Origin of the sequence: Pseudomonas sp. WOUb67 (genome assembly GCF_050058005.1) — a bacterium.
In the GTDB taxonomy this organism is placed as follows: domain Bacteria; phylum Pseudomonadota; class Gammaproteobacteria; order Pseudomonadales; family Pseudomonadaceae; genus Aquipseudomonas; species Aquipseudomonas putida_R.
Genome location: NZ_CP170112.1, coordinates 2,335,547 through 2,391,831, shown reverse-complemented (window position 1 = coordinate 2,391,831; position 56,285 = coordinate 2,335,547). Strand labels below are relative to the sequence as shown.

Sequence of the window (56,285 nt, the reverse complement as noted above, 5' to 3'; positions counted from 1 at the left end):
TCTCGTTCATGTCGGTGATGAACTCGTTCATGTTCTCCAATTCGCGCATGCTGTTCTCACTGAGCCAGCGCGGGCACGCGCCCAAGCTGTTCTCGCGCACCAGCGCCAAGGGCGTGCCGATCAATGCACTGCTGCTGAGCCTGTCGATCTGCACGATGATCCTGACCGTGCACTTCATCAGCGCCGGCGACCTGTTCATGACCCTGGCCAAGAGTACCGGCAGCCTCGTGATGGTCGTGTGGATCTTCATCATCATCGCCCACGTGGCCATGCGCTGGAAAACACGCCACGAAGCGGTCGACCCCAACGCCTTCCGCGCCTGGCTGTTCCCGTACGCCAATATCGTTGCGCTGTGCGCCTTGCTGGCAGTAATCGGCACCCAGGCGTTCGAACCGGCGTCGCGTTTCCAGTTCTGGTTCACGGTGCTGACGGTAGTGCTGGTAGTGGCGGGGTACTTCCTGACGCGCCAACGGACGGCGGCTGCGCAGGAGGTGGAGGCAAAAATGGGAGAGGCAAGAAATGGCGTCCCAGGCAGGAATTGAACCTGCAACCTTCCCCTTAGGAGGGGGATGCTCTATCCAATTGAGCTACTGAGACGCTACGACCGGCAGCGAGCGCTGCACAGCGGGACGGCCAGCATGTTAACCAGCATGCTGGCATTTGTCATGCACCTACCGGGCTTTTTCGCGTAATCCTTTTCTGGCACTGCTACACCTGTGGCAGAACACCTTCAACGCGAAGCAGCCCGAAGAGGGCTGCGACCGCTGTCTCCAGGGTTGTCGAGTTGTCCAGCACACGCACTGACGGATCGGGCGGTGCCTGCAAACGGGCGCTGCGAGCCAGGCGTTGCTCGACTTCCTCGGCGGTTTCGCGGCCACGGGCCAGCAGGCGCTGGCGCAGTACTTCGGGCCTGACCTCGACCAGTACCGCCAACAGGTCCGGGTATCGCTGGCGCGCTTGGGCCAGGTAGGCCCGCGAGCCATTCACCAGCACTGCCCTGCCCGCCGCCAGCCATCCGTCCACCTGCTGCGGGATACCGTAGTCCAGGCCGTTGGCGCGCCAGTGCATGGCAAAAGCGCCCTGCGCACGCAGGGCTTCGAACTGCTCGGGCGTGACCCCATGAGCGGCTTCGCCCTTGGCTTCGGCCGAACGGGTAATGACGCGACGGGCAATTTCTACCCCGGCCGCGGCCAGTCGCTCACGTGAAGCGTCGATGAGGGAATCTTTCCCCGAACCCGACGGTCCTATCAGAAATATCAACCGGCCTGTCCCTGATCGACGGTCGCTTGCGTCATGTTGCATAGCCACTATGCTCTATGAAAGGAAACCGCTGCATTTTAGGTGTTTTCCTTGCCTTTTGCTGCGTTTTACCAGTTTTTGACGGCAAAAGTCTGACAGTTGGGCAAGCCGGAGCATGTAAAACTTTTCAAACCAGTGCTCATTTCTGATAATTGGTACTGGCAGAAAGCCTTTATCCGGCTCACTATTTGTCACAGAATTGACGCCAAGGAAACGGCGATGATGAGGCAAGATGAGCACCCATTTTTACTGACGGTTGAACATTTTGTCGTCGCCACGGTCGTACTTCCACCCCGTGCGGCCAATTTGAGAACCGCTTCCCCTGAACCAAACTCCGGTCAATTTATATGCGCCCAATGAAACAGGCTATTTATTCGAGCCGCACCGCTGACAAGTTCGTCGTCCGCCTGCCAGACGGGATGCGTGAGCGCATTGCCGAGGTAGCGCGAAACCATCACCGCAGCATGAACTCCGAGATCATCGCGCGCCTGGAACAGAGCCTTATCCAGGAAGGTGCGCTGGGTGACGAGCTGAGCATGCGCCTGGACAGCCCTGAGCTGTCCCTGCATGAGCGCGAGTTGCTGCAACGCTTCCGCCAACTGTCCCACCGCCAGCAGAACGCTCTGGTGGCCCTCATCGCTCACGATGTGGAAATGGCCGCCGACGCTTCCTGAGGTCTGCAGCGAACATGAAAAAGCCAGCGTAAGCTGGCTTTTTTGTGGGCGGCCATCTGAAGCAAACGCAGACCTCTGTGGGACCGCGCAGGCTTAGGGCTTATGCAGTACCTGTGGGAGCGGGCAAGCCCGCGAATCAGGCGACGCGGTGGATGGCACCGGCTGCGCCGGTGTTCGCGGGCTCGCCCGCTCCCACAGGGAAAATTCGGTTTACAGCAGAAACAGCGTAGCCAGGCCGAGGAAGATGAAGAAGCCGCCACTGTCGGTCACGGCAGTGATCATCACGCTCGCCCCCATCGCCGGGTCGCGCCCCAGGCGGGCCAATGTCATCGGGATGAGCACGCCCATCAGCGCTGCCAGTAACAGGTTCAGGGTCATGGCTGCGGTCATCACCAAACCCAGTGACCAGCTGCCATACAGCCAGAAAGCCACCGCACCGATCACTCCACCCCACACCAGGCCGTTGATCAGCGACACCGCCAACTCCTTGCGCATCAGGCGGCTGGTATTGCCCGGCGACACCTGGTCCAGCGCCATGGCGCGGACGATCATGGTGATGGTCTGGTTGCCCGAGTTGCCACCGATACCCGCAACGATAGGCATCAACGCAGCCAACGCCACCAGCTTTTCGATCGAGCCTTCGAACAGCCCGATAACACGGGAAGCGAGAAAAGCGGTGATCAGGTTGATCGCCAGCCACGCCCAACGGTTGCGGAACGAGCGCCAGACCGAGGCAAAGATATCTTCCTCTTCACGCAGACCCGCCATGTTGAGGACTTCGCTTTCGCTCTCCTCACGGATCAGGTCGACCATTTCGTCAATGGTCAAACGGCCGATCAGGCGCCCGCCTTTGTCGACTACAGGTGCCGATACCAGGTCATAACGCTCGAACGCCTGCGCTGCATCATAGGCATCTTCCTCGGGCTGGAAGGACACCGGATCGGTCGCCATGACCTCCGCTACCTTCTTCTCCGGGTCGTTGACCAGCAAGCGCTTGATCGGCAACACGCCCTTGAGGATGCCGTCGTAATCGACCACGAACAGTTTGTCAGTGTGGTTGGGCAGCTCTTTGAGGCGGCGCAGGTAGCGCAGCACCACTTCCAGGCTGACGTCTTCGCGGATGGTGACCATCTCGAAGTCCATCAACGCACCGACCTGCTCCTCGTCGTAGCTCAGCGCCGAGCGCACACGCTCGCGTTGCTGGCCATCGAGGGTTTCCATCAGCTCGTGAACAACGTCGCGCGGTAGCTCTGGGGCCAGGTCGGCCAGCTCGTCGGCGTCCATTTCCTTGGCGGCGGCCAGCAGTTCGTGATCGTCCATGTCGGCGATCAACGATTGGCGAACCGAGTCGGAAACTTCCAGCAGGATGTCGCCATCGCGATCCGAGCGCACCAGTTGCCAGACCGTCAGGCGGTCTTCCAGGGGCAAGGCTTCGAGGATATAGGCGATGTCGGCGGGGTGCAGATCATCGAGCTTGCGCTGCAACTCGACAAGGTTCTGGCGGTGGACCAGGTTTTCGACCAGGTCGTTGTGCGCGCCTTCCTGGCGGTGCGTCAGGTCTTCGACCACACGCTGGCGTTGCAGCAGTTCGACCACCTGGGCCAGGCGATCCTGCAGGCTTTCTTGCGCTTTTTTTACTTCTACTTCAGTCATAGGCGAACTCCACTCCCAGCAGCGGAGCACGCCGGGAGAATCAATCGGTCAGATCTTTCTGTATGAATCGTGTTAGCGAGTAACTACTGGGTAAGTCCATGGTGGTTTTCCACAAGCCCCGGCGGGGCTGACGGGCGCAATCATACACTGCTAAAGCTGTCAGATCGCTTAAATTTTTGGCCAGAACAATCGTTTGCGCGATAAAGGTGGGACAACGCTTGAAGCTATCAGTGCGACGGCAGTTCAGGCGCTTAAAGCACATTTGTGTGCGTAGATGTGTTTGCGATGCCTGATCGTATTTGGCGCCGCACAGCGGCCCCAAGCTACACCACATACATTACAGAAGAGCTTAGATGGACATGGCCAACAATTCAGTGGCGCAGAAAAACAAAAAGCCCGCTCAACTGAGCGGGCTTCTTGATGGGATATGGCGGACTCAGCAGGATTCGAACCTGCGACCGCTCGGTTCGTAGCCGAGTACTCTATCCAGCTGAGCTATGAGTCCGTGGTGGTAGTTTTAGACCAGGTTACCACTGGTTGACTGAAACAGCTTTGCAAGCAGAGCCACTTCAAGAAAGTGGCGGACTCAGCAGGATTCGAACCTGCGACCGCTCGGTTCGTAGCCGAGTACTCTATCCAGCTGAGCTATGAGTCCGCGATTGGCAGTTTTAGACCAGTTACCGCTGGTTGACTGAAGTAGCTTTGCAAGCAGAGCCACTTCAAGAAAGTGGCGGACTCAGCAGGATTCGAACCTGCGACCGCTCGGTTCGTAGCCGAGTACTCTATCCAGCTGAGCTATGAGTCCGCGATTGGCAGTTTTAGACCAGATACCGCTGGTTGATTGAAGCAGCCTTGCAAACAAAGCCACTTCAAAAGTGGCGGACTCAGCAGGATTCGAACCTGCGACCGCTCGGTTCGTAGCCGAGTACTCTATCCAGCTGAGCTATGAGTCCGTGTCTTGCCGCGCATTATAGGTCGCTGAAACATTTTTGCAAGAACGTTTTCGTTTAAAATCAACTACTTAGCGTTCTTACCGTTTACAGCGCCCTACGCAAATAATGGCGGTGAAGGGGGGATTCGAACCCCCGATACCCTTATGAGGTATACTCCCTTAGCAGGGGAGCGCCTTCGGCCACTCGGCCACCTCACCGCAACACGAGGCGAATATTAAAGAACCTCTTTCACCTTTGCAACCCTTTTTTTTAAAAAAACTTCAAAAGAATTAAAGGCTTGGCTCCTCGTCCTTCTCTTTCTTGATCCGCAGGTAGATTTCCTCGCGGTGAACAGCCACTTCTTTCGGGGCGCTGACGCCAATACGCACCTGGTTGCCTTTGACGCCAAGCACCGTCACGGTGATCTCGCCGTCTCCAATGATCAGGCTCTCGGCGCACCGACGAGTCAGAATCAACATAGCTTTCTCCTTACGCAAAACATTCAGGGGTAACAGTCTTTGGTATCAGGGCCTGGTCGTGGACGACGACCAGGCCCCGGTTGCTCGCCTCACAGGGCAGGACAGGCCCTGCGTGGCGAGCAGAAACGCGAAGGGCGCGGCAAGCCGCGCCCTTCCTGGCAGCGCTTTACTCGCCCTGTCGAACAGGTGCGTCGAGTTCAAACGCGGTGTGCAGCGCGCGCACGGCCAGCTCCAGGTACTTCTCTTCGATCACGACCGAAACCTTGATCTCGGAGGTGGAGATCATCTGGATGTTGATGCTCTCCTTGGCCAGGGCTTCGAACATGCGGCTGGCAACACCGGCGTGCGAACGCATGCCGACGCCGACGATCGAGACCTTGGCGATCTTGGTGTCGCCGATCACTTCACGGGCACCGATTTCGCGGGCCGTGTTTTCCAGCACGTTTTTCGCGCTCTCGTACTCGTTGCGGTGTACGGTGAAGGTGAAGTCGGTGGTGTTATCGTGGGCAACGTTCTGCACGATCATGTCGACTTCGATGTTCGAAGCGCTGATCGGGCCGAGGATCTTGAAGGCCACGCCCGGGGTGTCCGGCACGCCGCGAATGGTCAGCTTGGCTTCATCACGGTTGAAGGCGATACCGGAAATGATCGGCTGTTCCATGGATTCCTCTTCATCAATGGTAATGAGGGTACCCGGACCCTCCTTGAAGCTGTGCAGCACGCGCAGCGGAACGTTGTACTTGCCGGCGAACTCCACCGAACGGATCTGCAGCACCTTGGAACCGAGGCTGGCCATTTCCAGCATCTCTTCGAAGGTGATCTTCTCCAGGCGACGGGCCTGTGGCACAACGCGCGGGTCGGTGGTGTAGACGCCATCGACGTCGGTATAGATCTGGCACTCGTCAGCCTTCAGCGCCGCCGCCAGGGCCACGCCAGTGGTGTCGGAGCCGCCACGGCCCAGGGTGGTGATGCTGCCGTGCTCGTCGACGCCCTGGAAGCCTGCTACCACGACCACGCGGCCTTCCTTGAGGTCGGCACGAATCTTCTGGTCGTCGATCTGCAGGATGCGCGCCTTGTTGTGCGAGCTGTCGGTGAGGATGCGCACCTGGTTGCCGGTGTAGGACACCGCTGGCACACCACGCTTGATCAAGGCCATGGTCAGCAGGGCAATGGTGACCTGCTCACCGGTCGACACGATCACGTCCAGTTCACGCGGAACCGGCTGATCGGTGATCTGCTTGGCCAGGTCGATCAGGCGATTGGTTTCACCGCTCATGGCCGACAGCACAACCACCAGGTCGTCGCCCGCTTCACGGTGTTTCTTGACCTTTTCGGCTACCTGCTCGATCCGCTCGATGGAACCGACAGAGGTGCCGCCAAATTTCTGTACGATCAACGCCATTTCAATGGTGCCTCAGCCCATACAGGGCCCCAAAAAACAATCCAACATGAAGGGGCGAGTGACTAGACCACCCGCCCCTTCATCTCAAAGTCCCTGCTCTGCGAATGGCACGGCCAGCGCCAGGGCCTGGTCCAGTGCAGCGACGTCGACGCCACCACCCTGGGCCATGTCCGGACGGCCACCGCCCTTGCCACCCACCGCCGCAGCGGCTTGTTTCATCAGATCGCCAGCCTTGAGTTGGCTGGAGAGGTCCTTGGTCACGCCGGCCACCAGCACAACCTTGCCCTCATGCTCGCTGCCCAGCAGGATCACTGCGTGGCCGAGCTTGTTCTTCAACTGATCGACCAGGGCCAGCAAGGCCTTGCCGTCCTGCCCATCCAGGCGGGCGGCAAGGACCTTGGCACCCTTGACCTCAACAGCCGCGTTGGAGAGATCGTCCCCGGCGGCGCTGGCGGCTTTGGCCTGCAGCTGTTCCAGCTGCTTCTCCAGCTGACGGTTGCGCTCAAGCACAGCCGACAGCTTGTCGATCAGGTTGTCGCGGTTACCCTTGACCAGTTGCGCGGCTTCCTTGACCTGCTCTTCGGCAGCGTTCAGGTAGGCCAACGCAGCGGCGCCAGTAACGGCTTCGATACGGCGTACGCCAGAGGCCACGCCGCCTTCGCTGATGATCTTGAACAGGCTGATGTCACCGGTGCGCTTGGCGTGGATACCGCCGCACAGCTCCACCGAGAAATCACCCCCCATGCTCAGCACACGCACGGTGTCGCCGTACTTCTCGCCGAACAGCGCCATGGCACCTTTGGCCTTGGCGGTTTCGATGTCGGTCAGTTCGGTTGTCACCGGGGTGTTTTTGCGCACTTCGCGGTTGACGATGTCTTCCAGTTGCTTGATCTGCTCTGGCTTCACCGCTTCGAAGTGGCTGAAGTCGAAACGCAGGCGCTGGCTGTCGACCAAAGAGCCCTTCTGCTGTACGTGCTCGCCCAGCACCTGGCGCAGCGCTTCGTGCAGCAGGTGGGTGGCGGAGTGGTTCAGCGAGGTAGCGTGCTGCACGTCGGCATCGACCTTGGCCTCGACCGGCGAACCGATCACCAGCGCACCGCTGGCAACCACGCCGTGGTGCAGGAAGGCACCGCCAGTCTTGGTGGTGTCGCGCACGTCAAAGCGCGCAGCGCCGGCCTGCAGGAAACCGCTATCACCCACCTGGCCACCGGATTCGGCGTAGAACGGCGTGCGGTCGAGCACAACCACGCCCTGCTCGCCTTCACCCAGCTGGTCGACGGCCTGGCCGTCTTTGTACAGGGCGATGATCTTGCCCTGGCCTTCGGTGGCGTCGTAGCCGAGGAATTCGGTGGCGCTGTCGACCTTGACCACGCTGTTGTAGTCCATGCCGAAGGCGCTGGCGGAACGCGCACGCTCACGCTGGGCGTCCATCTCGCGCTCGAAGCCGGCTTCGTCGATGGTCAGCTCGCGCTCACGGGCGATGTCGGCAGTCAGGTCCATCGGGAAGCCGTAGGTGTCGTACAGCTTGAACACCACGTCGCCCGGCACCACGTCGCCTTGCAGTTGGGCCAGGTCCTGCTCGAGGATGCGCAGGCCTTGCTCCAGGGTCTTGGCGAACTGCTCTTCTTCAGCCTTCAGCACGCGCTCGATGTGCGCTTGCTGGCTCTTCAGCTCAGGGAATGCCTCGCCCATTTCGGCGGCCAGTGCGGCAACGATCTGGTAGAAGAAGCTGCCCTTGGCGCCCAGCTTGTTGCCGTGGCGGCAGGCACGACGAATGATGCGGCGCAGCACATAGCCACGGCCTTCGTTGGACGGCAGTACGCCGTCGGCAATCAGGAAACCGCACGAGCGAATATGGTCGGCGACCACTTTCAGCGACGCCTGGCCGTCATTGCTGCAACCGATGGCGTTGGCCGCAGCCGCCAGCAGATTCTGGAACAGGTCGATCTCGTAGTTCGAGTGCACGTGCTGCAACACGGCGCTGACGCGCTCCAGGCCCATGCCGGTGTCCACCGACGGTGCTGGTAGCGGGTGCAGCACACCGTCGGCGGTGCGGTTGAACTGCATGAAGACGTTGTTCCAGATCTCGATGTAGCGGTCGCCGTCTTCTTCTGGCGAGCCGGGTGGGCCGCCCCAGATGTCCGCGCCGTGGTCGTAGAAGATCTCGGTGCACGGGCCGCATGGGCCGGTATCGCCCATGGTCCAGAAGTTGTCGGAGGCGTACGGGGCGCCTTTGTTGTCGCCGATGCGAACCATGCGCTCGGCCGGCACGCCCACTTCCTTGGTCCAGATGTCGTAGGCTTCGTCGTCAGTGGCGTAGACGGTGACCCAGAGCTTTTCCTTGGGCAGGTTCAGCCATTGTTCGGACGTCAGGAAGGTCCAGGCGAAGGTGATCGCGTCGCGCTTGAAATAGTCGCCGAAGCTGAAGTTGCCCAGCATTTCGAAGAACGTATGGTGACGCGCGGTGTAACCGACGTTTTCCAGGTCGTTATGCTTACCACCGGCGCGCACGCACTTCTGGCTGCTGACAGCACGGGTGTAGGCACGCTTCTCCGCACCGAGGAAACAGTCTTTGAACTGGTTCATGCCGGCATTGGTGAACAGCAGGGTTGGGTCGTTGTTCGGGATCAGCGAACTGGAGGCGACTCGGGTGTGTCCCTGCTCTTCGAAGAAGCGAAGGAAGGCTTCACGGATTTCTGCGCTTTTCATAGGTTCTTCCACGGAAACGGCGGCCCTGTTGGGCAAACGCGTCGACGAAACGACGGCAAAGGGCCGCATTATATCGGTCCTGCAATCTCGATGCAGTGTGTTTATACGATAGAAACCATCGTTTGGACGGTTTTTCGGGCTATGCAAACGAAAATGACATGACCGGATGCTAAATCCTGTCTTTCGCCACTGGCAAGCCAATTACCGCCGATGGGGAGGGAAAATGGAACAGGCGGTGAATTAAAAGAGTTTCATGGGCAAACAGGGATCCAAAAACCAGCCCAGGACCTGTAGGAGCAGCCTTGTGCTGCGAAGAGGTCATTACCGCCGCAGCAGATGTTTTGCCATACCGGCCCTTTCGCAGCACAAGGCTGCTCCTACAGCGGGCAGCGCATTAGCCAAGGCCTTTAACCCAGGCGCTGCCCCGAATCCGGCACGATCAAAATACCGGCCCGCAAGCCGTTCCTGACCTTGGGGTTGGGGAAGATGATGCGCGCCCCCTCCTCCTCGACCACCCAGCGCGTCTCGGCCAGGTCTTCGGCCAGCAGGTAACCCTTGCTCAGCTCGGAAAAGTTCTCGATGTCCGCCGGCAGGTGCAGGTGGAAGCTGTCGCTGTGCTTGATGATCTCGCGAGAAACGCTGAACAGCTGCAGGCCATCCAGCGAGCCTTCACCCTCTGGTTCGGTGCCTTCGATGATCTGGATCAGGCGCTGCTCCAGCCGGTCGAGGTTGACCTGCTCGTTCTGGCCAAAAGGGCGGGCCTTGCCCAGCTCCAGGGTGAAGGCTTCGGCCTCCAGCTGCTCGTAGGTAAAGGCACTGAAGGTGATGGAGGATTTGCTCTGCAGCAGTACAGCCTCCATGCCGGCCGCCGCCAGGCGCGCCAGTTCGCGACGGGAATGCTTGCGCCCCTCCTTATAGGGGTACAAGGCGAATTGCTCGATCTTCGAACCGCGGATGGCGGTATGCAGGTCGTAATGCAGGCGGCTGCGCCCCGGCTTGCTGAAGAACACCCGGGCGAACTGTTCCAGCTCGGCGGCACGCAAGGCCTCGAAACCACTGGAAAGCTCATGGCGGCCGTTGAACAGCCGGTTGATGTCCTGCTCGATGAAGCGCTCGCCCTTGCGGATGGCCGCCGGGTTGCCGAACAGGAACAGCAGCCGTGCCTTGGGTCTGATCTTGCCGTTGGCCACGCCATGCAGCAGCCGTTCGAGCAGTTCGATCGGCGCGGTTTCGTTGCCATGAATGCCGGCAGACAACAGCAAGTCCAGCCCGCAATCTTCGTTTTCGGCCGGGCGCACTTCAAGTGCGCCCTCCCCCAGCCAGCGCAAACGCGCGCCCTTGGGTGTCACTTGGGTCTTCTCGGCCGGTTCGTGATCGGTGAGGGTCAGCTCAAGCAATTTGCCAAGGGCGAGCATAGGGACATCCTTAGTGGTGGTGGCCGCAGTCGGGGCCATGGACGTGATCGTCGTCTTCGCCAACCTCGGCCGGCTCCATTTCCAGCTGCAGGCTGACCAGGTTGGTGGCCATCGGACGCAGCAGCAGGTTGGCGTATTCGGTGTCGTCTTCGTCAACGTCCACACCGATCAGCAGCTGGCCGCGGCCGTCTTGCTGAATCCACACTTCCTTGCCTTGCCAAACCACGGCAAAGCGGGTGCAGGAGGTTTCCAGCTGGGTGCCGTCTTCATCTTCGAGGATCAGGCGCAGGGCGTCGGTCATTGCAAAGTCTCTCTTCAAGGTTGGCGTTGGAACGGGTATACCGAGCCCAACTTCAGGATCTGGGTCAATTCGTCCAGTGCCGTACGGCATTCCACCAGCAGCTGCGGGTCGGCCAGGTCCGCTTCGCCCAGGCGATCGCGGTAATGCCTGTCGACCCACTGCACCAAGGTGTCGTACAGCGGGGCGGTCATGATAACGCCTTGGTTGACCGCCGCCAGTTCCGATTCCTTCAACGCCACGCGCAACCGCAGGCAAGCCGGGCCGCCGCCGTTCTGCATGCTTTGCTTGAGGTCGAATACCTTGACCTCCTTCACCGGGCCACCCTGGCTGGTCAGCTGGCCCAGGTAGGCCCAGACCCGCTCGTTGTTGCGGCACTCTTCCGGCACCACCAGCAGCATGGAGCCGTCATCGCGGCTGAGCAGCTGGCTGTTGAACAGGTAGGAGCGCACGGCGTCCTCGACCGCTACCGCTGCCCGCGGCACACAGATGGCCTGGAAGTTGCCACCCTTGCTGGCCAGTTTAGCTCGCAGCTGACCAAGCACCGCGTCGGTCTCGAGGAACGCATCCTCGTGGTAGAACAGCACCTCGCCGTTACCCACCGAAATCACATCGTTGTGGAACACGCCCTGGTCGATCACCGCCGGGTTCTGTTGAGCGTAGACCACACCGCCATCGCTCAGCCCATGCAGCCGGGCCACGGCCTGCGAGGCCTCCAGGGTCTGCCGGGCCGGGTACTTCTGCGGCGCCGGGTAACGGCTGTCGAAGGCACTGCGGCCATAGACGAAGAACTCCACACCCGCGTCGCCATAGGCACGGCAGAAGCGCGTGTGGTTGGCCGCGCCCTCGTCACCGAACTGTGCCACGGCAGGCAATGCTTCGTGGTGGGCAAAGTGTTTCTCGTTGTTGAACATGGCGCCCAGCACACGGCTGGTGGTCGGGTGCTCGATGCTGCGGTGGTACTTGCAGTTCAGGTTGGCGGCAGTGAAGTGCACGCGGCCATCTGCGGTGTCGGCACTGGGGCTGACCGTGGCGGCGTTGGCCACCCACATGCTCGAGGCCGAGCAGCTGGCGACCAGCAGAGGCATGGCCTCTTTGGCAGCACGCTGGATCACCTCGGCATCGCTGCCGCCAAAGCCCAGGCGGCGCAGCGCGGCCACATCCGGGCGCTCTTGCGGCGCCAGCACGCCCTGCTTGAAGCCCATGTCGGCCAGCGCTTTCATTTTCGCCAGGCCTTGGCGCGCCGCTTCACGCGGGCTGGAACCCTGCTGGCTGTTGCTCTGCGAAGCCACGTTGCCGTAAGACAGGCCGCCATAGTTGTGGGTAGGCCCCACCAGGCCATCAAAATTCACTTCATAGGATTTCATCGGCTAGGCTCCGTGACCTGTTGTTATAGGGTGACGCCCGGCGTCAGGGTCGCCGGCAAGGCAAGGCTGGCGGTTTCCAGCGAAGCCACGGGGTAAGCGCAGTAGTCAGCCGCGTAATAGGCACTGGCGCGATGGTTGCCACTGGCACCCACGCCACCGAACGGCGCGCTGCTGGCGGCGCCGGTCAGTTGCTTGTTCCAGTTGACGATGCCGGCGCGGCTGCGCAGCCAGAAGTACTGGTAGCGGGCACGCGAGTCGGACAGCAAGCCAGCGGCCAGGCCGTACTGGGTGTTGTTGGCTTCATCGATGGCGGCATCGAAGTCGGCATAACGGATCACCTGCAGCAGCGGGCCGAAGAACTCTTCATCCGGGCGCTCGGCCACGGCTGTGACATCGACAATACCTGGGGTCAGCAGCGCGGCATCGGCCTGCGGCTGAGTCATTTCCAGCAGTTTCACGCCACCTTTGGCGGCCAGTTCGGCCTGGGCCGCAATCAGCGCCCGCGCCGCCTGCAGCGAAATGACCGAGCCCATGAACGGCGCCGGCTGTTCATCGAACGCACCCACCGTGATGGTTTTGCACACCTCGACCAGGCGCGCGATCAGTGCATCCCCCCAGGCGCCTTGCGGCACCAGCAGGCGCCGCGCGCAGGTGCAACGCTGGCCGGCGGAAATGAACGCCGACTGGATGATGGTGTACACCGCGGCGTCGAGGTCTTTCACCTCGTCGACCACGAGCGGGTTGTTGCCCCCCATTTCCAGGGCCAGGATTTTGTCCGGGCGACCGGCGAACTGCTGGTGCAGCAGGTTGCCGGTGCGGCTGGAGCCGGTGAAGAACAGGCCATCGATCCCCGGGTTGGCGGCCAGCGCCACACCGGTTTCGCGGGCGCCCTGCACCAGGTTCAGCACGCCCGCCGGCAGGCCGGCGGCGATCCAGCAGTTGACGGTCAGCTCGGCAACCTTGGGCGTCAGCTCGCTGGGCTTGAACACCACGCAGTTACCCGCCAGCAGCGCCGGCACGATATGGCCATTGGGCAGGTGACCGGGGAAGTTGTAGGGGCCGAACACCGCCACCACGCCATGGGGCTTGTGCCGCAGCACGGCGGTGGCGTCAGCCAGCGGGCCGCTCTTTTCACCGGTGCGCTCGCGGTAGCTTTGTACCGAGATCGCCACCTTGTTGATCATGCTGGTGACTTCGGTCGCCGATTCCCACAGCGGCTTTCCGGTTTCCTCACCAATGCACTGGGCCAAGGCTTCGGCATGCTTTTTCAGCTGCTCGGTGAACTTCTCCAGCACGTCGATGCGCGCTTCCAGGCTCAGTTGCGCCCAGGCCGGAAAGGTCTGGCGCGCGGCCTGCACGGCGGCGTCCACCTGGCTGGCGTCAGCGCCCTGCCCTTGCCAGACGACAGCCTGGGTCACCGGGTTCAGCGACTGCAGGGGTTCGCCCTGCCCCGCCAGCCAATTGCCTGCGATGTAATGCGTGGTCATTTACTGGGCCTCCCGGCTGGCCGACAGCGGCACGGCGCGCACGTTGTCGCCGGCGCCCATGCGCAGACGCTTGGCGGTCAACGGGTCGACCACCAGGGTACCGGCGGCCAGCCGCGCAGGCGCGGCCGTGATGCGGCAATCGTCGCGCTTGCGGTTGTGGATGATGTAAGGGGTGGCGTCATCGCCCGGCGTGCCCACCGCCAGCACCAGCGTCTGGCTCTCGCGCACGGCGCGGATCTTGGCGGTATCACACTCGATGGCCGGGCCTGCGTCGAAGATGTCGACATAGCCCTGGTAGTTGAAGCCTTCCTGCTTGAGCATGGCCAGCGCCGGCTCGGTGTCGACGTGCACACGGCCGATTACCTCGCGCGCCGCCTCGGACAGGAAGCAGGTGTACAGCGGGAACTTGGGCATCAGCTCGGCGATGAACGACTTGTTGCCAACGCCGGTCAGGTAGTCCGCCTGGCTGAACTCCATCTTGAAGAAATGCCGGCCAAGGCTTTCCCAGAACGGCGAACGGCCCTGCTCGTCGGACATTCCGCGCATTTCGGCAATGATCTTCTTGCCGAACAGCTCCGGGAACTCGGCAATGAACAGCATGCGCGCACGCGACAGCAGGCGGCCATTGAGCCCGGAGCGGTGGTCGCTGCGCAGGAACAGCGAGCACAGCTCGGAGTTGCCGGTCAGGTCGTTGGCAAGGAACAGGGTGGGGATTTCGCGATAGATCTTCAGCTCCTGCGAGGCGCTGACGGTCAGGCCGACCCGGTAGTTGTACCAAGGCTCGCGCAGGCCGACGGCACCGGCGATGGCACTGATGCCGACCACCAGGCCTTCGTCGTTTTCCAGCACGAACAGGTAGTCGGTGTCGCCACGCTCGGCTTCGCCACGGAAGCTCTTTTCCGCCCAGCCAACGCGATGCCCCAGGCGCTCTTCGTTGGCCGGCAGCGTGGTCAGCCCGGTGGTGCCGGTGCTGCGTGCCAATTCGATCAACGCAGGCAAATCGCTGCTGCGTACAGGACGAACGATCATGCTATCTCCTTGTGCGGCGGCGTTGGCCGGCGCAAAACTCTTCTAACGCATCAATCCCGAAACGTCTGTTACCAGACCTCAGACCGCGACCAGGCGCACGCTGCCACCCTCGCCCACACCCAGCGCGTCGGCCGCAGCCACGCTCAGGCTCACCGGCTTGCCGGGCACCCAGTCGAGGTCCAGCAGCACCGCGCGGTAGTCCTGCAACTGGCCATTGCACACCAGGTAAGGGCGCCCACCCTTGCCCGCGGCTTCATCGATTTTCACCGGCGCCGAGCGGCTCTGGGCGATCGAGCGAATGCCCGAGGTGCGCGCATGCAGGGTCGGGCCGCCATCGAAGATGTCGATGTAGTGCTCGGTTTCGAAGCCTTCACGCATGAGGATGTCGAAGGTGATCTGCGCGCGCGGGTGCACCTGGCCCATGGCTTCTTGCGCCTCATCGGGCAGCAACGGCACGTAGATCGGGTAGTGCGGCATCAGTTCGGCGAGGAAGGTACGGCTCTTCAGGCCACACAGGCGCTCGGCGTCGGAGTAGTTGAGGTCGAAGAAATTGCGGCCGATGGCATCCCAGAACGGCGATTCGCCATTCTCGTCGCTGTAGCCGACGATTTCGGTCACGACCGAGTCGGCGAAACGCTCCGGGTGCGCGGCCATGAACAGCAGGCGACCGCGCGAATTGAGCTCGGCCCAGCCGCTGTTCACCAGCTCCGGCAATACATAGAAGCTGGTCAGCAGGCTGTTGCCGGTCAAGTCATGACACAACGACAGCACGTGGATCTTGTTGTGGATCTTCAGCTCGCGCGAGGCGTGCACGAAGGTTTCGTTACGAAAGCTGTAGAACGGCTCGGAGTAGCCAGCCGAAGCGACAATGGCCGAGCAGCCGGCCAGCTTGCCGGTCTCGCTGTCTTCAAGCACAAAGAAGTAGCTTTCTTCGCCGTTGAAGCTGACCTCGGCGGCGAAGGAAGTCTCGGATGCGGCGATCTTGTCGCCCAGGCGAGCAGCGTCGTCCGGCAGCGAGGTGACACCAATGGGGCTGTCTGCAGCCATGCGCTGCACTTCATTCAGATCAGCCATTTGCGCGGGGCGCATCACCAGCATGGTGTCACTCCTTTGGAATACGGGCCGCTCACGGCGGCACGGAAAAACGGCAGGTACGCGGGCACCTGCAGTGGAATCGGGTATCGCCGACCAGGCCCGCGAGTGGCCTGGGCCGGCGAAAGGACCGCAGGCGGATCAGCCTTTGGTCAGCGTGGCCACAGCGCGCTCGAAGCGGTCCAGGCCTTCATCGATGTCGGCGTCTTCAACCACCAGGCTTGGCGCAAAACGCACTACGTCCGGGCCGGCCTGCAGCACCATCACGCCTTCTTTCTCGGCGGCGTTGAGCACGTCCTTGGCCTTGCCTTGCCAGGCCTCGGTCAGTACGCAGCCGAGCAGCAGGCCGACACCCCGCACCTGGGTGAACAGGTTGTACTTCTGGCCAATCTGTTCCAGGCGGGCCTTGAAGCGTGCGTGCTTGGCCTTGATGCCGGCCAGGGTTTCAGGGGTATTGACCACATCCAGCACCGCGCAGGCGACAGCGCAGCCCAGTGGGTTGCCGCCGTAGGTGGTGCCGTGGGTGCCGACGGCCAGGTGCTTGGCCAGTTCGGTGGTGGTCAGCATGGCGCCGATCGGGAAGCCACCGCCCAGGCTCTTGGCGCTGGTCAGGATGTCAGGCGTCACGCCGTAGTGCTGGTAGGCATACAGCGAACCGGTACGGCCCACGCCGGTCTGCACTTCGTCGAAGATCAGCAGGGCGTTGTGCTCGTCGCACAGCTTGCGCGCGCCTTCCAGGTAGGCCAGGTCAGCCGGTACCACGCCGCTTTCGCCCTGGATCGGTTCGATCACCACGGCGCAGGTCTTGTCCGAAATCTGGGCTTTCAGGGCCTCGAGGTCGTTGTACGGCACGTGGCTGATGCCGGTGATCTTCGGGCCGAAGCCGTCGGAGTACTTCGGCTGGCCACCGACACTGACGGTGAACAGGGTGCGGCCGTGGAAGCTGTTCACGGTGGCGATGATTTCGTGCTTTTCCGGGCCGAAGCGGTCATGGGCGACGCGACGGGCCAGCTTGAAGGCGGCCTCGTTGGCCTCGGCGCCGGAGTTGCAGAAGAACGCCCGGTCGGCAAAGGTGGCGTCCACCAGCTTGTGGGCCAGGCGCAGGGCCGGCTCGTTGGTAAACACGTTGGATACGTGCCAGAGGGTGTTGGCCTGGTCGGTCAGGGCCTTGACCAGCGCCGGGTGGCAGTGGCCCAGGGCATTTACCGCGATGCCACCGGCAAAGTCGATCAACTCGCGACCCGACTGGTCCCACACACGGGAGCCCTCGCCTCGCACAGGAATGAAGGCCGCCGGAGAATAGTTGGGGACCATGACCTGGTCGAAATCGGCACGTTGCACCGGGGCTTGCTCAACGGACATCTGAGTCTCCTGAAGAGGAACGCTGGCCTGGAAGTGGGCGAGCGATGGGGGGATTGTAAGGACTGATCCGCGCCTGTCCTTGCGGCCAAGCGACAACTTGTTACAGCGCAAAACCCAGTTTTGACAAGGCTTTCGGCAATGCGACAAACACTGTCGCAATCGCGCAGTGTACGGGAGAGAGGATGCTGGGTGAACGGGTGTTCACAGGCAATTCGGGAAAGCGGCGGGTGCAAGTCGTTGTTGTTGTGTTGTGGCGCAAATCGAGCGCCGCCCGCGCGGCGCATCGCGGATAAATCCGCTCCTACATTTGTTGCAACGTGCCGAATCTGATACGCCATGGTTGCCTGCCTTGGTGCATGTCTTGAGTCTTGCAAACCGGCTGACAACCATGGCCTCACAGGCATGGCCACGTTGCAACAAATGTAGGAGCGGATTTATCCGCGATGCGCCGCGCGGGCGGCGCTCGATTTGCGCCCCACCATCACCCCCAAGGCATACACCCCGAACCCAACCGAGATCTCAGCCCTTTTCGGCAGGCGCCGAGCTCAGTTCGAACGGGCTACTACTGCGCCGCTGGTTGCGGTCTTCCCGTGGCGTGGCGCCAAAGAAGTTGCGATAGGCACTGGAAAAATGCGGCCCCGAGGAGAAGCCACAGGACAAGCCAATCTGGATGATCGACTTACTGGTCTGCATCAGCATCTGCCGCGCCTTGTTCAGCCGCAGCTCCAGGTAGTACTGGCTCGGCACGCGGTTCAGGTACTGCTTGAAGATGCGTTCCAGCTGCCGACGCGACACGCACACATGCTGGGCAATCTCGTCGGTGGTCAGCGGCTCTTCGATGTTGGCTTCCATCAACAGCACCGCCTGGGTCAGCTTGGGGTGGCTCGAACCCAGGCGGTTCTGCAGCGGAATTCGCTGGCGCTCGCCCCCCTCGCGGATGCGCTCCACCACCAGTTCTTCCGACACCGCCCCCGCCAGCTCCGCCCCGTGATCACGGGCCAGCACTGCCAGCAGCAGGTCGGCCACGGCGATACCGCCACAGGCCGTCAGGCGATCACGGTCCCAGTCGAACAGGTGGCTGGTGGCAATGACCTTGGGGAAGCGTTCGGCAAAATCGTCCTGCCAGCGCCAGTGCACCGCAGCCCGGTAACCGTCGAGCAGGCCCAGCATCGCCAGCGGATAAACCCCTGCCGCCAGGCCGCCGACCATGCAGCCACTGCGCGCCAACTGCTTGAGCGCAGTCGACAAGGCAGCCCCTAGCGCCGCAGGCGGCTCGTCAGCCACCAGGAACAGTTTGTGGCAACCCTCCAGGCGGCCGGCCCACGGCTCGCCCGGCAGGCGCCAACCACCCTCTGGCGCAGGCTCCGCCTGCAGGAAGGCCAGTTCGTAGACCACATCCGGATGCACCCGCTGCGCCACCTGCAACACTTCCTCGGCCAGCGCCAGGGTCAAGGGCCTGGTGCTGGGCCAGATGAGAAAACCGATTCGCTGGGTGGTCATAGGGTGCGGTCCGAAACCTGAGGTCGTTCGAGTCTGTGCGCCGGGTCAGGCTGCGCTCGCAGCGCAGCATGCCCTATTCTGGTGCAAAAATGCAGCTTTTACTTCAGGCTGCCGGAGAGGAACTGCTTCAGGCGCTCCGACTGCGGGTTGGCCAGTACTTCGCGTGGGCAGCCGGCTTCTTCCACCAGGCCTTTGTGCAGGAACACCAACTGGTTGGACACCTCGCGAGCAAAGCCCATTTCGTGGGTCACCACCACCATCGTCCGGCCTTCCTGGGCCAGCGCCTGCATGACCTTGAGCACATCGCCCACCAGCTCCGGGTCGAGCGCCGAAGTCGGCTCGTCGAACAGCATAACCTCTGGTTCCACGGCCAGGGCCCGGGCAATTGCCACACGCTGTTGCTCGCCACCCGACATATGCCCGGGGAAGGCGTCCTTGCGGTGGGAAACCCCCACCTTGGCCAGGTAGTGCTCGGCCTTTTCAAGGGCTTCTTTCTTGTTCATGCCCAGCACGTGGACCGGCGCCTCGATCACGTTCTCCAGCGCCGTCATGTGCGACCACAGGTTGAAGTGCTGGAACACCATCGACAGGCGCGAGCGCATGCGCTGCAGCTGGCGCGGGTCGGCGGCCTTCAGCGCACCGTCCTTGCCGGCGACCAGCTTGAGCTCTTCGTTGTTGAGCAGGATCTTGCCGGCGTGCGGCTGCTCCAGCAGGTTGATGCAGCGCAGGAAGGTCGACTTGCCCGAACCACTGGAGCCGATGATGCTGATGACGTCGCCGGCCTTGGCCGCCAGGGACACGCCCTTGAGCACTTCATGGCTGCCGTAGCGCTTGTGCAGGTCTTGGACTTCGAGTTTGTACATGCTGTCGATTCTCACAAAGCGGTCAGTGCTTGCGCGGCGCCAGGTAGCCGAGCCAGCGGCGTTCGGCCATCTTGAACAGGCGCACCAGGATGAAGGTCAGGCACAGGTAGAACACGCCCGCCGTGATGTAGGCCTCGAAAGGCAGGTAGTACTGGGCATTGACCGTGCGTGCGGCACCGGTGATGTCGATGAGGGTGACGATCGACGCCAGGCTGGTGGTCTGCAGCATCATGATCACTTCGTTGCTGTACTGCGGCAGCGCCCGGCGCAGGGCCGACGGCAGCAGGATGCGCCGGTACATCTTCATGCGCGACATGCCCATGGCCTTGGCCGCCTCGATCTCGCCATGGGGTGTGGCCTTGAGGCTGCCGGCGATGATTTCTGCGGTGTAGGCACTGGTGTTGACACCGAACGCCAGGCAGGCGCAGAAGGTGGCGCTGGACAGCAGCGGCCAGAGGAAGCTTTCTCGCACGGCTTCGAACTGCGCCAGGCCGTAATAGATCAGGAACAGCTGCACCAGCATCGGCGTGCCGCGAATCACGTAGGTGTAGAGCCACGCCACGAGATTGACCACAGGCTGCTTCGACACGCGCATCAGGCCCAGCGGAATGGCCGCCAACAGGCCGAAGAACAGCGAAATCGCCAGCAGCTTGAGGGTGGTCAGCAGGCCGCCGAAGTACAACGGCAATGCCTCCCAGACGACGTTGTAGTCAAAAATCATAGTTCAGCCACCTTCACGCCCACCGAGTAGCGGCGCTCGAGATACTTCAGGGCCAGCAGCGAGACGCTGGTCAGCACCAGGTACAGGGCCGCCACCGCCAGGAAGAAGGTGAAAGGCTCGCGGGTGGCATCGGCCGCCTGCTTGGCCTTGAACATCATGTCCTGCAGGCCGACCACCGAAATCAGCGCGGTGGCCTTGGTCAGCACCAGCCAGTTGTTGGTGAAGCCCGGGATCGCCAGGCGAATCATTTGCGGCACCTGGATGCGGAAGAACACCTGGCGGTTGCTCATGCCATACGCCACGCCTGCTTCGGCCTGGCCCTTGGGAATGCCGAGGAAAGCACCGCGGAAGGTTTCCGACAGGTACGCGCCAAAGATGAAGCCCAGCGTGCCGATACCCGCCGCCAGCGGGTTCAGGTCGATGTAGTCTTCGTAGCCGAGCAGCGGTGCCACCCGGTTGATGATGTCTTGCCCGCCGTAGAAGATCAGCAGGATCAGGACCAGGTCCGGAATACCACGGATAACGGTGGAATACAGATCGCCCAGCCAGGCCAGCCAGCGCACCGGCGACAAGCGCAGCGCCACACCGATCAGGCCGAGCACGATGGCCAGGGCCATCGACGACAGGGCGAGCTGCAGCGTCAGCCACGCCCCGTCGAGGATGACTGCCCCGTAGCCTTTCAACATGATGAGGTCCTCGACCTAGAGAATGAAAAATGGTGCAAACCTCAGAGCCTCTGCTGTTTGCACCATTGCACAGGTGAAACCCGACGTCTTAGTTCGAGTCTGGACCGTAGATGTCGAAGTTGAAGTACTTCTTCTCGATTTCTTTGTACTTGCCGTTGGCACGGATGGCGTCGATGGCCGCGTTGATACGCTCGACGTTGGCCTTGTCACCCTTGCGCACGGCAATGCCGATGCCGTCACCGAAGTACTTGGCGTCGGTGAAGGCCGGGCCTACGAAGGCGAAGCCCTTGCCGGCGTCGGTCTTGAGGAAGCCGTCTTCCAGCAGGGTGGCGTCAGCCACGGTGCCGTCGAGGCGGCCAGCTGCCACGTCCAGGTAGATTTCGTTCTGGGTGCCGTAAGGCACCACGGTGGCACCTTTGGCGCCCAGTACTTCCTTGGCGAAGCGGTCATGGATCGAGCCGCGCTGCACGCCGATCTTCTTGCCTTTCAGCTCGTCCAGGCTTTCGCTAACAGCGGTGCCGTCCTTCATGACCAGGCGTGCCGGGGTCAGGTAGTAGCGCTTGGTGAAGTCGACCGACTTCTTGCGGTCTTCAGTGATCGACATGGACGACAGGATGGCGTCGATCTTGCGCACTTTCAGCGCAGGGATCAGGCCGTCGAACTCCTGCTCGACCCAGGTGCACTTGGCTTTCATCTGTTCGCACAGGGCGTTGCCGATGTCGTAGTCGAAACCGGCGATGCTGCCATCGGGCTGCTTGAAGGCGAAGGGTGGGTAGGCGGCTTCAATGCCGATTTTCAGGGGTTTTTCATCGGCCTGCGACACCAGGGAAAACACAGACAGCGCCAGGGCGCCAAGCAGTGCGAGCTTCTTCATCAGGTAACTCCATCGGTACGGGGCAATACAAGGCAGGTAACAACTGCCCGATATGCGAATGGGTACAACGCGAGCCGCGCAGGGTTCGACCAAGGTCGCAGACCACGAGCGAGTGAGTGGCATTTTAGCGACAGCCCGGTAGTCGATATTTCTTCAAAGCGACAACTACTTACAGAAGCGCTTGAAACCGCTGCGGGCGATGTTGACAGCCAGTGCAAAATATGCAAAAGCGCAAGAAATAGAACCTATAGACCTAGCAATTCCTGGGCCTATTATTGGCAAAGCCTTGTACTACGGCAAGTGTAGCGTGCTGTGTTGCACAAAATGGCTACGGCAATGCACCGAAACGGGCCGGATTTGTTTCTTCGCGCCCCGAACTTGTGCGAGACCGGTGACAGAACAGTTACCGATGAATGTCGGGTAACAGTAAAGCAAAAACCCCGCCGGTTGCCCGGGCGGGGTTTTCTGGTGCGCTCACATCTTCCTGTAGGAGCGGCCTTTTGTGGGAGCGGGCGCGCCCGCGAAGCAGGCAACCCGGTGGATGGCACCGGCTGCGCCGGTGTTCGCGGGCACGCCCGCTCCCACATAAGGCCGCCCGCACAAGGGCCCACGCTCTGCCTCGATATCAGGCCGAAGCCAGGTTCATGGCCTTGTGGGTATCGATCAGGTGCTGCACCACACCCGGGTCAGCCAGGGTCGAGATATCGCCCAGCGCATCGTATTCACCGGTGGCAATCTTGCGCAGGATACGGCGCATGATCTTGCCCGAACGGGTCTTCGGCAGCCCCGGCGCCCACTGGATCACGTCCGGCGAGGCGATCGGGCCGATTTCCTTGCGCACCCAGTTTTTCAGTTCCAGGCGCAGTTGCTCACTGGCCTCGATACCGGAATTGAGGGTGACATACACATAGATGCCCTGGCCCTTGATGTCGTGCGGCACGCCAACCACTGCGGCCTCGGCAACTTTCGAATGCGCGACCATGGCGCTTTCGATTTCGGCAGTACCCATACGGTGGCCGGAGACGTTGAGTACGTCATCCACGCGGCCGGTGATCCAGTAGTAGCCATCCTCGTCGCGGCGCGCGCCGTCGCCGGTGAAGTACATGCCACGGAAGGTCTTGAAGTAGGTGTCGACGAAGCGGTCGTGGTCGCCGTACAGCGAACGCGACTGGCCCGGCCAGGAGTCGAGGATCACCAGGTTGCCTTCGGCCGCACCCTCGATCAGGTTACCCAGGTTGTCCACCAGCGCGGGCACCACACCAAAGAACGGGCGGGTTGCCGAGCCCGGCTTGAGGCCGGTGGCGCCCGGCAGCGGGCTGATCAGGATGCCGCCGGTTTCGGTCTGCCACCAGGTGTCGACGATCGGGCAACGCTCCTTGCCTACAGTCTTGTAGTACCAGTTCCACGCTTCAGGGTTGATCGGCTCGCCCACCGAGCCCAGCAGGCGCAGGCTGGAACCATCGGCCCCTTCAACAGCGGCCTGCCCTTCGGCCATCATCGCGCGAATGGCGGTTGGCGCGGTGTAGAGGATGTTGACCTTGTGCTTGTCGACGATCTTCGAGACGCGGGTAATGTCCGGGTAGTTCGGCACGCCTTCGAACAGCAAGGTGGTGGCGCCATTGGCCAGCGGGCCATAAACGATGTAGCTGTGGCCAGTGACCCAACCGACGTCGGCGGTACACCAGTAGACCTCACCCGGGCGGTAGTCGAACACACGCTCATGGGTCAGCGCGGCATACACCAGGTAACCGCCGGTGGTGTGCAACACACCCTTCGGCTTGCCCGTGGAGCCAGAGGTATAAAGGATGAACAGCGCTTCTTCAGCACCCATTTCTTTTGGCGCGCAGTGGCTGGAGGCCACTTTCATCAGGTCTTCGTACCAGATGTCGCGGTGCTGGTGCCAGGCAATATCACCACCGGTGCGCTTGCACACGATGATCTTCTGCACGCTTTTGGTTTCAGGGTTGGTCAGCGCCAGGTCGACGTTGGCCTTGAGCGGGGTACGACGGCCGCCACGCACGCCTTCGTCGGCGGTGATCACCACCTTGGACTCGCAATCGATGATGCGGCCGGCCAACGCTTCAGGGGAGAAGCCACCGAACACCACCGAGTGAATCGCGCCAATGCGGGCACACGCCAGCATGGCGACCACGGCCTCGGGGATCATCGGCATGTAGATGGTCACCACGTCACCACGGTGCACGTCCTGGCCACGCAGGGCGTTGGCGAACTTGCAGACCTGCTCGTGCAGTTCACGGTAAGTGATGTTGCGGTGTTCGGAAGGGTCGTCGCCTTCCCAGATGATGGCCAGCTGGTCGCCGCGCTCTTCGAGGTGGCGGTCCAGGCAGTTGGAGGAAACGTTCAGAGTGCCGTCGGCGAACCATTTGATATCGACGTGGTGGTCGTCAAAGGAGGTTTGCTTGACCTTGGTGAACGGTTTGATCCAGTCGATACGCTGGGCCTGCTCGCGCCAGAAGCCGTCCGGGTTGATCACCGATTTCTGGTACATGGCCTTGTAGGTGGCCTCGTCGGTCAGGGTAGTGGCCGCAACCTCGGGACGAACGGGATACAGTGGAGCCGCACTCATCTGTGTTACCTCGGTGTAATAGTTGTTTTTGTATGGAACCGTTTGTAACTGTACCAGAGCGACAAAAGCCATTCGACGTTGGTAGTAATTTGGTACGCCCGTTCCGGCAAAGCCCTCTAGCGCGGGCATTACAGCCTATGCGGCGAAAAAAAGAAGGGGGTTAACACGGGATTGTTACAGATTCTGTCAAAACACTTTATCAAAAGACCCACTGTTTCAGCCGTGGCCACCGCCATAAAATTCACCTCGCCAGCAACGGCAAGGCGATTAACAACTGGTAACAGCCCCCACGAAGGCAAGCGTTAATCTCCATCTCATCCCGATAGTTAAAACTAGCAATACTCGCGGCGCCATAAGCGCCGCGTGCCCCCTCACGACCTTAGACAGGTAAATAGAAAATGAAAGCTTTACTGGTATTGGTACTTGGCAGTCTTTGCGGCGCGGCGATGGCCGGCGAAGCCAAAGATGCCGAGCAGATTCCGGTTGAACAGTACAGTTACTCGCAGCACCTGGACATTGCCCGCGTCATTTCCATGAGCGAAGTGCCCAATGTGTGCGAAGTCGTGCCAGCCCGCATGACCTACGAGGACTCCCAGGGCCAGAAGCACATTCTCGAATACCGCGTGATGGGGAACGGCTGCTCTAACGGCTAACCCTTGAGATTTGGGCCCCTGCGGGGCCCTTCGCGGGCTTGCCCGCTCCCACAGGGATCGCACAGCTTTCAAGCTCTGTGCAGTAACTGTGGGAGCGGGCAAGCCCGCGAAGAATCCGACACAAGACTATCAGGTTATTAATAACCCGCTTTAATCTGCTGACTTGCCCAAGGAATAATCCCTCAACTTGTTGGCAATAGTCGTATGCGAAACACCCAATCTTTTCCCCAACGCCCGACTACTCGAAAACTCCCCCATCAAACTTTCCAGTACCGCTTTTTCAAAGCGCCCGACAATCTGCGAAAGATCCCCTTCCAGCGAAAACTCACCCAACGGTTGCCGCGCGCCATAATCCGGCAAGCGTATATGCTCGCTCTTGACCACGCCGCCTTCACATAAAGAAACCGCCTGGAACAATACGTTTTCCAACTGCCTTACATTGCCCGGCCAATGGTATTGCCCAAGTTTTTCCATGGCTGCCGGCGCCAGGCGGGGCATGGCGCAGCCGATCTGCCGGCTGGCCTGATCGAGAAAGTGCTGCACCAACCCCTCCAGCCCATCCATGCATTCACGCAAAGGCGGAATGTGCAGCGACAATACGTTGAGGCGGTGATACAGGTCCTGACGAAACTCCCCACGGGCACACAGCTCGGACAAATCCACCTGGGTCGCGCAAATTACCCGCACATCCAGGTAGACCTCTTCATCGCTGCCTACCCGGCGAAAGCAACCGTCCTGCAGAAAGCGCAGCAACTTCACTTGCAGGCGCGGGCTCATCTCCCCTACCCCATCAAGAAACAGCGTGCCGCCGGCAGTCAGCTCCAGCAGCCCCAGCTTGCCCTCGGCCCGCGCTCCTTCGAATGCCCCGGGGCCGTAGCCGAACAGCTCGGTCTCGGCCATCGACTCGGGCAACCCGGCACAATTGAGCGCCATCAGCGGTGACTGGCCGCGCGGGCTGGCCAGGTGGCAGGCGCGCGCCAGCAGCTCCTTGCCGGTACCGGTCTCGCCTTCAATCAGCAACGGGGCATCCAGCGGCGCCATGCGCCGCGCCTCACGCACCACGGCGGCCATTACCCGCGAGCTCTGGAAGATGCTGTCGAAACCGCGCAGCTCCTGCTTGCGCACATTGTAGATGCGCTCGCCGATGCGGTCGGCCCGGTGCAAGGTAAGTACCGCGCCCGCCAGCGCCTCACTGTCATCGTGCTCGGACTGCAACGGCGCGATATCGGCCAGGAACACATCGCCTTTGACCTTGATGCGCATGCCATTGATGCGCGACTTGTTGGCTCGCACCAGCTCCGGCAGGTCGAAGTCTTCCACGTAGCGCGCCAGCGGCATGCCCGGCACCTCGTCCACCCGCACCCCCAGCAGCTGCGCCGCCGTGCGGTTGGCGGCGACGATACTGCCGCCCATGTCGATCGACAGCACCGGGAAATCCAGTGCGCCCAGCAGCGCATTCAGCTCCATGTGCCGCCGCTCGCTGGGCATCAGCCCTACGCGCTTGACGCCGAATACCCCGGCAATCGCCTCGAACTTGGGCCGCAATGCCTGGAACTGCAGGTTGATCAGGTTCGGGCAGTGCAGGTAGATGGCGTTGCCGTGGTCACCGCCCACCTCGCCGCGCAGCACGTTGATGCCGTACTCCACCAGCAGGTTGAGGATGTCGCGCAGGATGCCAATGCGGTTCTGGCAATGCACTTTGATACGCATGAGGGCTCTCGAAGCGCCAATGTTTTTCAACACCGCGCAGAAAATTCGTAAAGATAAGCTGACAAAAACAGCGTAACGATCAGCCAGATGCCTCGGATTTTCCGACACCTGCCCGATTTTGTAAAATTATCGTTACGAAATTGGGAGTGACGCGCAACTACAAGCCCTGCCCTGCATCGTGCAAACCGCCCCGGGTGGGGATATTACTTAGGCATGTCCTGCACATAACAAGAAAAGCCCTCACCAGGAGAGCCTCATGAAACAGACGCAATACGTGGCACGCGAGCCCGATGCGCATGGTTTTATCGATTACCCGCAGCAAGAGCATGCGGTATGGAACACCCTGATCACCCGCCAGCTGAAAGTGATCGAAGGCCGCGCGTGCCAGGAATACCTGGACGGTATCGACCAGCTCAAGCTGCCCCATGACCGTATCCCACAACTGGGCGAGGTCAACAAGGTGCTGGGCGCCACCACCGGCTGGCAAGTTGCCCGGGTACCGGCACTGATCCCTTTCCAGACTTTCTTCGAATTGCTGGCCAGCAAGCGCTTCCCGGTCGCCACCTTCATCCGCACCCCGGAAGAGCTGGACTACCTGCAAGAGCCCGACATCTTCCACGAGATCTTCGGCCACTGCCCGTTGCTGACCAACCCGTGGTTCGCCGAATTCACCCACACCTACGGCAAGCTGGGCCTGGCTGCGACCAAGGAACAACGCGTGTACCTGGCGCGCCTGTACTGGATGACCATCGAGTTTGGCCTGATGGAAACCCCGCAGGGTCGCAAGATCTATGGCGGCGGCATCCTCTCGTCGCCGAAGGAGACCGTCTACAGTCTGTCTGGCGAGCCTGAGCACCAGGCCTTCGACCCGATCGAGGCGATGCGTACGCCGTACCGCATCGACATCCTGCAGCCGCTGTATTTCGTGCTGCCGAACATGAAGCGCCTGTTCGACCTGGCCCACGAAGACATCATGGGCATGGTCCATAAAGCCATGCAGCTGGGCCTGCACGCACCGAAGTTTCCACCGAAGGTCGCCGCCTGAGCGACCTTGCCGATAACAACTCGAACCGGAAAAAAACCATGAATGCCTTGAACCAAGCCCATTGCGAAGCCTGCCGCGCCGATGCCCCGAAAGTCACCGACGAAGAGCTGGCCGAGCTGATTCGCGAAATCCCGGACTGGAACATCGAAGTACGTGACGGCCACATGGAGCTTGAGCGGGTGTTCCTGTTCAAGAACTTCAAGCACGCCTTGGCGTTCACCAACGCCGTGGGCGAAATCGCCGAGGCCGAGGGCCACCACCCGGGGCTGCTGACCGAGTGGGGCAAGGTCACCGTGACCTGGTGGAGCCACTCGATCAAAGGCCTGCACCGCAACGACTTCATCATGTGCGCACGCACTGACAAGGTGGCTGAAACGGCTGAAGGCCGTAAGTAACCACTGAAAAATGGGGCCCAGGCGGCCCCATTTTCTATGGGAAAAATGTGCGCTGTTCGCCCGCAAAACCGACAAGCGACCGGTAAAAAATCCAAACTGTCATCCAGACTTGTGTATCCTGCCCCAGCTTTGCGAAGCTTCAACCGCGCCTGGCGCAGACTTTTCACTCACACTTGCGAGGAACGACGAGATGCACGAAATCCCGAATCTTCCCTTCCCAAGCCTGAACCCAGAAGAGCCATCCGTGACCGTTCACGCCGAACCGGCAGCAGCCGTCGAGCAGGATGGTGACGATCAATCCAGCGCTGACCAGGAATAACTGCGCATCCCCGACTGTGTGAAAACGGCTGACCTGCGGGCTACCCCCGTCATCACGTTTTCACACCGTCCTGAACACACGTAGGTCCCCATGCCCGACTCACCGCGCCCCCTTGCGGTCACCCTGCAAGTCGTCTCCATCGTCCTCTTCACCTTCATCGGCTACCTGAACATCGGCATTCCACTGGCCGTGTTGCCCGGCTATGTGCACAACGACCTGGGTTTCAGCGCCGTGGTCGCCGGCCTGGTGATCAGCGTGCAGTACCTCGCCACCCTGCTCAGCCGCCCTACCGCCAGCCGCATCATCGACAACCATGGCAGCAAGAAAGCCGTCATGTATGGCTTGGTCGGCTGCGGGCTTAGCGGGGTGTTCATGCTGGCCTGCGCCTTCCTCACCTACCTGCCCTGGCTGAGCCTGGCCTGCCTGCTGGTCGGCCGTCTGGTGCTGGGCAGCGCGGAAAGCCTGGTGGGCTCGGGTGCGATTGGCTGGGGCATTGGCCGGGTGGGCGCCGAAAACACCGCCAAAGTCATCTCCTGGAACGGCATCGCCAGCTATGGCGCACTGGCCATCGGCGCCCCGCTGGGCGTGCTGATGGTCAAGGGCCTGGGGCTGTGGAGCATGGGCGTCAGCATCATCCTGCTGTGCGTGCTCGGCCTGCTGCTGGCCTGGCCCAAGCAGGCCGCGCCCATCGTCAGCGGTGTACGCCTGCCGTTCCTGCGGGTGCTGGGCAAGGTATTCCCGCACGGTTCGGGGCTGGCCCTGGGTTCGATCGGCTTTGGCACCATCGCCACCTTCATCACCCTGTACTACGCCAGCCGTGGCTGGGCCGATGCGGCGCTGACCCTGAGCCTGTTCGGCGCCAGTTTCATCAGTGCGCGGTTGCTGTTTGGCAACCTGATCAACCGGATTGGCGGGTTCAGGGTGGCGATTGCCTGCCTGTCGGTGGAAACACTCGGACTGCTGATGCTGTGGCTGGCCCCCAGCGCCGAACTGGCATTGGCGGGTGCAGCATTGAGCGGGTTTGGTTTCTCGCTGGTGTTCCCGGCATTGGGCGTGGAGGCGGTGAACCAGGTGTCGGCGGCCAACCGCGGCGCAGCGGTGGGGGCGTATTCGCTGTTCATCGATTTGTCGCTGGGGGTGACCGGGCCACTGGTTGGCGCGGTGGCGGCGGGGTTCGGGTTTGCTTCGATGTTTCTGTTTGCGGCGGCTGCCGCGGCTTGCGGGCTGGTGTTGAGCTTGTATCTGTACACGCAGACATCAACTTCAAGGCGTAAAGAGAACTTGTAGGAGCAGCCTTGTGCTGCGAAGAGGGCATAACTGCCCAAGTAAACCTTAACCTTTACCGGCCTCTTCGCAGCGCAAGGCTGCTCCTACAGGGACCGCGCTAATCCAGATAGACGCGATCCCTGTGGGAGCTGGCTTGCCGGCGATGGGCTGCAAAGCAGCCCCGGGGATTTTGAAGGGTTAACGCTGGGCGTACTGCAACACCACTTCCAGCGGGTGGCGCATCTTGCGCTCGGTCATGCGCTTGACCTGGCTACGGCACGAGTAGCCCGTCGCCAGCGGCTCCCCTTCCTTGTCCAGCTTGGTCGCCCAGCTCTGCTCGAAGATGGTCCGCGATGTTTCCTGGTTACGCGCCTCGTGCCCGTAGGTACCGGACATGCCGCAGCACCCCGTCGCCTCGGTCACCAGCTTCAGGCCCAAACGCTCAAACACCTGCTCCCACTGCCGGGTGCTGGCCGGCACGTTGGTCTTCTCGGTGCAATGCGCCATCAGGCGGAAGTTGCCCGGCGCGGTCGGTGCCTGCGCGGGCAGCACATCCATCAACCACTCCTGCGGCAACAGCACCTTCGGGCAATCTTCCAGCCCCGGCACTTTCTGGTATTCCTGGCGATACACCAGGGTCATCGCCGGGTCCAGGCCCACCAGCGGTACCCCACAGTCGGCCAGGGCCTTGAGCTGGGTGGCGTTGCGGATTGCCGCCTTGGCGAATGCACCGAGGAAGCCCTGCACGTGCAGCGGTTTGCCGTTGGCGCTGTACGGTGCCAGGAACACCCGATGACCGAGGCGGTGGGCAAGGTCGATGAAGGCCGACAGCAGCGGCGTTTCGAAGTAGCGGGTAAAGGCGTCCTGCACCAGCACGATGCTGCGCTCGCGCTGGGCCGGGGTCAGTTCACGCAGGGCCGGCACACTGGCCACGCCAACGCGGCAGCGGGTCAGGGTGGCCTGGAAGTTGAAACGGCTGATCAGCGGGCTGTCGACCATGCCGATCTTGTCGGCCAGCAGCCTGGTCACCCACTTCGAGCCCATCACCGCGTTGTAAAGCCCGGGCGCGTGGGCCAGGTACGGAATGCTGAATTCCAGCGAGCCGATCAGGTAGTCACGCAGCGGGCGCTGGTAGCGGCCGTGGTACAACTCAAGGAAGCGTGAACGGAAGTCCGGCACGTTGACCTTGATCGGGCACTGGCCGGCGCACGACTTGCACGCCAGGCAACCGGCCATGGCGTCGTACACCTCATGGGAGAAATCTTCCTGCCCCTGGCTGCGTTCGCGGTTGTTGCGCAGGCGCGCTGGCAGGCCCTTGAGCCACGACACCTTGCTGCGCGCCGCGGCCAGCACGTCGATGTTCGCCTCGCCCTGCAGGCGCAGCCATTCGCGCATCAACGAAGCACGGCCCTTGGGCGAATGCTGACGTTCGCGGGTGGCCTTCCACGACGGGCACATGGCGTCGTTGGGGTCGTAGTTGTAGCAGGCGCCGTTGCCGTTGCAGTGCACGGCGCTGGGGAAGTCCTGCCACACGCGCTCGTCGATGGTACGGTCGAGGTCGCCGCGCAGGGTCACGCCATCGACCGGGGTCAGGCCTTCGGCGCTGCCTGGCGGGGTGCAGATCTTACCCGGGTTGAGCTGGTTGTGCGGGTCAAAGGCACCCTTCAGGCGCTGCAGCGCCGGGTACAGCTCGCCGAAGTACTCCGGCACGTATTCGGAGCGCAGGCCTTTGCCGTGCTCGCCCCACAGCAAACCGCCGTAGCTTTTGGTCAGCGCCGCCACCGCATCGGAAATCGGCTTCACCAGCGCAGCCTGGGCCGGGTCTTTCATGTCCAGTGCCGGGCGTACGTGCAGCACGCCGGCATCGACGTGGCCGAACATGCCGTAGGTCAGGCCGTAGCCATCGAGCAGCGCGCGGAAGTCGGCGATGTAGTCGGCCAACTGCTCCGGCGGTACCGCGGTGTCTTCGACAAACGGCTGCGGGCGCACCTCGCCCTCGACGTTACCCAGCAAGCCCACCGAGCGCTTGCGCATGACGTAGACACGGGTGACCGCCTCGGCGCCTTCGGCCAGGGTATGCCCCAGGCGCTCGACGCTGGTGTCCGCCTGCAAGTGTTCGACAAAAGCCTGCACCCGGGCGTTGACCTCGGCCGGCTCGTCGCCACAGAACTCCACCAGGTTGATGCCCAGGGTCGGGCGCTCGGGGTCGGCCGGGAAGTATTCGGCAACGCTGTGCCAGACGATGTCTTTCATCGCCAGCATCAACACCCTGGAGTCGACGGTCTCGATCGACAGCGGCTTGTGCGCCATCAGCGCATTGGCGTCGCGCAGGGCATCCATGAAACTGGTGTAACGCACGTTGACCAGCACCGCGTACTTGGGGATCGGCAGCACGTTGAGCTTGGCTTCGACCACGTAGCCCAGCGAGCCTTCGGCGCCACACAGCACGCTGTTGAGGTTGAAACGGCCCTGCTCGTCGCGCAGGTGCGCCAGGTCGTAGCCGGTCAGGCAACGGTTGAGCTTGGGGAAGGTGGTTTCGATCAGTTCAGCCTGGGTTTCCTGAATCTCGCGGGCCATGCGGTACACCTCGCCGACCCGGCCGGGCGCGGCGCAGGCCTGCTCCAGCGCGGCATCGTCGATCGGCAGGCTGTGCAGGCGCTCGCCACCGAGCAGCACGCTGTGCAGCTCCAGTACGTGGTCGCGGGTCTTGCCATAGGTGCAGCTGCCTTGGCCGCTGGCGTCGGTGTTGATCATGCCGCCGACGGTGGCGCGGTTGGAGGTGGACAGCTCGGGGGCGAAGAACAGGCCGTGCGGCTTGAGCGCGGCATTGAGCTGGTCCTTGACCGTACCGGCCTGCACCCGTACCCAGCGCTCCTCGACGTTGATTTCGAGGATCTTGTTCATGTGCCGAGACAGGTCGACGACGATGCCGTCGGTCAACGATTGGCCGTTGGTGCCGGTGCCACCGCCGCGCGGAGTCAGCTTGACGTCCTGGAAGCGCGCTTCACCCATCAGCGTGGCAACCCGCGCCACATCGTCGGCGTCCAGCGGGAACACCGCCGCCTGGGGCAAGCGCTGGTAGATCGAGTTATCGGTGGCCAGCACGGTACGGGTGCCGTAGTCGGCACTGATCTGGCCACGGAAGCCGCTGCTGCGCAGGGCTTCGAGGAATTCGGGGTAGTTGGCGCTCGGTGCAACGGTCGGCAGCTGGGCGATCATCGAAGGATGGCCTCTTGATATTGGCTAATTCACGGGATTCCTGTCGCTCCGGCATAGGTGCTGGCATGCAGGGGTGACGTATAGGCCAATGTTCCTGTAGTTTTGCTTCAGGGGCAAACGGATAATCCTGCCGCTATCAATGACTTTTATGAATGAATTACCGCCACCTGACACCGTCCATGTCGCTGCTGCTGGCATTCGAGGCGGCCGCCCGGCATGAAAGCTACACCCGCGCCGCTGCCGAACTGTCACTGACCCAGAGCGCGGTCAGCCGCCAGGTGCAGGCGCTGGAACAGCAACTGGGCCTGACCCTGTTCCGCCGCGAAGGCCGCCAGGTGCAGCTGACCGATGTCGGCCGCCTGTATCAGCGCGAGCTCAGCGAGGCATTGGGGCGCATCCGCAGCGCCACCCTGCAGGCACTGGCCTACCAATCAGGGGTGGGCACCTTGCGCCTGGCCACCCTGCCCACCTTCGGCTCGAAATGGCTGCTGCCGAGGCTGCATGCGTTCTACGCCGCCCACCCGGGCATGCTGGTGCACATTCATTCGCGCATCGAAGCTATCAATTTCGACACCAGCGAAATCGATGCCGCCATCGGTGTGGCCAGCCACGACCTGCCGGGCCTGATCTGCCATCGCTTGCATGCCGAAGAACTGGTAGTGATCCTGCCGCCGGAGGCCGGCGCCGATAGCCAGGGCTGGAGCCCGGCAAGGATCAGTGAAGAGGTGCTGTTGAATGTGGCCAACAACCCGCATGCGTGGGGCGAGTGGTTTTCGCACCATGGCCTGCCGCACCGGTCGATGCGCCTTGGGCCGAGCTTTGAGCTGACGTCGCACCTGATCCAGGCAGTGCGGGCCGGGATTGGCATCGGGCTGGTACCGCGCATTCTGGTAGAAGAGGAATTGGCCAAGGCAGAGCTGTACAGCCCGGGTGTCGCGTTTGCCAGCCAGCGGAGCTACTACCTGATCTACCCGCCCAGGAATGAGGCCTTGCCGTCGTTACGGGCATTCAGGAGCTGGTTGCTGGAACAGATCTGAAGCATGGGTTGCCTGTTCTGGCCTCTTCGCAGCACAAGGCTGCTCCTACAGGCGATCGCCGTTCCATTTGTTGGAGCAGCCTTGCGCTGCGAAGAGGCCGGCACAGGCAATAAAAAACCCCAAGCCGGTCACCTGGCTTGGGGTTTTTGCATACTGCCTTGGGTCACTTACTTGGCTACGGTACCCGCAGCCCCGCCAGCATTCATCCTGCGGCGCGGCTTGACCATGTAGATGACGAACATCGCAAACAGCCACACCGGGATCGCATACACCGAAACCTGGATACCCGGGATCATCAGCATGATGCCCAGAATCAGCACCACGAAGGCCAGCACCACGTAGTTGCCGTAGGGGTACCACAGCGCTTTGAACAGCGGCTTTTGGCCGGTACGGTTCAGGTGCTGACGGAACTTCAGGTGCGAGTAGCTGATCATCGCCCAGTTGATCACCAGGGTAGCCACTACCAGCGACATCAGCAGTTCCAGGGCGTTCTGCGGCATCAGGTAGTTGAGCAGCACGGCGACAAAGGTAACGGCAGCCGACACCAGGATTGCACGCACTGGCACGCCACGCTTGTCGACCTTGGCCAGCGACGCCGGGGCATCGCCCTGCTCGGCCATGCCCAGCAGCATGCGGGCATTGCAGTAGGTGCCGCTATTGTACACCGACAGCGCGGCGGTCAATACCACGAAGTTCAGCAGGTGGGCGGCCACGTCACTGCCCAGCAGCGAGAACACCTGCACGAACGGGCTGCTGCCGTAGCTGCCACCCGAGGCATCGATGCTGGCCACCAGGTTGTCCCACGGGGTCAGCGACAGCAGCACCACCAAGGCACCGACATAGAAGATCAGGATGCGGTAGATGACCTGGTTGATCGCTTTGGGGATCACGGTCTTCGGCTTGTCGGCCTCGGCGGCGGTGAAACCGAGCATTTCCAGGCCACCGAAGGAGAACATGATGAACGCCAGGGCCATGACCAGCCCGCTGACACCGTTCGGGAAGAAGCCGCCATGGGACCACAGGTTGGCGATGGTGGCGTCCGGGCCGCCGCTGCCGCTGGTGAGCAGGTAGGCACCCAGGCCGATCATGCTGACGATGGCCACGACCTTGATGATGGCAAACCAGAACTCGGCCTCACCGAAGAACTTCACGTTCATCAGGTTGATGGCGTTGATCAGCACGAAGAACGCCGCCGCCGTGACCCAGGTAGGAATCTCCGGCCACCAGTAGTGAACATACTTGCCGACCGCCGAAAGCTCCGACATGCCCACCAGGATGTACAGCACCCAGCAGTTCCAGCCCGACAGGAAGCCAGCGAAACCACCCCAGTAAGTGTGGGCAAAGTGGCTGAACGAGCCGGCCACCGGCTCTTCGACAATCATTTCGCCAAGCTGGCGCATGATCATGAAGGCGATGAAGCCGCAAATGGCGTAGCCAAGGATCATTGACGGGCCGGCGGATTTCATCACGCCTGCCGAGCCGAGGAACAGGCCGGTACCAATCGCACCACCAAGGGCGATCAACTGGATGTGGCGGTTCTTCAGGCCCCGCTTGAGCTCGCCTGAATGCATGTTTTGTCCACTCATGAACGAAGTCACCTGCATTGTTTTTATCTGTGACGGAATCGGACCCACCGCGCTCGTGGCGCAGCGGAATGAGCAAGGTGGTTACCTTGGGTTTCTTGACCTCAGGTGCCGCCGAGGCGGGTCAACCAGGCGTGATCAAGAGTGCGCGGTACGCAAGAGGGTCACAGGTAAAACGCGGCGCACTGTATACCCCTGCAAACGCGCAGGCGTCAACGCGTTGCGTCCCTCCTTCCGGAAAAAACGCAGCGATCCTGTGGTGTGGGCCTAGAAAGGCTGGGTGATCGGCGTACATGGCGCCTCCATTTGTTGTTTTGTCAGCCCGGCTCTGTGGACGGGCTCTTGCACACGGCAATGGCGGCTATAACACCGTGGGGACGGGGGTTTGGGCAAGGGTGGGAACGCTCAGGGGGGCGGCTTTGGCACATGGCCTTCGGCAAGGTTTGTTTACAGGATGGGGCTTAATCTGCAATGCGGACTGAAAACGGCCATATTCGTATAGATTTCTTTACAAGGCGGTTCAAGAACTTGCCAGTCGTCAGAAAAATTCTTTTTGTTCAATATCTTGGGGCCGCTTTGCGGCCCATCGCGGCACAAGGCCGCTCCTACAGGGACCGCGCAACATCTGCATTTACTCGATTCCTGTAGGAGCGGCCTTGTGCCGCGAAAGGGCTGCAAAGCAGCCCCAAAATCTCACAGGCATAAAAAAACCAGTCCGAAGACTGGTTTCCTGATTACCACAATGGCCTATCAGCCACGCGGCTTGCCACGACCACGGCCTGCCGGCTTGTCGCCATCAGGCTTGCCCGGGCGCTTGCGCATATCGCTTGGGCGCTCGGCCACCGTGCTGCCACGGTTAGGTTTACGCGGCGCCTCTTCACGCGGCTGACGCGCCGGACGCTCGCCGGTAGCAGCACCTTCGTGAGCCGGGCGCAGGTTGCGTACGCGCTCGCCACGGCCCAGCGGGCGGGTCGACTTGCGCTGCAGGCGCTCCATCTTGTCCTTGGCCTTGAGCTTCATGGCAGGCAGCGCCACTGGCTGCAGGCCCACTTCGGCGGCCAGGATGTCGATTTCGCCCTGGCTCATTTCACGCCAGCGGCCCATCGGCAGGTCGGAGTTGAGGAACACCGGGCCGAAACGCACGCGCTTCAGGCGGCTGACCACCATGCCCTGGGATTCCCACAGGCGACGCACTTCACGGTTACGGCCTTCCATCACCACGCAGTGGTACCAGTGGTTGAAGCCTTCGCCACCTGGTGCCTTCTGGATGTCGGTGAACTTGGCCGGGCCGTCTTCCAGCATTACGCCGGCTTTCAGGCGCTCGATCATCTCGTCGTCGACTTCGCCACGCACACGTACCGCGTACTCACGGTCCATCTCGTAGGACGGGTGCATCAGGCGGTTGGCCAGCTCACCGTCGGTGGTGAACAGCAGCAAGCCGGTGGTGTTGATGTCGAGGCGGCCGATATTGATCCAGCGGCCTTCTTTTGGCCGTGGCAGGCGGTCGAACACGGTCGGGCGGCCTTCCGGGTCGTCACGGGTGCAGATTTCGCCATCGGGCTTGTTGTACATGATCACCCGGCGGGTGGCCTCGGCGGCCTCTTCGCGCTTGATCAGCTTGCCGTCTACGGCAATGGCATCGTGCAGGTCGACGCGCTGTCCAAGGGTGGCCGCAACGCCGTTGACCTTGATGCGGCCCTGGCTGATCCAGGCCTCGACGTCACGGCGCGAGCCCACGCCAATACGCGCCAGCACTTTCTGCAGCTTTTCGCCGGCGGGTGGGGTGATCTCGGTATCTTGCAGGTCTTGCTCACTCATCTGGGCACCTCCCGGTGTAGGAATGAAAACAGGTTCTTGGCGACGAACGCGCCAAAAGGCCGCGCATCATACGCGGTTCGGCAATGGAACGCACTGGAGGTTAGAGGGTTTTGTGGGCTTTGGAAGGGGTTTCTGCCTAATGGTGGTGTAATGGCAGTGCCGGCCTCTTCGCGGGTAAACCCGCTCCCACAGGTACTGCACCACATTCAGACCCTGTGAACTCCCTGTGGGAGCGGGTTTACCCGCGAAGAGGCCGACACAGGCAGCAGCAGATCAGGGCTGCAACTTGCCCTCTTCTTCCACGGAAGCCTCAGGCTCATCCTCGCGCAAGTCATCGAAATCGATCTTCAGCCCCTCTTCCATGGCATCCAGCTCCACCAGCAAGCTACGGAAGCTGGTTTCGTCCTTGGGCTCTGCAACCTCTTCGTCCCCCAGGCTGGCATCCGCCAACGCCTGCAGGTGCGCCGGTACGGGCGCATCATCCGGGTCGAGCAGCGGCGCCGGCTCCATTTCGCGCAACTCGGCCAGAGCCGGCAGTTCATCCAGGCTCTTGAGGTTGAAATGGTCGAGAAACGCCTTGGTGGTGGCAAACATCGCGGGCCGCCCGGGCACTTCGCGGTAGCCGACCACGCGGATCCACTCGCGCTCGACCATGGTCCTGATGATGTTGCTGTTCACCGCAACGCCCCGCACGTCTTCAATCTCGCCACGGGTAATGGGCTGGCGGTAGGCGATCAGGGCCAGGGTTTCGAGCAGCGCACGCGAATAACGCTGCGGGCGCTCCTCCCACAGGCGCCCGACCCAGGGCGCAAAGTCTTCGCGAATTTGCAGGCGGTAGCCGCTGGCCACTTCCTTGAGTTCGAAGGCACGGCCGTTGCACGACTTGCCCAGCACCTCAAGGGCCTGCTTGAACACGTGGGGCTCGGGGCGCTCGGCCTCTTCGAGCAGCTCGTACAGGCGCTCCAGGGATTGCGGCTTGCCCGAAGCCAGCAAAAAAGCTTCGATCAGTGACGCCAGGTCGCGGGGGTCATTCAGGTTCATCAGGTTCTTCAACAAGCGCTGGGCGAAGCCGCACGTGGATGGCGGCGAAGGGTTCATTCTGCACCAGTTCGATCAGCGATTCCTTCACCAGTTCGAGTACCGCCATGAAGGTCACCACCACCCCCAGCTTGCCCTCCTCAGCGGTAAACAGTGCGCCGAACGGCACGAAAGCACCGCCCTTGAGGCGTTCCAGCACCTGGCTCATGCGCTCGCGGGTAGACAAGGTCTCACGGCTGATCTGGTGGCTTTCGAACAGGTCGTTACGGCGCATTACCTCGGCCATGGACATCAGCAGCTCTTCCAGGCTGACCTGCGGCAACAGTTTGCGCACCTTGGCCTGCGGTGCTTCCAGGCGTGGCACCACGACATCGCGGCCCACCCGCGGCAGTTCGTCGATGCCCTCGGCCGCGGCCTTGAAACGCTCGTACTCCTGCAGGCGGCGGATCAGCTCGGCGCGCGGGTCGCCCTCCTCCTCCTCGACATCGGCCGAGCGCGGCAGCAGCATGCGTGACTTGATCTCGGCCAGCATGGCGGCCATCACCAGATACTCGGCGGCCAGTTCCAGGCGCACGCTCTTCATAAGCTCCACGTACCCCATGTACTGGCGGGTGATTTCCGCCACCGGGATGTCGAGGATGTCGATGTTCTGCTTGCGGATCAGGTACAGCAACAGGTCCAGCGGCCCTTCGAAGGCTTCGAGGATGACTTCCAGGGCATCCGGGGGGATGTACAGGTCCAGCGGCATTTCGGTCAGGGCTTCGCCGTAGACCAGGGCCAGTTGCAACTGCCGAGGCGACTCGGCCTGTTCAGCCGGCGCCTCGGGCGTTTCCAACTGGCTCACGCGCTGACCAGAAACGGCGTGGGGTCGCCGCAGCCTTCGCGGATCAGTTCCGGCTCGTCGCCGGACAAGTCGATGATGGTCGACGCCTTGAGGTCGCCAAAACCGCCGTCGATGACCAGGTCGACGTGGTGCTCCAGCCGCTCACGGATTTCGTAAGGGTCGGTCATCGGCTCGCTGTCACCCGGCAGGATCAGGCTCACGCTCATCAGCGGCTCGCCCAGCTCGGCCAGCAAGGCCAAGGTGATGGCGTGGGCCGGTACGCGCAGGCCAATGGTGCGGCGCTTGTCGTGCAACAGCAGCCGCGGTACTTCACGGGTGCCGTTGAGAATGAAGGTATAAGGCCCGGGGACATGCGCCTTGAGCAAGCGGAAGGTGCCGGTGTCGACCTTGGCGTACAACCCCAGCTGTGACATGTCACAGCACATCAGGGTGAAGTTGTGCGTCTTGTCCAGCCCGCGCAGGCGACGCACCCGCTCAATCGCCGCCTTGTCACCCATCTGGCAACCCAGCGCATACGCCGAGTCGGTCGGATACACCACCACGCCACCCTTGCGGATGATCTCGACGGCCTGTTTTATCAGGCGCGGCTGTGGGTTTTCCGGATGTATCTGGAAAAATTGGCTCACGTAATCGTCCTGTTCATAGCGCCAAAGGCTGTTCATGGCTGAATCGACGCCACAGAGGTGGCAGGTCCTCGGGCAAAGGCCGGTAGGCACCGATCTCTCCCCAGGTGCCGGGGCCGTGGAAGTCACTGCCAGCACTTGCCAGCAGGCCGAACTCACGCGTAAGGATGGACATCGTGCCCACCTGCTCGGCCGGCATCATCCCGTTGACCACCTCAAGTGCCTGCCCGCCTGCCTGAATATAGTCGGCAATCAGCCTTCTGCGCTTGCTGCGGGTCAGGTCGTAATGCATCGGGTGGGCCAGGCTCACCCAGGCTTTGGACTGGCGCAGGGTGGCAACAGTTTCGTCGAGGGTCGGCCAGTGCTGCTTGACGTCGCCCAGCTTGCCGGCGCCCAGCCACTTGCGAAACGCCTCGCCACGGTCTTTTACGTGCCCGGCACGCACCAGGTATTCGGCAAAATGCGGGCGCGCCGGGGCGTTGCCACTGTCGCCCAGCTCGTGCTGCACGGCCCGGGCGCCCTCAAGCGTACCCGGCATGCCTTTGGCCGCCAGCCGTTTGTCGATTTCTTCGGCGCGCAACCAGCGCCCCGTGTGCAGTGATTCAATCGCCGCCAGCAAGGGCGGCGCGTCCAGCGGGAAGTCATAACCCAGCACATGAATGGTCGCGCCACCCCAGGTGCACGACAATTCCACCCCGCTGACCCAGCGCATGCCCCGTTCAATGCAGGCCTGGCGGGCTTCGGGCAAGCCTTCGAGGGTGTCATGGTCAGTCAGTGCCAGCGTTTGCACCCCGTGCTCATGGGCCCGGGCAACCAGTACCGAGGGCGACAGGGCGCCGTCGGAGGCCGTGCTGTGACAGTGCAGATCAACATTCATGGAGGAGCGCTTTCGCTGGAATCGATGTTTGTTATTATGCCGTCACATCCCGATTCTGGCTGCCATTGTGAAACAATTCATCGATTTCATCCCGCTGCTGCTGTTCTTCATCGTCTACAAGCTGGACCCGCGCCCCATGGAAGTCGCCGGCCACAGCTTCGAATTCGGTGGCATCTACAGTGCCACGGCCATGCTGATCATCAGCTCGCTGGTGGTGTACGGCGCGCTGTTCCTGCGCCAGCGCAGGCTGGAAAAGGGCCAGTGGCTGACCCTGGTGGCCTGCCTGGTGTTCGGCGGCCTGACCCTGACGTTCCACAGCGAAACCTTCCTCAAATGGAAAGCGCCGGTGGTGAACTGGCTGTTCGCCCTGGGCTTTGCCGGCAGCCACTTCATCGGTGACCGGGTGCTGATCAAGCGCATCATGGGCCATGCCCTGACCCTGCCCGATGCCGTCTGGTCGCGCCTGAACGTTGCCTGGATCGCCTTCTTCCTGTTCTGCGGCGCGGCCAACCTGTTCGTTGCCTTCACCTTCCAGGACTTCTGGGTCGACTTCAAGGTGTTCGGCAGCCTGGGCATGACCGTGATCTTCCTGGTGGCGCAAGGCGTGTACCTGTCGCGCCACCTGCACGACGACCCTTCCACTACCAAACCCAAGGATTGACATGCTCTACGCCATCATCGCCAGCGACGTCGCAAACTCCCTGGAAAAGCGCCTGGCTGCCCGCCCGGCACACATCGAACGCCTGCAGCAGCTCAAGGCCCAAGGCCGCGTGGTGCTGGCCGGCCCACACCCGGCCATCGACAGCAACGACCCGGGCGAAGCCGGTTTCAGCGGTAGCCTGATCGTTGCCGAATTCGAATCGCTGGCTGCGGCGCAGGCCTGGGCTGAAGCCGACCCGTACATTGCGGCGGGCGTGTACGACAACGTCATCGTCAAGCCATTCAAGCAAGTGCTGCCTTGATCTGAGACCGAGTCGGCTTCTTCGCGGGCTTGCCCGCTCCCACAGGTAACCCACAAGCCTCAGGATCTGTGGAGTATCTGTGGGAGCGGGCAAGCCCGCGAAGGGGGCCACGCGGTAGCCGCAGTTATACGATTGCCATCAGTCTGCGGTATCTTTGCCACTGGCGGGCCGAATAACCGCCGTCAATGGTTGAATTGAGTGAGTCATGAGCGAGCTGTTACTGATTGATGATGACCAGGAGCTGTGCGAGCTGCTCGGCAGTTGGCTGACCCAGGAAGGGTTCACGGTGCGTGCCTGCCACGATGGCCAGAGCGCACGCCAGGCCCTGGCCGAGTATGCGCCGGCGGCCGTGGTACTGGACGTGATGCTGCCCGATGGCAGCGGCCTGGAGCTGCTCAAGCAATTGCGCAGCGAGCATACCGAGCTGCCGGTGCTGATGCTCTCTGCACGCGGCGAGCCGCTGGACCGTATTCTCGGCCTGGAACTGGGCGCCGACGACTACCTGGCCAAACCTTGCGATCCACGCGAGCTCACAGCCCGTCTGCGGGCCGTACTGCGCCGCAGCCACCCCACCGCCACCACCAGCCAGGTGGAACTGGGCGACCTGGTGTACAGCCCCGCACGTGGTGTGGCCAGCATCGACGGCCGTGAAATGACCCTGACCCTGTCGGAAAGCCGCATTCTTGAAGCCCTGCTGCGCCAGCCCGGCGAACCGCTGGACAAGCAGGAACTGGCGCAAATCGGCCTGGGCCGCAAACTGACCCTGTACGACCGCAGCCTGGACATGCATGTCAGCAACCTGCGCAAGAAGATCGGCCCGCATGCCGATGGCCGTCCACGCATCGTGGCGCTGCGTAGCCGTGGTTACTACTACTGCCTGTGAGTTCGCCCCGGTTCATCTTTACCGAGCCTTTACCATCCGCTGACTGCGCTTGACGGTGATCTCCCTAGACTGTGCTCATCCGGTAACCACCGGCCTATGAAAGGAGAGACACCATGCGCAAGACCCTTATCGCCCTGATGTTCGCCGCCGCCCTGCCGACCGTGGCCATGGCCATGCCTGAAGGCGGCCCGCGTCACGACGGCCCGCATCATCGCGGTGATGCGCCTTTCCATCAACTGGACCTGAGCCGCGACCAGCGCCAGCAAATCGGCAAGCTGATGGGCGAGCAGATGCAGCAACGCCGTGACATCAACGAGCGCTACCTGGCCAAGCTGCCAGCCGCCGACCAGAAAGCCATGAAGGACGAGCTGCAAGCCAGCCGTGCCAAGACCGACAGCGCAGTGCGCAACCTGCTCAAACCTGAGCAGCAGAAGAAGTTCGACGAACTGCAAAAGGAACGCGCCGCAAAGAAAGCCGAGTGGCAGGAGTTCCAGGCCTGGAAAGCTGAAAAAGGCACCAAGGCTCAGTAAGCTGTACGCCCGATGCCCGGCCCGCCTCCCCGCGGGCCGGGCTTTTACCGTTTACAGGAGGTGCACTTGCGTTCACTGTTCTGGCGCATCCTGGCCAGTTTCTGGCTGGCCATCACCCTGGTCGCAGGCCTGTCGATCCTGCTGGGCCATATGCTCAACCAGGACGCCTGGATCCTTAGCCGCCACCCGGGCCTGAATACCCTGGCCAGCAAGTGGACCAAGCATTACGAGAAAGAAGGCCTGGATTCGGCGCAGCACTTTCTGGAACGGCGCAAGGATCGCTACAAGATCGACGTGCAGGTGCTCGACGACAGTGGCGAGGCCGTGGTGCCCGGCACCTTCCCGCGCCGTGCGGCAGCCTTCGAGGCACGCCAGCACAATGACGAGCGGCGCCTGCCATGGCGCCGGCTGACCGAGGAGTACACCAGCCCCGAGACCGGCGAAACCTACCTGCTGATCTACCGCATTCCCCATCCGGCGCTGGATGCCTGGCACCGCGAAAGCCTGATGTGGCCGCTCAGTGCCCTGGGGATTGCGCTGGTGGTGCTGACCCTGTTCAGCCTGCTGGTCACCCTGTCCATTACCCGCCCGCTAAGCCGCCTGCGCAGCGCGGTGCATGACCTGGGCCAGACCACCTACCAGCAGAACAGCCTGGCGCAACTGGCGGCGCGGCGCGACGAGTTTGGCGTGCTGGCCAAAGACTTCAACAAGATGGGCGCGCGCCTGCAAAGCACCATTGGCAGCCAGCGCCAGTTGCTGCGCGATGTATCCCATGAGCTGCGCTCGCCGCTGGCCAGGCTGCGCATCGCCCTGGCCTTGGCCGAGCGCGCCGGGCCCGAGCAGCGCGAGACCCTGTGGCCGCGCCTGACCCGCGAGTGCGACCGGCTGGAAGACCTGATCAGCGAAATCCTTGCCTTGGCCCGGGTCGATGCCGAGCAGGCTCATGCCGAGCCCGTCGACCTCAACGCCCTGCTCGGCAGCGTGCGCAAGGACGCCTTGCTCAGCGCACCGGACCAGGACGTGCGCCTGGAAGCGCAGCCGGGGTTGACCCTGCACGGTTGGCCAACGCTGATCGAACGTGCCGTGGACAACCTGCTGCGCAACGCCTTGCGCTTCAATCCGGTCGGGCAGCCGGTCGAAGTGAGTGCCGTGCGTGAGCAGGACCGCATTGTGATCAGCGTGCGTGACCATGGGCCAGGGGCGGCAGCGGAACACCTAACGCAATTGGGCGAACCGTTCTTCCGCGCACCGGGGCAGGAAGCGCCGGGGCATGGGCTGGGGCTGGCGATTGCCCGCAAGGCGGCGGAGCGCCATGGCGGGAGCCTGGTGCTGGACAATCACCCACAGGAAGGATTTGTAGCTCGGCTGGAGTTGCCCTTGGCTGAGGCGGCGGGCAGTTGATGTGATGTAAAGGCATCCGGCCTCTTCGCGGGCACGCCCGCTCCCACAGGTACTGTGCGATGCCTGAGACTTGCACCGCACCTGTGGGAGCGGGCGTGCCCGCGAAGAGGCCAGTGGCCTTGATACAACAATCTGCCCAAGGCTGCGTTACTCGCCCCAGGCGCTGACGAACTCGGCAGTTTCCAGCACCGGGGCAGTGCGTGGCTCGGTCAACGGCGTGCCGACATACAGGTAACCGATCAGTTCTTCATTCTCGGCCAACCCCAGCCCCTTGTGCACATGGGCATCAAACGCCATGTCCCCGGTGCGCCACACCGCCCCGACGCCTTGCGCATGCGCGGCAATCAGAATGCCGTGCGCCGCACAGCCCGCGGCCAGGCGCTGCTCGGACTTGGGCACCTTGAAGTGGTCCTGCAGCTTGGCGATGACCACGATCAGCAGCGGTGCCCGCAGTGGCATGGCACGGGCCTTGTCCAGCGCTGCCTGGCTGGCATCGCCCTTGTTCTGCACGGCTTCAGCGAACAGCTCGCCCAGCTTTTCACGGCCCTGGCCTTCGATGGTGAGAAAACGCCATGGCCGCAGCTGGCCATGATCCGGGGCGCGCAAGGCAGCCTGGAACAGCGCCTCGCGCTGGGCGGCGTTGGGTGCCGGGTCGGTCAGGCGTGGCACGGAAACACGGTTGAGCAATGCGTCGAGAGCCTCCATCGGCTACCCTCCTGGCAGTTGAATGTGCGGCCATTCTCAAGCTGCTAGCTATAAGCTGCAAGCTTCAAGCAGAAGCGGCCGGCGCACGTTGCTCTTTCTTGCAGCTTGAAGCTAGCAGCTTGCAGCTCATCAACCCACAGGTAGAATGGCGCCCTTCCGTTTCGAGTCAGAGCAGATCACATGGCGTTGCCGACCTTAAGGATCATTGGTTTCATCATCGGCATCTTCCTGATTACCCTCGCCGTCGGCATGGCCGTGCCCATGGCGACCCTGGTGATCTTCGAGCGCACCAGTGACATGCCTTCCTTCCTCTGGTCGAGCCTGATCACCTTCATCGCCGGCCTGGGCCTGGTGGTGCCGGGCCGCCCCGAACATGTGCACCTGCGCCCGCGTGACATGTACCTGCTGACGGTCAGCAGCTGGCTGGTGGTGTGCGTGTTTGCCGCACTGCCCTTCCTGTTGACCCAGCACATCAGCTACACCGATGCCTTCTTCGAGAGCATGTCGGGCATCACCGCTACCGGCGCTACCGTGCTCAGCGGGCTGGATACCATGTCACCGGGTATCCTCATGTGGCGCTCGATGCTGCACTGGCTCGGCGGCATCGGCTTCATCGCCATGGCGGTGGCGATCCTGCCATTGCTGCGCATCGGTGGCATGCGCCTGTTCCAGACCGAATCGTCCGACCGCTCGGAAAAGGTCATGCCGCGCTCGCACATGGTCGCCAAGTCCATCGTCGGGGTGTACGTCGGCTTCTCGATCCTCGGCTCGCTGGCCTTCTGGTGGGCGGGCATGAGCCCGTTCGATGCGATCAACCACGCCATGTCGGCCATCTCCACCGGCGGCTTCTCCACCTCCGACCAGTCGCTGGCAAAATGGGATATCCCGGCCGTGCACTGGGTCGCGGTGGTGGTCATGATCATGGGCAGCCTGCCGTTCACCCTTTACGTAGCCACCCTGCGCGGCAACCGCAAGGCACTGATCCGTGACCAGCAGGTGCAGGGTTTGCTGGGCATGCTGATCGTGACCTGGCTGGTGCTGGGCACCTGGTACTGGTACAGCACCAACCTGCACTGGCTCGACGCCCTGCGCCACGTGGCGTTGAACGTGACCTCGGTGGTCACCACCACCGGCTTCGCGTTGGGCGACTACAGCCTGTGGGGCAACTTCTCGCTGATGCTGTTCTTCTACCTGGGCTTCGTCGGCGGCTGCTCCGGCTCGACGGCAGGCGGTATCAAGATTTTCCGCTTCCAGGTGGCCTACATCCTGCTCAAGGCCAACCTCAACCAACTGATCCACCCACGCGCGGTGATCAAGCAGAAATACAACGGCCACCGCCTCGACGAAGACATCGTGCGTTCGATTCTGACGTTCTCGTTCTTCTTCGCCATCACCATCTGCGTCATGGCCCTGCTGCTGTCCTTGCTGGGCGTGGACTGGATGACCGCATTGACCGGCGCCGCCGGCACGGTGTCGGGTGTGGGCCCGGGCCTGGGTGAAGTGATCGGCCCGTCAGGCAACTATGCCACGCTGCCGGACGCAGCCAAGTGGATCCTGGCGGCCGGCATGCTGCTTGGCCGCCTGGAAATCATTACGGTGCTGGTGCTGTGTATGCCGGCGTTCTGGCGTCACTGACCACCTCGGCCTCCCCACCGAGACGGGCGCGATACTCGCTGGGGGTGACATCGAACCAGCGGCGGAACGCCCGGTAGAAGTTGCTGGGGTCGGCAAAGCCCAGCAGGTAGGCGGTTTCCAGCAGTGTCATGCCCGGCTGGGCCAGGTACTGCTCGGCCAGCTCGCGACGGGTGTCATCGAGCAAGGTCTGGAAACTGGTGCCCTCCTCCTGCAGCCGCCGCTGCAAGGTGCGCTGCGACAGGTGCAGGGCCTGGGCCAGGGTTTCGCGCTTGGGCTCGCCCTGCGGCAGGATGCGGCACAACACTTGGCGCACGCGGTGGGTAACCCGGCTTTCGGAAAAGCGCGCCAGGTACTCCCCGGCAAAACGGTCGTGCAGCACCGCCATGGCCTCGTTGGCAGTCGGCAGCGGCGCCTCCATGTCGGCACGCTCGAACACCAGCGCATCGTGTGGCGCACCGAACACCAGGGGCGAATGGAACGCCACCTTGTACGGCTCGACATTCTTTGGCTGCGGCCCCTGCACCAGTACCCGGCGCGGCTGCACCGGCCGACCGCTGAGCCATTTGCACAGCGCCAGCGCACAGGCCAGCGAGGCTTCGGCACTGTGCCGGGTCGGCGGCAAGTGGTCGCCATGCACCGTCAGGATCAGCGAGTAGCCTTCGGCGCCAAGGACAAAACTGAGATCGGAGCTTTCGGCGATGATGCGCTGGTAGCGCACCAGCCGCTGGAAACCCTCGGCCAACGTGCGGCTGGACATCAATGCATAGCCCACCACATGGAACGACGCAGGGCGTACCACCCGCGCCATGTTCAGGCCGATGGCTTCATTGCCCGACAACTCCACCGCCAGCTGCCAGAGCCGGGTCATGGAGTCCTGGGGGAAACGTGCATCGGGGTCATCGAGGGCAGCGAAGTCCAGCCCCAGCTGCTTGAACATGGACGGGCAGTCCAGTCCTTCCAGTTCGAGTGCCTTCACAATCCCTGATGCCCAACTGGCTGACGTGGTTCTTTCGCTCATGACAGGCTTCTTTTTACCGACCGCTCCTGCGGTGAACCCCAAGGATACTCAATTGGCGCCTATTGTCACTGATAGGCCCCGTCAGTCACTCTAGACTGGAATCAGGCTCCACGCCGTGCATCTTGTCCAGAAGTATTAATCCCGGAGCACTGCCATGAACCGCACAGCGCAGTATCGCAGTTTTGCCGAGTTCTACCCCTACTACCTGGGGGAGCACAGCAACCCCACCTGCCGCCGGCTGCACTTTGTCGGCACCAGCCTGGTGATTGCGCTGCTGGCCTATACCATCGGCAGTGGCAAATGGTTGCTGCTGCTGGCCGTGCCCCTGTTCGGCTACGGCTTTGCCTGGGTCGGGCATTTCTTTTTTGAAAAGAACCGGCCGGCGACCTTCACCTACCCGCTGTACAGCCTGGCCGGGGATTTCGTGATGTTCAGGGATATCCTGCTGGGCAAGATCAGCCTGTAAAAATCCGCGTAAAACCTGGCCTTTCGCGGTCCCTGTAGGAGCGGCCTTGTGTCGCGAAAGGGCTGCAAAGCAGCCCCATGGCCCTCCAGCCCTACGCCGGCTCGCGCAACGCCGCCACCGCCTGCGCGTCCCGCGCCTGGGCATCAGCCAGCCGGTACAGCTCGATGCTGCCATCCCAATGCTCGATCAGCGCCGTGCACGACTCCACCCAGTCCCCGCAGTTGAGGTACTCCACCTCCCCCACCTTGCGGATCTCGGCATGGTGGATATGCCCGCACACCACCCCATGAAAACCACGCCGGGTGCACTCGTGGGCAATGGCATCCTCGAAGTCGCTGATGAAGTTCACTGCACCCTTGACCTTGTGCTTCAGGTACGCCGACAGCGACCAGTAACCATAGCCATACCGCGCACGCCACTGATTGAGCCAGCGGTTGAGTACCAGGGTGAACTCGTAGGCACGGTCACCGAGAAACGCCAGCCAGCGGTGGTAACGGGTAATCACGTCGAACTGGTCGCCATGGATCACCAACAGGCGGCGGCCATCGGCGGTCAGGTGCTCGGCTTCATCCACCAGCTGGATGTTGCCCAGGATCAGCCTGGAATACCGGCGCAGGAATTCGTCATGGTTACCGGTGACGTAGATCACCTCGGTACCGCGCTTGCTCATGGTCAGCAGGCGGCGGATCACGTTGGTGTGGGCTTGCGGCCAGTAGATGCCACCGCGCAGTTTCCAGCCATCGATGATGTCGCCCACCAGGTAAACGCGGTCGGCCTGGTAACCCTTGAGGAACTGCGACAGGTGTTCGGCCTGGCAGTCGCGGGTCCCCAGGTGCACATCGGAGATCCACAAGGTACGCACGCGTTGCTTGCGCGAGGGACGGGAGAGTTCGGCATGGGTCATGGACAGGCTCCGGCGCAGTTTGCTGGAGACTGGCAGGCGTGCATGACAGCGCCGTGGCAAAACGGTTACGAGTGATGGCCTGCAGGGAATGAGGCACAATGCGCATCTGCCCTGCGAGGACGCCCCCATGACCGCCGGCCCTATCCTCTCGCTGCGCCACTATCGCGACAGCCTGATCGCCCACAGCCACGAACACCCGCAACTGGTGTTCGGCCTGCGCGGCCGCCTGGAGTTCGAGGTGCAGGGGCAAGGCGCGGGGATCGACCGGCAGGGGTTGGTGGTGGTACCGGCGGGCGCGCATCACACCTGCGCCAGCGATGCCGGCAGCCACTGCCTGGTGCTAGATGTGCCGGGGGAGCAGTGGCTGCACGAGCAGTTGGGCGAGCATGCCGATGCCAGCCGCCGCCTGCTCGACCGCCCCGCCGCGCTGGGCCTGGACAACCGTCAGCAGCAGTTGGTCGACTGGCTGGCCGCCAGCCCCATGGACGACCCGCTGATTGCCCGGCAAGGCGCAGCGCTGCTGCTGGCCAGCCTGAACCCAACGGCGGCCGCCAGCGTGCGCGCCAGCCAGCGCTTACCTTATGCCGCGTTCGATGCGCATATCGAGCAACATGCCGCCTACCCGCTGCAAGTGGCTGACCTGGCGCGGCTGGCCGGGCTGTCCAGTGCGCGGCTGCACGCACGTTTTATCGCGGAATGCGCGATGACGCCGATGGACTACATTCGCCAGCGGCGCTTGCTGAAGGCGCGGCGGCTGGTGGTGCAGACCTTGTTGCCGATGGGGGAAATTGCGGCCCAGGTAGGGTATGGCTCACAGAGTGCGTTTTCGGCGGCGATGTTGCGGGCGTTTGGCTGTACGCCCTTGGCCTTGCGGCGAGAGTCTGGCGACAACTGACGGCAGTCTTGCGACAGAAATCGTTGGCCTGTGGTTTTACACTTTGCCAGTGCCGGCCTCTTCGCGGGTAAACCCGCTCCCACAGGGATCGCACCACGTTCAAATTTGTGCAGTACCTGTGGGAGCGGGTTCACCCGCGAAAGGGCCGGTACAGTCAGTAGAGATCTTGAGCAAGGACCCATCATGAACCACCGCACCGCCCTCGGCGCCCTGCACATTGGCGCGCTGTTCTTCGGCCTCACCGGCGTCTTCGGCAAGCTGGCCGCCAGCGCCAGCCCGGCGATCATCGTCTTCGGCCGCGCCGCCTTCGCCGTGCTCGCCCTGGCCCTGTTCGCCAGCCTGACCGGCCCGGGCTGGCAACGCCTGAGCAGCCAGGACATCCGCCGCCTGCTGCTCGGCGGTGTGCTGCTGGCCGGCCACTGGGTCAGTTTTTTCATCGCCGTCAAAGTCGGCGGCGTGGCCATCGCCACCCTCGGGTTCGCCAGCTTCCCGGCCTTCACCGTCATCCTCGAAGGCTTGCTGTTCCGCGAGCGCATCCGCCGCAACGAGGCCGTGCTGGTGCTGTTGGTCAGCATCGGCCTGATACTGGTCACGCCGGCCTTCGACCTGGCCAGCGAAGCCACTGGTGGCCTGCTCTGGGCTCTGCTGTCGGGGCTGCTGTTCTCGCTGCTGTCCCTCACCAACCGCGCCGGCTCCGGGCGCCTGCCTGCGGTACAGGCTGCACTGTGGCAGAACCTGGTGGTAGGCCTGTGCCTGCTGCCGTTCGCAGCACCCGGCCTGGCAGGCGTGGCGGCCATGGACTGGCTGTGGATCGCCCTGCTCGGCATCTTCTGCACCGGCGTGGCGCACAGCCTGTTCGTCGCCAGCCTGGCAGTGATCAAGGCGCGCACCGCCGCCGTGGTGTTCGGCATGGAGCCGGTCTACGGCATTGCCGTGGCCTGGGTGGTGTTTGCCGAAACCCCGACCGTGCGCATGCTGCTGGGCGGTGCGCTGATCATCTTCGCCATCGTGCTGTCCAGCCGCATGGCCACCGAACAACCGCCCAAGCAGCGGCCTCTGGCCGAGGGCGCCTGATCAGCGGTCGTTGTGGCCCAGGTCACGCTGCGGGTCGATCTGGTCGCGCACCCGCTGCTTCAGCGCCTTGGCCTCGGGGAAGCCGCCGTCGGCCTTGCGCTCCCAGATCTGCACACCATTGCAGGTGATGCGGAAGATGCCGCCGGTACCCGGCTCCAGCGCCACCCGGCCAAGGTCGTCGGTGAAGGTGCTGAGCAGCTCCTGGGCCAGCCAGGCGGCGCGCAGCAGCCATTGGCACTGGGTGCAATAAGTAATGACGATTTCGGGCTTGGTGTCGGCCATGGTGAGGCATCTCCAGGTGAGGGGCCGCTTATACTAGCGGTCTTTAGCCCACGGTTTGAGACTCACGATGCGCCGTTTGCTGTTCTGTTTCCTGCTCGCCCTCACTTCGCTTACGGCGATCGCCGCCGAGCCTGTCAGGCCAAAGGTCGGCCTGGTACTGTCGGGCGGTGCGGCCCGTGGCCTGGCCCACATCGGTGTGCTCAAGGCCCTGGAAGAACAGGGCGTGCGCATCGACGCCATCGCCGGCACGAGCATGGGCGCAGTGGTCGGCGGCCTTTACGCCTCGGGCTACAGTGTCGAAGAGCTGGAAAAGCTCGCCACCACCCTGGACTGGCAACAGGCGCTGTCCGATGCCCCGCCGCGCAAGGACGTGCCGTTCCGGCGCAAGCAGGATGACCGCGACTTCCTGGTCAAGCAGAAGCTCAGCTTTCGCGACGACGGCAGCCTGGGCCTGCCGCTGGGGGTAATCCAGGGCCAGAACCTGGCACTGCTGCTGGAAAGCAAACTGGCGCACACCGCCGATACCCGCGACTTCGACAAGCTGCCTATCCCCTTCCGCGCCGTGGCCACCGACATCGCCAGTGGCGAAAAAGTAGTGTTCCGCCACGGCCACCTGCCCCAGGTCATCCGCGCCAGCATGTCGATCCCTGCTGTTTTCGCGCCGGTCGAACTGGACGGCCGCTTGCTGGTGGACGGCGGCATGGTCGACAACATTCCGGTCGACGTGGCCCGCGAAATGGGCGTGGACCTGGCCATCGTGGTCGACATCGGCACCCCACTGAAGGATCGCAAGCAATTACTGACCGTGGTCGACGTGCTCAACCAGTCGATTACCCTGATGACCCGGCGCAATTCGGAAGAACAACTGGCCAGCCTGCACCGCGACGACATCCTCATCCAGCCGTCGCTGACCGCGTTTGGCGTGACCGACTTCGGCCGTGCACAGGACATGATCGACGCCGGTTACCGCGCCACCCGGCTGCTCGACCCGCGCCTTGCCGCCCTGCGCCAGCCCGAGGGCGACAGCAGCCTGGCCGTGGCCCGCTCGCCGCGCCAGCGCACGCCGGTAATCACCGCGATCAAAATCGAGAACGACGCCAAGGTCAGCGACGACGTCATCCGCTCGTACATTCGCCAGCCAATCAATGCCCCGCTGGAACTGGACCGGCTGCAGACCGACATGGGCACACTGTACGGCCTGGACTACTTCGACCGGGTGCAGTACCGCGTGGTGCACAAGGGCAACGACAACACGCTGGTGATCAACGCCCGCGGTCGACGCGGCGGCACCGACTACCTGCGCCTGGGCCTGAACCTGTCGGACGACCTGCGCGGTGACAGTGCCTTCAACCTGGGCGCCAGCTACCGGGTCAACGGCATCAACAGCCTGGGTGCCGAGTGGCTGACCCGTGGCCAGATCGGCGACCAGCAAGAACTGTACAGCGAGTTCTACCAGCCGCTGGACGTGGGCTCGCGCTACTTCATCGCGCCGTACCTGGACTTCAGCTCACAGAACATCGAAGCCACCCTGGACAACGACCCCGTCGCCGAGTACCGCCTGGAGCGCTACGGCCTTGGCTTGAACGTCGGGCGACAGATTGGCACCAACGGTGAAGTACGCCTGGGCGTGGGCAAGGCCTGGGGCGAGGCCGAAGTGCGCATTGGCGACCAGGACCTGCCCAAGGTCAGCTTCAACGAAGGCTTCTATGAGCTGAAGTACTCGTTCGACACCCTCGACAACGTGTATTTCCCGCACAGCGGTGAGGACATCAGCCTGACCTTGCGCAAGTACGACAAGTCGCTGGATTCCGATCAGGACTACCGGCAGTGGCTGTTCAACCTGGACAAGGCCATCAGCAGCGGGCCGAACACCTTCGTGCTGGGCGGGCGCTACGGGCGCACGCTGGACGATACCGAAGTGGTGACATCGAGCTTCGTGATGGGCGGGGCGCGGCAGCTGTCAGGCTTCCGCCAGGACTCGGTGTCGGGGCAGAACGTGAGCCTGCTGCGCATGGTCTACTACCGCCGGCTGACGCCGCGGGCCTACGTACCGCTGGACTTCCCGCTGTACATTGGCGGGTCGCTGGAGCGTGGGCGCGCGTGGAACAACGACAACGAGTTCGACAGTGGCTACATCAATGCGGCGAGCATCTTCCTGGGGCTGGAGACGCCGCTGGGGCCGCTGAACTTCAGCTATGGCACCAACAGTGCGCATGAGCAGGCGGTGTACCTGAACCTGGGGCACACCTTCTGAATCGTCGGGGCCCCTGTGGGAGCGGCTTCAGCCGCGAACACCGGCGAAGCCGGTGCCATACACCGCGTTGCATGCTTCGCGGCTAAAGCCGCTCCCACAGGCTGCAAAGCAGCCCCAAGGGCCCTCAGGATTTTTCGAGGTTGGCCAGGATCTTGGCATGCACCCGCATGCACACCTGCAACTCTGCCTCGTCCACCCCGGTAAACAGCTCCACCCGCAGTTGATTGGCGATGGTTTCGATCTGGTCGATCAGCGGCTTGGCCGGCGGGCACAGCAAGATCTTCTTGGCTCGCCGGTCTTCTACCACGGCCTGCCGGCGCACCAGCCCTTGCGCTTCCAGGCTGTCGAGCAGGCGCGCCAGGGTCGGGCCTTCGACGCCCACGCTCTGGGCCAGCTCACGCTGGGTGGGGGCTTCTTCGAACCGCGCCAGGTGCAGCAACACCAGCCAGCGCGCCTGGGACAGGTTGAGCCCGGCCAGGCGGCGGTCCAGTTCGGCACGCCAGCCCCGGGACATCTGGGCCAGCTGCATGCCGAAGCGGTGTTGGTTGTCGGTCAGGGGCATAAGCAACTCATTGAACAGATCTAATTATTAGGCAGCTAACCATGCCCCGCCCCACGAGGCAAGGCTCGCGCGCCCTTCATTGTTCGATAATCGTCAAAAACCATGACAAAGGTCAGCAGATGGCGGTTCTACCCTCGATCCAGCTGCCCGTCACATCTCGAACTCGGCCGCCAGCGCCGCACGCACGCAATACAGCACACCCTCCGGCACACGGCCCACAAACAGCGGCGCAATCGCCGATACCGGCGGCAGCTCGCCCTCGCCATCCAGGAAGGCATCCTGCACTTCCATCAGCAGGTCTTCCGGCAGGTCGAGGGCCTGGTCCAGGCTCAGTTCCTGGCGGCCCAACGCCTCGGCCAGCAGGCTATACACGTTCTTCTCGCTGCAGTTGAGCTGCCCGGCGATCTGCGCCGGGGTCATGCCGGCGCGGGCCAGGCTGACCAGTTCGTGGCGCAGGTCGAGCACCACTTTCGGCGCCTCTTCGGTGCCACCGCTGCTGTTCAGCACTTCGAGGAACGCCTGGCCGTAGCGCTCGAGCTTGCGCGCGCCCACACCGCTGACCTGGGCCATGTCGCTGAGGCTGACCGGCTGGCTGCGCAGCATTTCCAGCAGCGTCGAGTCGGGGAAGATGACATAGGGCGGCACACTGTGCTCCTCCGCCAGCTTGCGCCGCAGGGTACGCAGCGCTTCCCACAGCTCGCGCTCTTCGGCACGCACCAACTGGCTGGCCGGGCTGCCGCCACCGGACGACGAAGACTTGGCCGTGGTCTGCGGCTTGAGGTCGCGACGCAGTTGCAAGGTCACCTCGCCGCGCAGCAGCGGCCGGCAGCTGTCGGACAGGCGCAGCCCGCCGTAGCCTTCCAGGTCGATGTCGACCAGGCCGCGCGCCACCAGCTGGCGGAACAGCGAACGCCACTCCACCTCGGCCAGGCCCTTGCCGACGCCGAACACCGACAGCTTCTCGTGGCCGAAATTGCGCACCTTCTCGTTGTCCTTGCCCAACAGCACATCGACCAGGTGGCCGACGCCATAGCGCTGGCCCGTACGGAACACCGCCGACAGCGCCTGACGGGCCGGCTCGGTGGCGTCCCAGGTCTGGATGTTGTCGACACAGTTGTCGCAGTGCCCGCACGGCTGTTCGAGGGTTTCATCGAAATAGGCCAGCAGCGACTGGCGACGGCAGCGGGTTTCTTCGCACAGCGCCAGCATGGCGTCCAGCTTGTGCTGCTCGATGCGCTTGTGGCGCTCGTCACCTTCGGAGTTCTGCAGCATCTGCTTGAGCATTACCATGTCTTGCAGGCCGTAGGCCATCCAGGCATCCGATGGCAGGCCGTCACGGCCGGCACGGCCGGTTTCCTGGTAATAGGCCTCAAGCGACTTGGGCAGGTCGAGGTGGGCAACGAAGCGCACGTTGGGCTTGTCGATGCCCATGCCGAAGGCAATGGTGGCGACCATGATCAGCCCTTCCTCGTTGAGGAAGCGGTGCTGGTTGGCCGAACGGGTCTCGGCGGCCAGGCCTGCGTGGTACGGCAATGCCGGGAAGCCCTGTTCACAAAGGAAGGCAGCGGTTTCGTCAACCTTCTTGCGCGACAGGCAGTAGACAATGCCGGCGTTGCCGCGGCGCTCGCCGAGGAAGGCCATCAGCTGCTTGCGCGGCGCTTCCTTGGGTACGATGCGGTAGAAGATGTTCGGCCGGTCGAAGCTCGACAGGAAGCGCTCGGCACCTTGCAGGTGCAGGCGCTGGACGATTTCTTCGCGGGTTCGCATGTCGGCGGTGGCAGTAAGCGCAATACGCGGCACGTGCGGGAACAGCTCGGCCAACTGCCCCAGCTGCAGGTATTCGGGGCGGAAATCGTGG

Annotated in this window: 50 protein-coding genes and 6 tRNA genes (2 of these 56 running past the window's edge); 18 read left to right on the top strand and 38 right to left on the bottom strand. The window is 62.7% G+C overall.

What is annotated here, in order from left to right; genetic code table 11:
- On the top strand, positions 1 to 542 hold the 3' portion of the coding sequence (locus ABOC32_RS10890; RefSeq protein WP_426811016.1) for an amino acid permease. Its footprint begins 868 nt before the window's first position; 542 of the gene's 1,410 nt are visible here — the last part of the coding sequence; the start codon falls outside the window, past its left edge; it ends in the stop codon at positions 540 to 542.
- On the opposite strand, the gene ABOC32_RS10885 is transcribed toward ABOC32_RS10890, so the two are convergent.
- Both ABOC32_RS10885 and phnN read right to left on the bottom strand, forming a co-directional pair.
- Positions 521 to 597: transfer RNA gene (locus tag ABOC32_RS10885), tRNA-Arg, on the bottom strand. The genes ABOC32_RS10890 and ABOC32_RS10885 overlap by 22 nt on opposite strands.
- Positions 598 to 708: 111 nt before the next feature.
- A complete protein-coding gene (gene phnN, locus ABOC32_RS10880) occupies positions 709 to 1,302 on the bottom strand; it encodes a phosphonate metabolism protein/1,5-bisphosphokinase (PRPP-forming) PhnN (RefSeq protein WP_426811015.1) in 594 nt (197 codons plus the stop codon).
- A 344-nt stretch (positions 1,303 to 1,646) separates the two neighbouring features.
- Between phnN and ABOC32_RS10875 the strand changes: the two genes are divergently transcribed.
- On the top strand, positions 1,647 to 1,973 hold the full coding sequence (locus tag ABOC32_RS10875) for an Arc family DNA-binding protein (RefSeq protein WP_003254499.1): 327 nt from the start codon (positions 1,647 to 1,649) through the stop codon (positions 1,971 to 1,973).
- 210 nt (positions 1,974 to 2,183) lie between these two features.
- Here ABOC32_RS10875 and mgtE read toward each other — a convergent pair whose 3' ends face one another.
- From mgtE to acs, 22 genes are all read right to left on the bottom strand, one after another.
- Positions 2,184 to 3,626: a magnesium transporter gene (gene mgtE, locus ABOC32_RS10870; protein WP_197898173.1), complete on the bottom strand. Its 1,443-nt coding sequence runs from the start codon at positions 3,624 to 3,626 to the stop codon at positions 2,184 to 2,186.
- Between the two features lie 428 nt (positions 3,627 to 4,054).
- Positions 4,055 to 4,131, bottom strand: a tRNA-Arg gene (locus ABOC32_RS10865).
- A gap of 73 nt (positions 4,132 to 4,204) precedes the next feature.
- Positions 4,205 to 4,281, bottom strand: a tRNA-Arg gene (locus tag ABOC32_RS10860).
- 73 nt (positions 4,282 to 4,354) lie between these two features.
- Positions 4,355 to 4,431 (bottom strand) — tRNA-Arg (locus ABOC32_RS10855).
- 71 nt (positions 4,432 to 4,502) lie between these two features.
- Positions 4,503 to 4,579, bottom strand: a tRNA-Arg gene (locus ABOC32_RS10850).
- 106 nt (positions 4,580 to 4,685) lie between these two features.
- Positions 4,686 to 4,776 (bottom strand) — tRNA-Ser (locus ABOC32_RS10845).
- 72 nt (positions 4,777 to 4,848) lie between these two features.
- Positions 4,849 to 5,037, bottom strand: a complete 189-nt coding sequence (csrA, locus tag ABOC32_RS10840; protein ID WP_003254503.1) for a carbon storage regulator CsrA — start codon at positions 5,035 to 5,037, stop codon at positions 4,849 to 4,851.
- A gap of 166 nt (positions 5,038 to 5,203) precedes the next feature.
- The gene (locus ABOC32_RS10835) at positions 5,204 to 6,439 is read right to left on the bottom strand and encodes an aspartate kinase (protein WP_016498499.1); all 1,236 of its coding nucleotides are present in this window, start codon (positions 6,437 to 6,439) and stop codon (positions 5,204 to 5,206) included.
- An 84-nt stretch (positions 6,440 to 6,523) separates the two neighbouring features.
- Positions 6,524 to 9,148: an alanine--tRNA ligase gene (alaS, locus tag ABOC32_RS10830; protein WP_426811014.1), complete on the bottom strand. Its 2,625-nt coding sequence runs from the start codon at positions 9,146 to 9,148 to the stop codon at positions 6,524 to 6,526.
- Positions 9,149 to 9,555: 407 nt separating this feature from the next.
- On the bottom strand, positions 9,556 to 10,563 hold the full coding sequence (gene astE, locus ABOC32_RS10825; protein ID WP_426811013.1) for a succinylglutamate desuccinylase: 1,008 nt from the start codon (positions 10,561 to 10,563) through the stop codon (positions 9,556 to 9,558).
- Between the two features lie 10 nt (positions 10,564 to 10,573).
- Entirely contained in the window at positions 10,574 to 10,864 is a 291-nt protein-coding gene (locus ABOC32_RS10820; protein WP_016488488.1) for a hypothetical protein, read from the bottom strand.
- 14 nt (positions 10,865 to 10,878) lie between these two features.
- The gene (gene astB, locus ABOC32_RS10815; RefSeq protein WP_426811012.1) at positions 10,879 to 12,228 is read right to left on the bottom strand and encodes an N-succinylarginine dihydrolase; all 1,350 of its coding nucleotides are present in this window, start codon (positions 12,226 to 12,228) and stop codon (positions 10,879 to 10,881) included.
- A 23-nt stretch (positions 12,229 to 12,251) separates the two neighbouring features.
- On the bottom strand, positions 12,252 to 13,715 hold the full coding sequence (astD, locus tag ABOC32_RS10810) for a succinylglutamate-semialdehyde dehydrogenase (RefSeq protein ID WP_426811011.1): 1,464 nt from the start codon (positions 13,713 to 13,715) through the stop codon (positions 12,252 to 12,254).
- Positions 13,716 to 14,744 carry an arginine N-succinyltransferase gene (gene astA, locus ABOC32_RS10805; protein ID WP_234228813.1) on the bottom strand — a complete coding sequence of 343 codons (1,029 nt, stop codon included), beginning with the start codon at positions 14,742 to 14,744 and terminating at the stop codon, positions 13,716 to 13,718.
- Between the two features lie 78 nt (positions 14,745 to 14,822).
- On the bottom strand, positions 14,823 to 15,842 hold the full coding sequence (aruF, locus tag ABOC32_RS10800) for an arginine/ornithine succinyltransferase subunit alpha (protein WP_086976450.1): 1,020 nt from the start codon (positions 15,840 to 15,842) through the stop codon (positions 14,823 to 14,825).
- Between the two features lie 135 nt (positions 15,843 to 15,977).
- Positions 15,978 to 17,198 carry an aspartate aminotransferase family protein gene (locus ABOC32_RS10795; RefSeq protein ID WP_426811010.1) on the bottom strand — a complete coding sequence of 407 codons (1,221 nt, stop codon included), beginning with the start codon at positions 17,196 to 17,198 and terminating at the stop codon, positions 15,978 to 15,980.
- Positions 17,199 to 17,717: 519 nt separating this feature from the next.
- Positions 17,718 to 18,698, bottom strand: a complete 981-nt coding sequence (gene argR / locus ABOC32_RS10790; protein WP_426811009.1) for a transcriptional regulator ArgR — start codon at positions 18,696 to 18,698, stop codon at positions 17,718 to 17,720.
- Positions 18,699 to 18,796: 98 nt separating this feature from the next.
- Positions 18,797 to 19,561 (bottom strand): ATP-binding cassette domain-containing protein, encoded by a 765-nt coding sequence (locus tag ABOC32_RS10785; RefSeq protein WP_234228803.1) that lies wholly within the window; start codon positions 19,559 to 19,561, stop codon positions 18,797 to 18,799.
- A 22-nt stretch (positions 19,562 to 19,583) separates the two neighbouring features.
- Positions 19,584 to 20,282 carry an ABC transporter permease gene (locus tag ABOC32_RS10780; RefSeq protein ID WP_086976446.1) on the bottom strand — a complete coding sequence of 233 codons (699 nt, stop codon included), beginning with the start codon at positions 20,280 to 20,282 and terminating at the stop codon, positions 19,584 to 19,586.
- Complete coding sequence (locus ABOC32_RS10775) at positions 20,279 to 20,968, bottom strand: ABC transporter permease (protein WP_016498487.1); 690 nt, start codon at positions 20,966 to 20,968, stop codon at positions 20,279 to 20,281. Before ABOC32_RS10775 ends, ABOC32_RS10780 begins: the two co-directional genes overlap by 4 nt.
- Positions 20,969 to 21,056: 88 nt before the next feature.
- The gene (locus ABOC32_RS10770; protein ID WP_049274969.1) at positions 21,057 to 21,842 is read right to left on the bottom strand and encodes an ABC transporter substrate-binding protein; all 786 of its coding nucleotides are present in this window, start codon (positions 21,840 to 21,842) and stop codon (positions 21,057 to 21,059) included.
- Positions 21,843 to 22,467: 625 nt separating this feature from the next.
- Entirely contained in the window at positions 22,468 to 24,429 is a 1,962-nt protein-coding gene (gene acs / locus ABOC32_RS10765) for an acetate--CoA ligase (RefSeq protein ID WP_016498485.1), read from the bottom strand.
- A 398-nt stretch (positions 24,430 to 24,827) separates the two neighbouring features.
- On the opposite strand from acs, the gene ABOC32_RS10760 reads away from it, so the two are divergent.
- Complete coding sequence (locus ABOC32_RS10760) at positions 24,828 to 25,082, top strand: DUF2790 domain-containing protein (protein WP_003254526.1); 255 nt, start codon at positions 24,828 to 24,830, stop codon at positions 25,080 to 25,082.
- A gap of 150 nt (positions 25,083 to 25,232) precedes the next feature.
- On the opposite strand, the gene ABOC32_RS10755 is transcribed toward ABOC32_RS10760, so the two are convergent.
- On the bottom strand, positions 25,233 to 26,792 hold the full coding sequence (locus ABOC32_RS10755; RefSeq protein ID WP_258911631.1) for a sigma-54-dependent transcriptional regulator: 1,560 nt from the start codon (positions 26,790 to 26,792) through the stop codon (positions 25,233 to 25,235).
- 256 nt (positions 26,793 to 27,048) lie between these two features.
- On the opposite strand from ABOC32_RS10755, the gene phhA reads away from it, so the two are divergent.
- From phhA to ABOC32_RS10735, 4 genes are all read left to right on the top strand, one after another.
- Complete coding sequence (gene phhA, locus ABOC32_RS10750; protein ID WP_016498483.1) at positions 27,049 to 27,837, top strand: phenylalanine 4-monooxygenase; 789 nt, start codon at positions 27,049 to 27,051, stop codon at positions 27,835 to 27,837.
- A 38-nt stretch (positions 27,838 to 27,875) separates the two neighbouring features.
- Positions 27,876 to 28,232 (top strand): 4a-hydroxytetrahydrobiopterin dehydratase, encoded by a 357-nt coding sequence (locus ABOC32_RS10745; protein ID WP_003254532.1) that lies wholly within the window; start codon positions 27,876 to 27,878, stop codon positions 28,230 to 28,232.
- Between the two features lie 190 nt (positions 28,233 to 28,422).
- A complete protein-coding gene (locus ABOC32_RS10740) occupies positions 28,423 to 28,551 on the top strand; it encodes a hypothetical protein (RefSeq protein WP_016488505.1) in 129 nt (42 codons plus the stop codon).
- Positions 28,552 to 28,641: 90 nt separating this feature from the next.
- A complete protein-coding gene (locus tag ABOC32_RS10735; RefSeq protein WP_426811008.1) occupies positions 28,642 to 29,838 on the top strand; it encodes an MFS transporter in 1,197 nt (398 codons plus the stop codon).
- A gap of 177 nt (positions 29,839 to 30,015) precedes the next feature.
- Here the strand turns inward: ABOC32_RS10735 and ydiJ are convergent, their stop codons facing one another.
- Complete coding sequence (ydiJ, locus tag ABOC32_RS10730; protein WP_426811007.1) at positions 30,016 to 33,036, bottom strand: D-2-hydroxyglutarate dehydrogenase YdiJ; 3,021 nt, start codon at positions 33,034 to 33,036, stop codon at positions 30,016 to 30,018.
- Between the two features lie 152 nt (positions 33,037 to 33,188).
- Here ydiJ and ABOC32_RS10725 point away from each other — a divergent pair, with 152 nt between their 5' ends.
- Entirely contained in the window at positions 33,189 to 34,073 is an 885-nt protein-coding gene (locus ABOC32_RS10725) for a LysR substrate-binding domain-containing protein (RefSeq protein WP_086976442.1), read from the top strand.
- A 167-nt stretch (positions 34,074 to 34,240) separates the two neighbouring features.
- Here the strand turns inward: ABOC32_RS10725 and ABOC32_RS10720 are convergent, their stop codons facing one another.
- The 6 genes from ABOC32_RS10720 to ABOC32_RS10695 all read right to left on the bottom strand — a co-directional run bounded on the left by ABOC32_RS10720 (position 34,241) and on the right by ABOC32_RS10695 (position 40,856).
- Complete coding sequence (locus tag ABOC32_RS10720) at positions 34,241 to 35,659, bottom strand: amino acid permease (protein ID WP_264360314.1); 1,419 nt, start codon at positions 35,657 to 35,659, stop codon at positions 34,241 to 34,243.
- Between the two features lie 747 nt (positions 35,660 to 36,406).
- The gene (gene rluB / locus ABOC32_RS10715) at positions 36,407 to 37,474 is read right to left on the bottom strand and encodes a 23S rRNA pseudouridine(2605) synthase RluB (protein WP_234228784.1); all 1,068 of its coding nucleotides are present in this window, start codon (positions 37,472 to 37,474) and stop codon (positions 36,407 to 36,409) included.
- A 273-nt stretch (positions 37,475 to 37,747) separates the two neighbouring features.
- Complete coding sequence (gene scpB / locus ABOC32_RS10710; RefSeq protein ID WP_086976439.1) at positions 37,748 to 38,515, bottom strand: SMC-Scp complex subunit ScpB; 768 nt, start codon at positions 38,513 to 38,515, stop codon at positions 37,748 to 37,750.
- Positions 38,502 to 39,227, bottom strand: a complete 726-nt coding sequence (locus tag ABOC32_RS10705) for a segregation and condensation protein A (protein WP_426811590.1) — start codon at positions 39,225 to 39,227, stop codon at positions 38,502 to 38,504. The genes scpB and ABOC32_RS10705 overlap by 14 nt, the downstream gene beginning before the upstream one ends.
- A gap of 125 nt (positions 39,228 to 39,352) precedes the next feature.
- Positions 39,353 to 39,982, bottom strand: coding sequence for an L-threonylcarbamoyladenylate synthase (locus ABOC32_RS10700; RefSeq protein WP_426811589.1), 630 nt, complete (start codon positions 39,980 to 39,982; stop codon positions 39,353 to 39,355).
- Positions 39,983 to 39,995: 13 nt separating this feature from the next.
- On the bottom strand, positions 39,996 to 40,856 hold the full coding sequence (locus ABOC32_RS10695; RefSeq protein WP_426811006.1) for a PHP domain-containing protein: 861 nt from the start codon (positions 40,854 to 40,856) through the stop codon (positions 39,996 to 39,998).
- Between the two features lie 67 nt (positions 40,857 to 40,923).
- Here ABOC32_RS10695 and ABOC32_RS10690 point away from each other — a divergent pair, with 67 nt between their 5' ends.
- The 5 genes from ABOC32_RS10690 to ABOC32_RS10670 all read left to right on the top strand — a co-directional run bounded on the left by ABOC32_RS10690 (position 40,924) and on the right by ABOC32_RS10670 (position 44,632).
- A complete protein-coding gene (locus tag ABOC32_RS10690; RefSeq protein ID WP_019472976.1) occupies positions 40,924 to 41,517 on the top strand; it encodes a septation protein A in 594 nt (197 codons plus the stop codon).
- A gap of 1 nt (position 41,518) precedes the next feature.
- On the top strand, positions 41,519 to 41,818 hold the full coding sequence (locus tag ABOC32_RS10685) for a YciI family protein (RefSeq protein WP_426811005.1): 300 nt from the start codon (positions 41,519 to 41,521) through the stop codon (positions 41,816 to 41,818).
- Positions 41,819 to 42,023: 205 nt separating this feature from the next.
- Positions 42,024 to 42,701, top strand: coding sequence for a response regulator transcription factor (locus ABOC32_RS10680; protein ID WP_016498471.1), 678 nt, complete (start codon positions 42,024 to 42,026; stop codon positions 42,699 to 42,701).
- A gap of 113 nt (positions 42,702 to 42,814) precedes the next feature.
- Positions 42,815 to 43,231: a Spy/CpxP family protein refolding chaperone gene (locus ABOC32_RS10675; RefSeq protein WP_086976434.1), complete on the top strand. Its 417-nt coding sequence runs from the start codon at positions 42,815 to 42,817 to the stop codon at positions 43,229 to 43,231.
- A 60-nt stretch (positions 43,232 to 43,291) separates the two neighbouring features.
- The gene (locus tag ABOC32_RS10670; RefSeq protein ID WP_426811004.1) at positions 43,292 to 44,632 is read left to right on the top strand and encodes a sensor histidine kinase; all 1,341 of its coding nucleotides are present in this window, start codon (positions 43,292 to 43,294) and stop codon (positions 44,630 to 44,632) included.
- A gap of 147 nt (positions 44,633 to 44,779) precedes the next feature.
- On the opposite strand, the gene ABOC32_RS10665 is transcribed toward ABOC32_RS10670, so the two are convergent.
- Positions 44,780 to 45,337: an NAD(P)H nitroreductase gene (locus ABOC32_RS10665; RefSeq protein ID WP_258653573.1), complete on the bottom strand. Its 558-nt coding sequence runs from the start codon at positions 45,335 to 45,337 to the stop codon at positions 44,780 to 44,782.
- Positions 45,338 to 45,517: 180 nt separating this feature from the next.
- Between ABOC32_RS10665 and ABOC32_RS10660 the strand changes: the two genes are divergently transcribed.
- On the top strand, positions 45,518 to 46,972 hold the full coding sequence (locus ABOC32_RS10660; protein ID WP_426811003.1) for a TrkH family potassium uptake protein: 1,455 nt from the start codon (positions 45,518 to 45,520) through the stop codon (positions 46,970 to 46,972).
- On the opposite strand, the gene ABOC32_RS10655 is transcribed toward ABOC32_RS10660, so the two are convergent.
- Positions 46,929 to 47,990, bottom strand: coding sequence for an AraC family transcriptional regulator (locus ABOC32_RS10655; protein WP_426811002.1), 1,062 nt, complete (start codon positions 47,988 to 47,990; stop codon positions 46,929 to 46,931). The genes ABOC32_RS10660 and ABOC32_RS10655 overlap by 44 nt on opposite strands.
- 154 nt (positions 47,991 to 48,144) lie before the next feature.
- On the opposite strand from ABOC32_RS10655, the gene ABOC32_RS10650 reads away from it, so the two are divergent.
- Entirely contained in the window at positions 48,145 to 48,456 is a 312-nt protein-coding gene (locus tag ABOC32_RS10650) for a DUF962 domain-containing protein (protein ID WP_016498465.1), read from the top strand.
- 91 nt (positions 48,457 to 48,547) lie between these two features.
- On the opposite strand, the gene ABOC32_RS10645 is transcribed toward ABOC32_RS10650, so the two are convergent.
- Positions 48,548 to 49,360, bottom strand: coding sequence for a UDP-2,3-diacylglucosamine diphosphatase (locus ABOC32_RS10645; RefSeq protein WP_426811001.1), 813 nt, complete (start codon positions 49,358 to 49,360; stop codon positions 48,548 to 48,550).
- A gap of 127 nt (positions 49,361 to 49,487) precedes the next feature.
- On the opposite strand from ABOC32_RS10645, the gene ABOC32_RS10640 reads away from it, so the two are divergent.
- Positions 49,488 to 50,255: an AraC family transcriptional regulator gene (locus tag ABOC32_RS10640; RefSeq protein ID WP_426811000.1), complete on the top strand. Its 768-nt coding sequence runs from the start codon at positions 49,488 to 49,490 to the stop codon at positions 50,253 to 50,255.
- A 183-nt stretch (positions 50,256 to 50,438) separates the two neighbouring features.
- A complete protein-coding gene (locus tag ABOC32_RS10635; protein ID WP_426810999.1) occupies positions 50,439 to 51,329 on the top strand; it encodes a DMT family transporter in 891 nt (296 codons plus the stop codon).
- On the opposite strand, the gene ABOC32_RS10630 is transcribed toward ABOC32_RS10635, so the two are convergent.
- Positions 51,330 to 51,611 carry a SelT/SelW/SelH family protein gene (locus ABOC32_RS10630; RefSeq protein WP_426810998.1) on the bottom strand — a complete coding sequence of 94 codons (282 nt, stop codon included), beginning with the start codon at positions 51,609 to 51,611 and terminating at the stop codon, positions 51,330 to 51,332.
- 67 nt (positions 51,612 to 51,678) lie between these two features.
- Here ABOC32_RS10630 and ABOC32_RS10625 point away from each other — a divergent pair, with 67 nt between their 5' ends.
- Entirely contained in the window at positions 51,679 to 53,865 is a 2,187-nt protein-coding gene (locus tag ABOC32_RS10625) for a patatin-like phospholipase family protein (RefSeq protein WP_426810997.1), read from the top strand.
- Between the two features lie 124 nt (positions 53,866 to 53,989).
- On the opposite strand, the gene ABOC32_RS10620 is transcribed toward ABOC32_RS10625, so the two are convergent.
- Together ABOC32_RS10620 and recQ are read right to left on the bottom strand one after the other, a co-directional pair.
- A complete protein-coding gene (locus ABOC32_RS10620) occupies positions 53,990 to 54,427 on the bottom strand; it encodes a MarR family transcriptional regulator (protein WP_012273597.1) in 438 nt (145 codons plus the stop codon).
- Between the two features lie 150 nt (positions 54,428 to 54,577).
- On the bottom strand, positions 54,578 to 56,285 hold the 3' portion of the coding sequence (recQ, locus tag ABOC32_RS10615; RefSeq protein WP_426810996.1) for a DNA helicase RecQ. It continues 440 nt past the right edge of the window; the window shows 1,708 of its 2,148 coding nt (coding positions 441–2,148); its start codon lies off the right edge, out of view; the stop codon is at positions 54,578 to 54,580.

Excerpts from the sequence above, each read along its gene's own strand:
- phnN (WP_426811015.1), bottom strand. The coding sequence starts at position 1,302 with ATGCAACATGACGCAAGCGACCGTCGATCAGGGACAGGCCGGTTGATA.
- ABOC32_RS10875 (WP_003254499.1), top strand. The coding sequence starts at position 1,647 with ATGCGCCCAATGAAACAGGCTATTTATTCGAGCCGCACCGCTGACAAG.
- mgtE (WP_197898173.1), bottom strand. The coding sequence starts at position 3,626 with ATGACTGAAGTAGAAGTAAAAAAAGCGCAAGAAAGCCTGCAGGATCGC.
- csrA (WP_003254503.1), bottom strand. The coding sequence starts at position 5,037 with ATGTTGATTCTGACTCGTCGGTGCGCCGAGAGCCTGATCATTGGAGAC.
- ABOC32_RS10835 (WP_016498499.1), bottom strand. The coding sequence starts at position 6,439 with ATGGCGTTGATCGTACAGAAATTTGGCGGCACCTCTGTCGGTTCCATC.
- alaS (WP_426811014.1), bottom strand. The coding sequence starts at position 9,148 with ATGAAAAGCGCAGAAATCCGTGAAGCCTTCCTTCGCTTCTTCGAAGAG.
- astE (WP_426811013.1), bottom strand. The coding sequence starts at position 10,563 with ATGCTCGCCCTTGGCAAATTGCTTGAGCTGACCCTCACCGATCACGAA.
- ABOC32_RS10820 (WP_016488488.1), bottom strand. The coding sequence starts at position 10,864 with ATGACCGACGCCCTGCGCCTGATCCTCGAAGATGAAGACGGCACCCAG.
- astB (WP_426811012.1), bottom strand. The coding sequence starts at position 12,228 with ATGAAATCCTATGAAGTGAATTTTGATGGCCTGGTGGGGCCTACCCAC.
- astD (WP_426811011.1), bottom strand. The coding sequence starts at position 13,715 with ATGACCACGCATTACATCGCAGGCAATTGGCTGGCGGGGCAGGGCGAA.
- astA (WP_234228813.1), bottom strand. The coding sequence starts at position 14,744 with ATGATCGTTCGTCCTGTACGCAGCAGCGATTTGCCTGCGTTGATCGAA.
- aruF (WP_086976450.1), bottom strand. The coding sequence starts at position 15,842 with ATGCTGGTGATGCGCCCCGCGCAAATGGCTGATCTGAATGAAGTGCAG.
- ABOC32_RS10795 (WP_426811010.1), bottom strand. The coding sequence starts at position 17,198 with ATGTCCGTTGAGCAAGCCCCGGTGCAACGTGCCGATTTCGACCAGGTC.
- argR (WP_426811009.1), bottom strand. The coding sequence starts at position 18,698 with ATGACCACCCAGCGAATCGGTTTTCTCATCTGGCCCAGCACCAGGCCC.
- ABOC32_RS10785 (WP_234228803.1), bottom strand. The coding sequence starts at position 19,561 with ATGTACAAACTCGAAGTCCAAGACCTGCACAAGCGCTACGGCAGCCAT.
- ABOC32_RS10780 (WP_086976446.1), bottom strand. The coding sequence starts at position 20,282 with ATGATTTTTGACTACAACGTCGTCTGGGAGGCATTGCCGTTGTACTTC.
- ABOC32_RS10775 (WP_016498487.1), bottom strand. The coding sequence starts at position 20,968 with ATGTTGAAAGGCTACGGGGCAGTCATCCTCGACGGGGCGTGGCTGACG.
- ABOC32_RS10770 (WP_049274969.1), bottom strand. The coding sequence starts at position 21,842 with ATGAAGAAGCTCGCACTGCTTGGCGCCCTGGCGCTGTCTGTGTTTTCC.
- acs (WP_016498485.1), bottom strand. The coding sequence starts at position 24,429 with ATGAGTGCGGCTCCACTGTATCCCGTTCGTCCCGAGGTTGCGGCCACT.
- ABOC32_RS10760 (WP_003254526.1), top strand. The coding sequence starts at position 24,828 with ATGAAAGCTTTACTGGTATTGGTACTTGGCAGTCTTTGCGGCGCGGCG.
- ABOC32_RS10755 (WP_258911631.1), bottom strand. The coding sequence starts at position 26,792 with ATGCGTATCAAAGTGCATTGCCAGAACCGCATTGGCATCCTGCGCGAC.
- phhA (WP_016498483.1), top strand. The coding sequence starts at position 27,049 with ATGAAACAGACGCAATACGTGGCACGCGAGCCCGATGCGCATGGTTTT.
- ABOC32_RS10745 (WP_003254532.1), top strand. The coding sequence starts at position 27,876 with ATGAATGCCTTGAACCAAGCCCATTGCGAAGCCTGCCGCGCCGATGCC.
- ABOC32_RS10740 (WP_016488505.1), top strand. The coding sequence starts at position 28,423 with ATGCACGAAATCCCGAATCTTCCCTTCCCAAGCCTGAACCCAGAAGAG.
- ABOC32_RS10735 (WP_426811008.1), top strand. The coding sequence starts at position 28,642 with ATGCCCGACTCACCGCGCCCCCTTGCGGTCACCCTGCAAGTCGTCTCC.
- ydiJ (WP_426811007.1), bottom strand. The coding sequence starts at position 33,036 with ATGATCGCCCAGCTGCCGACCGTTGCACCGAGCGCCAACTACCCCGAA.
- ABOC32_RS10725 (WP_086976442.1), top strand. The coding sequence starts at position 33,189 with ATGAATTACCGCCACCTGACACCGTCCATGTCGCTGCTGCTGGCATTC.
- ABOC32_RS10720 (WP_264360314.1), bottom strand. The coding sequence starts at position 35,659 with ATGAGTGGACAAAACATGCATTCAGGCGAGCTCAAGCGGGGCCTGAAG.
- rluB (WP_234228784.1), bottom strand. The coding sequence starts at position 37,474 with ATGAGTGAGCAAGACCTGCAAGATACCGAGATCACCCCACCCGCCGGC.
- scpB (WP_086976439.1), bottom strand. The coding sequence starts at position 38,515 with ATGAACCTGAATGACCCCCGCGACCTGGCGTCACTGATCGAAGCTTTT.
- ABOC32_RS10695 (WP_426811006.1), bottom strand. The coding sequence starts at position 40,856 with ATGAATGTTGATCTGCACTGTCACAGCACGGCCTCCGACGGCGCCCTG.
- ABOC32_RS10685 (WP_426811005.1), top strand. The coding sequence starts at position 41,519 with ATGCTCTACGCCATCATCGCCAGCGACGTCGCAAACTCCCTGGAAAAG.
- ABOC32_RS10680 (WP_016498471.1), top strand. The coding sequence starts at position 42,024 with ATGAGCGAGCTGTTACTGATTGATGATGACCAGGAGCTGTGCGAGCTG.
- ABOC32_RS10675 (WP_086976434.1), top strand. The coding sequence starts at position 42,815 with ATGCGCAAGACCCTTATCGCCCTGATGTTCGCCGCCGCCCTGCCGACC.
- ABOC32_RS10665 (WP_258653573.1), bottom strand. The coding sequence starts at position 45,337 with ATGGAGGCTCTCGACGCATTGCTCAACCGTGTTTCCGTGCCACGCCTG.
- ABOC32_RS10660 (WP_426811003.1), top strand. The coding sequence starts at position 45,518 with ATGGCGTTGCCGACCTTAAGGATCATTGGTTTCATCATCGGCATCTTC.
- ABOC32_RS10655 (WP_426811002.1), bottom strand. The coding sequence starts at position 47,990 with ATGAGCGAAAGAACCACGTCAGCCAGTTGGGCATCAGGGATTGTGAAG.
- ABOC32_RS10650 (WP_016498465.1), top strand. The coding sequence starts at position 48,145 with ATGAACCGCACAGCGCAGTATCGCAGTTTTGCCGAGTTCTACCCCTAC.
- ABOC32_RS10645 (WP_426811001.1), bottom strand. The coding sequence starts at position 49,360 with ATGACCCATGCCGAACTCTCCCGTCCCTCGCGCAAGCAACGCGTGCGT.
- ABOC32_RS10640 (WP_426811000.1), top strand. The coding sequence starts at position 49,488 with ATGACCGCCGGCCCTATCCTCTCGCTGCGCCACTATCGCGACAGCCTG.
- ABOC32_RS10635 (WP_426810999.1), top strand. The coding sequence starts at position 50,439 with ATGAACCACCGCACCGCCCTCGGCGCCCTGCACATTGGCGCGCTGTTC.
- ABOC32_RS10630 (WP_426810998.1), bottom strand. The coding sequence starts at position 51,611 with ATGGCCGACACCAAGCCCGAAATCGTCATTACTTATTGCACCCAGTGC.
- ABOC32_RS10625 (WP_426810997.1), top strand. The coding sequence starts at position 51,679 with ATGCGCCGTTTGCTGTTCTGTTTCCTGCTCGCCCTCACTTCGCTTACG.
- ABOC32_RS10620 (WP_012273597.1), bottom strand. The coding sequence starts at position 54,427 with ATGCCCCTGACCGACAACCAACACCGCTTCGGCATGCAGCTGGCCCAG.